At 58.2% G+C, this 57,671-nt stretch carries 42 protein-coding genes (2 of these 42 cut by a window edge); 12 read left to right on the forward strand and 30 right to left on the reverse strand.

Features of this window, described 5'->3' with window-relative positions; all coding sequences use genetic code 11:
- The 3 genes from HWX74_RS00190 to HWX74_RS00200 form a co-directional block, all read right to left on the reverse strand.
- Positions 1 to 3,019, reverse strand: the 5' portion of a protein-coding gene (locus tag HWX74_RS00190; protein WP_176011599.1) for a beta-galactosidase. Its footprint begins 1,640 nt before the window's first position; only the first 3,019 of its 4,659 coding nucleotides appear in the window; the start codon lies at positions 3,017 to 3,019; the stop codon falls past the left edge of the window.
- Positions 3,020 to 3,135: 116 nt separating this feature from the next.
- Positions 3,136 to 3,813, reverse strand: coding sequence for a type II secretion system protein (locus HWX74_RS00195; protein ID WP_217704803.1), 678 nt, complete (start codon positions 3,811 to 3,813; stop codon positions 3,136 to 3,138).
- A 106-nt stretch (positions 3,814 to 3,919) separates the two neighbouring features.
- Positions 3,920 to 4,303, reverse strand: coding sequence for a hypothetical protein (locus HWX74_RS00200; protein WP_176011601.1), 384 nt, complete (start codon positions 4,301 to 4,303; stop codon positions 3,920 to 3,922).
- Between HWX74_RS00200 and HWX74_RS00205 the strand changes: the two genes are divergently transcribed.
- The gene (locus tag HWX74_RS00205; RefSeq protein WP_176011602.1) at positions 4,292 to 5,332 is read left to right on the forward strand and encodes an IS630 family transposase; all 1,041 of its coding nucleotides are present in this window, start codon (positions 4,292 to 4,294) and stop codon (positions 5,330 to 5,332) included. The two genes, HWX74_RS00200 and HWX74_RS00205, sit on opposite strands and share 12 nt — an antisense overlap.
- Before the next feature lie 547 nt (positions 5,333 to 5,879).
- On the opposite strand, the gene lexA is transcribed toward HWX74_RS00205, so the two are convergent.
- The 11 genes from lexA to HWX74_RS00265 all read right to left on the reverse strand — a co-directional run bounded on the left by lexA (position 5,880) and on the right by HWX74_RS00265 (position 19,743).
- Positions 5,880 to 6,503 carry a transcriptional repressor LexA gene (lexA, locus tag HWX74_RS00210; protein WP_176011603.1) on the reverse strand — a complete coding sequence of 208 codons (624 nt, stop codon included), beginning with the start codon at positions 6,501 to 6,503 and terminating at the stop codon, positions 5,880 to 5,882.
- A 180-nt stretch (positions 6,504 to 6,683) separates the two neighbouring features.
- Positions 6,684 to 7,166: a hypothetical protein gene (locus tag HWX74_RS00215; protein ID WP_176011604.1), complete on the reverse strand. Its 483-nt coding sequence runs from the start codon at positions 7,164 to 7,166 to the stop codon at positions 6,684 to 6,686.
- Positions 7,167 to 7,178: 12 nt separating this feature from the next.
- Positions 7,179 to 8,369 carry a pyridoxal phosphate-dependent aminotransferase gene (locus HWX74_RS00220; RefSeq protein ID WP_176011605.1) on the reverse strand — a complete coding sequence of 397 codons (1,191 nt, stop codon included), beginning with the start codon at positions 8,367 to 8,369 and terminating at the stop codon, positions 7,179 to 7,181.
- 184 nt (positions 8,370 to 8,553) lie between these two features.
- On the reverse strand, positions 8,554 to 9,834 hold the full coding sequence (locus tag HWX74_RS00225) for a peptidase U32 family protein (protein ID WP_176011606.1): 1,281 nt from the start codon (positions 9,832 to 9,834) through the stop codon (positions 8,554 to 8,556).
- A 74-nt stretch (positions 9,835 to 9,908) separates the two neighbouring features.
- Complete coding sequence (locus tag HWX74_RS00230; RefSeq protein WP_176011607.1) at positions 9,909 to 12,128, reverse strand: sialate O-acetylesterase; 2,220 nt, start codon at positions 12,126 to 12,128, stop codon at positions 9,909 to 9,911.
- Between the two features lie 13 nt (positions 12,129 to 12,141).
- Complete coding sequence (locus tag HWX74_RS00235; RefSeq protein WP_176011608.1) at positions 12,142 to 12,990, reverse strand: hypothetical protein; 849 nt, start codon at positions 12,988 to 12,990, stop codon at positions 12,142 to 12,144.
- 133 nt (positions 12,991 to 13,123) lie between these two features.
- Entirely contained in the window at positions 13,124 to 14,128 is a 1,005-nt protein-coding gene (locus HWX74_RS00240; RefSeq protein WP_176011609.1) for an aspartate-semialdehyde dehydrogenase, read from the reverse strand.
- A 198-nt stretch (positions 14,129 to 14,326) separates the two neighbouring features.
- Positions 14,327 to 14,962, reverse strand: coding sequence for an SMI1/KNR4 family protein (locus HWX74_RS00245; protein ID WP_176011610.1), 636 nt, complete (start codon positions 14,960 to 14,962; stop codon positions 14,327 to 14,329).
- Positions 14,963 to 15,323: 361 nt separating this feature from the next.
- Positions 15,324 to 16,880 (reverse strand): DUF4091 domain-containing protein, encoded by a 1,557-nt coding sequence (locus HWX74_RS00255; protein WP_176011612.1) that lies wholly within the window; start codon positions 16,878 to 16,880, stop codon positions 15,324 to 15,326.
- A gap of 25 nt (positions 16,881 to 16,905) precedes the next feature.
- Positions 16,906 to 17,664: a type II secretion system protein gene (locus tag HWX74_RS00260; protein ID WP_176011613.1), complete on the reverse strand. Its 759-nt coding sequence runs from the start codon at positions 17,662 to 17,664 to the stop codon at positions 16,906 to 16,908.
- Positions 17,665 to 17,871: 207 nt separating this feature from the next.
- Positions 17,872 to 19,743: a glycoside hydrolase family 127 protein gene (locus HWX74_RS00265; protein WP_176011614.1), complete on the reverse strand. Its 1,872-nt coding sequence runs from the start codon at positions 19,741 to 19,743 to the stop codon at positions 17,872 to 17,874.
- 119 nt (positions 19,744 to 19,862) lie between these two features.
- Here HWX74_RS00265 and HWX74_RS00270 point away from each other — a divergent pair, with 119 nt between their 5' ends.
- Complete coding sequence (locus HWX74_RS00270; RefSeq protein ID WP_176011615.1) at positions 19,863 to 20,657, forward strand: AraC family transcriptional regulator; 795 nt, start codon at positions 19,863 to 19,865, stop codon at positions 20,655 to 20,657.
- Positions 20,658 to 20,720: 63 nt separating this feature from the next.
- On the opposite strand, the gene HWX74_RS00275 is transcribed toward HWX74_RS00270, so the two are convergent.
- The 3 genes from HWX74_RS00275 to HWX74_RS00285 form a co-directional block, all read right to left on the reverse strand.
- Positions 20,721 to 23,774 (reverse strand): hypothetical protein, encoded by a 3,054-nt coding sequence (locus HWX74_RS00275; RefSeq protein WP_176011616.1) that lies wholly within the window; start codon positions 23,772 to 23,774, stop codon positions 20,721 to 20,723.
- Positions 23,775 to 23,941: 167 nt separating this feature from the next.
- The gene (locus HWX74_RS00280) at positions 23,942 to 26,518 is read right to left on the reverse strand and encodes a PEP/pyruvate-binding domain-containing protein (RefSeq protein WP_176011617.1); all 2,577 of its coding nucleotides are present in this window, start codon (positions 26,516 to 26,518) and stop codon (positions 23,942 to 23,944) included.
- A 140-nt stretch (positions 26,519 to 26,658) separates the two neighbouring features.
- Positions 26,659 to 27,915 carry a mechanosensitive ion channel family protein gene (locus tag HWX74_RS00285; RefSeq protein ID WP_176011618.1) on the reverse strand — a complete coding sequence of 419 codons (1,257 nt, stop codon included), beginning with the start codon at positions 27,913 to 27,915 and terminating at the stop codon, positions 26,659 to 26,661.
- 263 nt (positions 27,916 to 28,178) lie between these two features.
- On the opposite strand from HWX74_RS00285, the gene HWX74_RS00290 reads away from it, so the two are divergent.
- Positions 28,179 to 29,945, forward strand: a complete 1,767-nt coding sequence (locus tag HWX74_RS00290; protein WP_176011619.1) for a metallophosphoesterase — start codon at positions 28,179 to 28,181, stop codon at positions 29,943 to 29,945.
- Between the two features lie 320 nt (positions 29,946 to 30,265).
- Here HWX74_RS00290 and HWX74_RS00295 read toward each other — a convergent pair whose 3' ends face one another.
- From HWX74_RS00295 to upp, 5 genes are all read right to left on the reverse strand, one after another.
- Positions 30,266 to 32,566: a family 20 glycosylhydrolase gene (locus HWX74_RS00295; RefSeq protein ID WP_176011620.1), complete on the reverse strand. Its 2,301-nt coding sequence runs from the start codon at positions 32,564 to 32,566 to the stop codon at positions 30,266 to 30,268.
- 169 nt (positions 32,567 to 32,735) lie between these two features.
- Positions 32,736 to 33,845, reverse strand: coding sequence for a YibE/F family protein (locus tag HWX74_RS00300; RefSeq protein WP_217704804.1), 1,110 nt, complete (start codon positions 33,843 to 33,845; stop codon positions 32,736 to 32,738).
- Positions 33,846 to 33,896: 51 nt separating this feature from the next.
- Complete coding sequence (locus HWX74_RS00305; protein WP_176011622.1) at positions 33,897 to 35,363, reverse strand: alkaline phosphatase; 1,467 nt, start codon at positions 35,361 to 35,363, stop codon at positions 33,897 to 33,899.
- Positions 35,364 to 35,410: 47 nt separating this feature from the next.
- Positions 35,411 to 35,923, reverse strand: a complete 513-nt coding sequence (locus tag HWX74_RS00310) for a hypothetical protein (RefSeq protein ID WP_176011623.1) — start codon at positions 35,921 to 35,923, stop codon at positions 35,411 to 35,413.
- A 122-nt stretch (positions 35,924 to 36,045) separates the two neighbouring features.
- Positions 36,046 to 36,669 (reverse strand): uracil phosphoribosyltransferase, encoded by a 624-nt coding sequence (gene upp / locus HWX74_RS00315; protein WP_176011624.1) that lies wholly within the window; start codon positions 36,667 to 36,669, stop codon positions 36,046 to 36,048.
- A gap of 140 nt (positions 36,670 to 36,809) precedes the next feature.
- On the opposite strand from upp, the gene HWX74_RS00320 reads away from it, so the two are divergent.
- The 5 genes from HWX74_RS00320 (at position 36,810) to HWX74_RS00340 (ending at position 43,003) form a co-directional block, all read left to right on the forward strand.
- Complete coding sequence (locus HWX74_RS00320; protein WP_176011625.1) at positions 36,810 to 38,108, forward strand: mechanosensitive ion channel family protein; 1,299 nt, start codon at positions 36,810 to 36,812, stop codon at positions 38,106 to 38,108.
- A 72-nt stretch (positions 38,109 to 38,180) separates the two neighbouring features.
- Positions 38,181 to 39,275: a tRNA (adenosine(37)-N6)-threonylcarbamoyltransferase complex transferase subunit TsaD gene (gene tsaD / locus HWX74_RS00325; RefSeq protein ID WP_176011626.1), complete on the forward strand. Its 1,095-nt coding sequence runs from the start codon at positions 38,181 to 38,183 to the stop codon at positions 39,273 to 39,275.
- Positions 39,272 to 39,922, forward strand: a complete 651-nt coding sequence (locus tag HWX74_RS00330) for an HAD family hydrolase (protein ID WP_176011627.1) — start codon at positions 39,272 to 39,274, stop codon at positions 39,920 to 39,922. The genes tsaD and HWX74_RS00330 overlap by 4 nt, the downstream gene beginning before the upstream one ends.
- A gap of 110 nt (positions 39,923 to 40,032) precedes the next feature.
- Complete coding sequence (locus tag HWX74_RS00335) at positions 40,033 to 41,964, forward strand: triacylglycerol lipase (RefSeq protein ID WP_176011628.1); 1,932 nt, start codon at positions 40,033 to 40,035, stop codon at positions 41,962 to 41,964.
- Positions 41,954 to 43,003 (forward strand): DUF4105 domain-containing protein, encoded by a 1,050-nt coding sequence (locus HWX74_RS00340; protein WP_176011629.1) that lies wholly within the window; start codon positions 41,954 to 41,956, stop codon positions 43,001 to 43,003. Before HWX74_RS00335 ends, HWX74_RS00340 begins: the two co-directional genes overlap by 11 nt.
- Positions 43,004 to 43,069: 66 nt before the next feature.
- Here HWX74_RS00340 and HWX74_RS00345 read toward each other — a convergent pair whose 3' ends face one another.
- Genes HWX74_RS00345 through HWX74_RS00360 form a run of 4 tightly spaced genes read right to left on the reverse strand, consistent with a single transcriptional unit; the run spans position 43,070 to position 48,382 of the window.
- Positions 43,070 to 43,540, reverse strand: coding sequence for a CYTH domain-containing protein (locus HWX74_RS00345; RefSeq protein ID WP_176011630.1), 471 nt, complete (start codon positions 43,538 to 43,540; stop codon positions 43,070 to 43,072).
- Between the two features lie 25 nt (positions 43,541 to 43,565).
- Positions 43,566 to 44,684, reverse strand: a complete 1,119-nt coding sequence (locus HWX74_RS00350; RefSeq protein WP_176011631.1) for a 6-phosphofructokinase — start codon at positions 44,682 to 44,684, stop codon at positions 43,566 to 43,568.
- The gene (gene ppk1 / locus HWX74_RS00355; RefSeq protein ID WP_176011632.1) at positions 44,685 to 46,817 is read right to left on the reverse strand and encodes a polyphosphate kinase 1; all 2,133 of its coding nucleotides are present in this window, start codon (positions 46,815 to 46,817) and stop codon (positions 44,685 to 44,687) included.
- Positions 46,814 to 48,382, reverse strand: coding sequence for an HD domain-containing protein (locus HWX74_RS00360; RefSeq protein ID WP_176011633.1), 1,569 nt, complete (start codon positions 48,380 to 48,382; stop codon positions 46,814 to 46,816). The genes ppk1 and HWX74_RS00360 overlap by 4 nt, the downstream gene beginning before the upstream one ends.
- A gap of 227 nt (positions 48,383 to 48,609) precedes the next feature.
- Between HWX74_RS00360 and HWX74_RS00365 the strand changes: the two genes are divergently transcribed.
- From HWX74_RS00365 to HWX74_RS00380, 4 genes are read left to right on the forward strand one after another with little or no spacing between them, the layout of a single operon-like run.
- A complete protein-coding gene (locus tag HWX74_RS00365; RefSeq protein WP_176011634.1) occupies positions 48,610 to 49,407 on the forward strand; it encodes an electron transfer flavoprotein subunit beta/FixA family protein in 798 nt (265 codons plus the stop codon).
- Positions 49,408 to 49,409: 2 nt separating this feature from the next.
- Positions 49,410 to 50,402, forward strand: coding sequence for an electron transfer flavoprotein subunit alpha/FixB family protein (locus HWX74_RS00370; RefSeq protein WP_176011635.1), 993 nt, complete (start codon positions 49,410 to 49,412; stop codon positions 50,400 to 50,402).
- Between the two features lie 11 nt (positions 50,403 to 50,413).
- Positions 50,414 to 51,835: an FAD-linked oxidase C-terminal domain-containing protein gene (locus HWX74_RS00375; protein ID WP_176014510.1), complete on the forward strand. Its 1,422-nt coding sequence runs from the start codon at positions 50,414 to 50,416 to the stop codon at positions 51,833 to 51,835.
- Complete coding sequence (locus HWX74_RS00380) at positions 51,832 to 52,449, forward strand: flavin reductase family protein (RefSeq protein ID WP_176011636.1); 618 nt, start codon at positions 51,832 to 51,834, stop codon at positions 52,447 to 52,449. The genes HWX74_RS00375 and HWX74_RS00380 overlap by 4 nt, the downstream gene beginning before the upstream one ends.
- Before the next feature lie 10 nt (positions 52,450 to 52,459).
- Here the strand turns inward: HWX74_RS00380 and HWX74_RS00385 are convergent, their stop codons facing one another.
- The 4 genes from HWX74_RS00385 to gnd all read right to left on the reverse strand — a co-directional run.
- Complete coding sequence (locus tag HWX74_RS00385) at positions 52,460 to 55,870, reverse strand: acyl-[ACP]--phospholipid O-acyltransferase (RefSeq protein ID WP_176011637.1); 3,411 nt, start codon at positions 55,868 to 55,870, stop codon at positions 52,460 to 52,462.
- A gap of 148 nt (positions 55,871 to 56,018) precedes the next feature.
- Positions 56,019 to 56,363, reverse strand: coding sequence for an RNA-binding protein (locus HWX74_RS00390; RefSeq protein WP_176011638.1), 345 nt, complete (start codon positions 56,361 to 56,363; stop codon positions 56,019 to 56,021).
- Positions 56,364 to 56,752: 389 nt separating this feature from the next.
- The gene (locus HWX74_RS00395) at positions 56,753 to 57,523 is read right to left on the reverse strand and encodes a hypothetical protein (protein ID WP_176011639.1); all 771 of its coding nucleotides are present in this window, start codon (positions 57,521 to 57,523) and stop codon (positions 56,753 to 56,755) included.
- A 109-nt stretch (positions 57,524 to 57,632) separates the two neighbouring features.
- Positions 57,633 to 57,671 carry the 3' portion of a decarboxylating NADP(+)-dependent phosphogluconate dehydrogenase gene (gnd, locus tag HWX74_RS00400; RefSeq protein WP_176011640.1) on the reverse strand. The gene runs 1,419 nt beyond the window's last position, so the window shows 39 of its 1,458 coding nt (coding positions 1,420-1,458); its start codon lies beyond the right edge, outside the window; its stop codon occupies positions 57,633 to 57,635.

Raw genomic sequence — 57,671 nt, forward strand, 5'->3', positions numbered from 1 at the left:
TTTCGATCGCTTCGGCCGCGGTGTCGGGCTTCACGTCCTCCCAGGCAGCAAAATCGGTCCGCCAGGCGGCGTTCAACTCGTCCAGAGAAGCGTAGCGATCCTGCAGCCAGCGGCGAAAAGCCGCCAGGCACCACTGCGACTGGCAGTAATCATGCGGCAGATCCCAGTGGAACAACGAACACTCGTCGCCGATAAAGTAAAGGTTCGGACTGTAATCGGCCAAATTGGCGGCGACGGTTTCGGCGGTATCGCGCAACTCCTGCAAATACGCCGGATTGCTCAGGCAAGTCGGACGGCTGGTCGATTCCGGGCGCTCTTCGCCGATCCAGCCGAGGATGGTGCCGATGCCGAGCGCCACATAATTGACATCGTTGCGCAGCGCCGCTTCCGCGGCGGTCCGCTGCAGCGCCAGATTGGCATACTCGGCGTGGTAGCCGACCGTCTCGTCGAATCCCGTCTCCGCCAGCACCCGGTAATAATCGTCGGCGAAATAATTCGAACAGGCTCCCCAACTGGTGAAGGTCAACCCGGAGCGCGGCGGCAGTTTCGTCGTCCAGAACGTTTCCGCCCGGTCCAACTGCCGGCCGTCTTTGAACAAGGCCGCCTCGACCGTGCTCAGGTTGGTTTGCGGCGGCGTTTCCAACGTGGCGGCAAACGGCATTTCCGGCTGCAGACCGGTCAGCGTCCGGCGGTAGAGCACCCGGTCGTAAATGTCCCTGACGACCATGACGAGCTCCGCCCCGTCCAGGTTTCCGCGCAGCCGTATCGTCCCGGCCACCGGTTCGCCGGCCTGAAAGGTTTTCCGCGCCAGCGACAACTGTTCCAGCGCGCAGTCGGCCGGCCGGTTCTGCACGACGGTATACCAGTCGGCGGTATGGCCGTCGACTTTCAGAAAAACGTTGTAAAAGTAATCGCCGTCCAGCGTCATCTTTTCCAGCGGCAGCGCCAGCGGCAATTCGTTGCGGCCGGTCTGCAGCGCCGCTTCCGATTCGGCGCGGTCGACCACTTCGCCGTATTTGTCCCGGACTTCCAGCGTCACCGTTCCCTCGGCGGCGGCGACCGCCGTGACCGCCAAGGTCAGTTGACTTTCCCCGGCGGTCAGGCCGGTGATTTCAGCCGGCAGAGCCGTTTGCGCCGCCAGCCGGATGGCACGCAGAATCTGCGAGAAATGATAATCGTAATAGTTGAACGGACACCCCAGTTCGAAATCGGGATTCGGAATCATCCCGTAGCTGTCAATCATCCATTCCATCGGATTCTGGTTCAGGACATAATCGACCGAAATCACCTTCCCCGCGCCGCAGTCGTAGACCTTCAGCGGCATCGCCGTCCGGTCGTCACCGGCCGGGAGCGCATTGAGCTTGTCATAAGGCACCGCCCGATTAAGTTTGACCGTCTCCGCTTCGTTGTAACGCAACGCCAGACCGGTCGATTCGATGCCGTAAGGCGGATTGACGTAAACCAGTCCGGCGCCCGCTTCCACCTTCGCCCCGATTTTTTCCCGCACCTCCTCCGGCAGCACCTCCCAGCGGATCGCCGACGAAATCATGATGGCGTCATAATCGTTCTCGATCACGCTCCGGGCATAGCTGACCGGCTCCGGCGCCACCCAACTGCGGTTGTCGCCGGCATCGAAAGCAAGCTGATGCGGATAAGCGACTTCCACCAACTCAAAGTCGAAGTTGCCGCGCTTCGTCAGTTCGGCACTGTCATGATGGCTCCAGGCGGTCGCAAACAGCAGCAGGCGGGTTTTTTCCGCCGCATCGGCATTCCAACGGATAATTTCCTTTGAAAAATCAGTAAAAAATTCGGCATACGCCGGTGCATAGGCGAAAATCTTATTTTTCTCCGCCGCCGGTTCCGGGCGGAGTTTCTCGTCAAAGCTCCTGGTCAACGCGGCGATTTTCCGACCGTTTTCACCAGTCAACTCCAGCGTGACGAGCGGTTCATCGTCCGGCAGCGGAAATTCCACGTCAACCTCCTGCAATGCCTTCAAAGCGACCTTCCGCATCCCGCCGCCGCAGCGAACCCTGACGTCGCCGTAATCGCGATCGCTCCACAGCGTCGCCTTCAAACGGCCATTTTCCCGCGTCATCGCCGCGGCGATGTGGTTGTCGGCCGCCTCGACGGACCGGCAGCCATACAGCGGCGTGACCGTGTAGGAGGTCCGGAAGATGAAGTCGAACAGCGGGTCCTCCCGCTCCGGACGGGCCTGAATCATCGCCTGTCCCATCGCCAGCGGACGGATTTTCAACTCCGCAGTCAAATATTCCAAAGTCGGCTGGTTGACCGTTTCGCCGGGCAGCCAGTTGTAGAAACTGCGCAAATCCGGATAGCTGGTCTCCAGCAGAATGCCGTCGCCGGCATCGTTCAGCGCCGCCGCCCAGCCGGCCACCGCGTTGTTGACGGTGATGTCGCCGCTCGTTTCCGGCCAGTTGACCGCTTGCTGCGTCGTCCGGCCGGAAACGAAGTCCGGCCAGAAAGCATGCTCGGCAAACGGATAAAGATAACGGATGTTTCCGGTCCCTTCCGGGAACGGTACGGTAATAAACCAGAGCGCACCGAAGAAATCCTCCTTGCCGGGATTGTCGATCGCATAATCCACCTGCAAACTGGCCGTATGATCCTTCAGCGTATAAGTTTTGACCAGATGCAGCGGCGAATCGCCGTTTTCCAGCGTCACGAAACTGCCCCCGCCGTTATCGCCGCTGGCAACGACCTGCCATTTCGCTTTGGAAGTGAGGTCGATGGCGGCACCGCCGCAACGCAGCCGCTCCTGGCCGATCCCGCTGCCGCCCGGCGCCACATCGTCGCCGCGGGCTTCAACCAGATTGCCGCGGCCATTCTGACAAAACTGCTCCACCCGGCCGCCGTAATTCGGATTGATGAGTACCGTCAAATATTCATTGGACAATTGATAAAATGTCTGTCCGCCCCGGTCCACCGTAACGACCTCGGCGGCCACCGCCCAGCCCAGCAGCAAAGAGACGAGTGCGAAAATCTTCTTTTCATAAGTCATGAATCACCATTCCGTTCCAAAGGTTTGTCAGCTTGATACAATCAATATTCCGGGAGCGGAGCCGTCCGCTTCCGGAGTACGTCATCATTTTTTATGGCAAGAGAATTGGCGGAGCTCTACGGAATCGCCTCGCCTTTCACCGGGTAATAGCACAGATCCCATACGCGCTGCCAGGCATCGTCCGTCGGCTGCCGGACGGAAAGCGACTCACAGTGTCCGTCCGCAAAGGAGGCGTTGAGATAATTGCTGTGACGGAATGCTTCATCCGGACACATCCACTCCATCTCGCCCCATTGGCCAATCCAGCCATAGCCGTTGTGGGTATCGGTCATCAGCAGGGCCTGGCCGGAATTTTTGACATTGGAGAGCTTGCACGGCACGAAGTCGGTCGCCGAACCGTCCTCATTGATACAGCCGCCGATCCACATGTTCAAGCCATAGGTATTGTAGGTCTTGTCGCCGGAATAACTCGGGCACTCCATCGCGGCGTGATCGCCTTGCTTGAAATCACTCCAGGCAACAAGCTTGACGCCCATGTATTCCGCCAGTGGGGCAAACCAGCCGGTGTCGGATCCCCAACCGTAATAGATGACGGCGAGCGGCGCCGAATCATTGTTATCGTTGGCATACATATTGGTGGCCAGAGCCAATTGTTTGAGGTTGCTGGTGCATTTGATCGACACCGCTTTGGCTTTGGCTTTGCCCAGCGCCGGCAGCAGCATGCTGGCAAGAATCGCAATAATCGCAATCACGACCAGCAATTCAATCAGTGTGAATTTCATGTTGTGTTTCATTTTTTTCCTTACTTTGGTTGTTTTGAACATTTTTCGCCGGTGTTGGCGAAGCCTTTTCATTTTCAGCCAATCAAATCGGTTCCGGCAGCAATCGGCACAATTCCAATCAAGCGACAGAATTCAACCAAGACTTAACTGTTCCGGAACGGAATCTATAATAATTATAGCAAAAAATTTTCCGAATGTCAATACCTAAAATAAAAAACCGGAAATTTTTTTGCCTTTCCATCGTTTTTGAACGAGAAAATTCTCTGAAAAAATTTTTTTCCCTCGGAAAATCCAGGCTGAAACACTCATTCCGGCAGGCTGGATGCCCTAGCGGCTTGAGATTGCCGGTGCAGTCGATCGACATCGCTTTGGTCTTTGTTTTGCCCGGCACCGGCAGCAGCATACCGGCAAGAATTATGATAACAGCAATCACTATAGATTCGGCAATTAACATACGTGCAATATTTGCTTGATGGTGTATATTATCATCATGGAAACTCAAGATGCCCGAAAACTCGATAAGGTCGCTCTTGAAGAGCGGCGCAAGCAGGCCGTGAGATTGTATCAAAGCGGCAAATGTAATAATTGTACGGAAATCGGAAAAATCGTCGGAGCGCACCGCAACACGGTGGGCAAGTGGATAAGCAAGTGGAAAAAAAGCGGCTTGTCTGCTTTGAAAGTAAAGAAATGCGGTCGTCCAGTCGGCTTTGGACGCCGTCTGCTTCCGCATGAAGAGAGTAAGATACGGAAAGATTTGGTCGACCATTGTCCGGATCAGTTAAAATTGCCATTTGCGCTCTGGACTCGTCAGGCGGTACGGTTGCACATCAAGATTTCCTTTGGAATCGAAATACCAGTCCGAACCATGGGGGAGTACTTGAAACGCTGGGGATTTACGCCGCAAAAACCAGTTAAGAAAGCTTATCAGCGCAATGAGGCGCACGTTCAAAAATGGCTGATTGAGGAGTATCCCCGAATCAAAAAGCTGGCAAAATCAGAAGACGCGGATATCTTTTGGGGGGATGAAACAGGAATTCGCAATGACGAGGCCAAGGGCCGCAGTTATGCGCCGAAAGGCAACACTCCGGTGCAAGCAGTCAATCCGGTACGCGAAAAAGTTAATATGATCAGCGCGATTACCAACCAGGGGAAAACTCATTTCATGTTTTACAGCGAAACGATGACGGCTCAACTCCTGATCCAATTCATGGAACGTCTGATTCGTCAAAATGAGCGGAAAGTGTATTTGATTCTGGATAACCTGCGGGTTCACCACAGCAAAACGTTGACTGGCTTTCTGCAGGAAAACGCGGCTTTCATCAAGTTATTTTTCTTGCCGAGCTACAGTCCCGACCTGAACCCGGATGAATATCTCAACCGCGACTTGAAATCAAATCTGAACAACAAGCCCTTGGGACGCGCCAAAGGAAAAATAACCGAACATGCCAAGCAACATATGGAAATGATAGCTGAACAACCGGAACGAATCAAGAAATTATTCCATTCCAAGACTGTTTTATATGCAAGTTAGTTAGTTGCCGGTACAATATCAACAATTCAACCAATGTGATTTTTTTTCGACTTCTCATTTTTTCCCTGGAGTTAGTCGATTCAGACATTTTCCGCCGCTGCAACGGCAAATACAAAGGCAACTGTTTACCGTTTCAAACCATGCTAAACTGTTCCGGAACGTCCTCTTATTAGAAATAATAGCAAAAAATTTTCCAAATGTCAATAGCCAAAGCAAAAAATGGAAATTTTTTTTGAAACCTTTCACCTGCAAGCCCCCCAGATAAGCCCGGCAAAAGTTTGCCTAAAACTTCCGGGAACCTTCCCCCAAAGAAGGAACCGCCTTCCAGGAGAAACTCCACCCTGTTGAGAACTCGGCAGGAAATCACCCAGGCCAGCCGCTCCTCCCTCCCCCCGGGGGAGAATGCGAAACTGCAACGGTCATTTCAACCATGACCGCCTCTCCTTGATAATAAAAAAAGCATGAGTCCGGTCCACGACCGGACTCATGCCTGATTCAACCAATTCGTTCAAGTTTCCGGGTCAATCTCAATTTCCCCGGCGCGTCTTCAATATTCACGCTGCAGGAAAATAACCTTGCCCTGAATCTTGATTTGGGACGCGGGATAGACCTGGGTGGAGAAATCCGGATTGGCCGGGCGCAATTCCACCCGTCCGCCCCGCAGCGGGAAATAACTCTTGATCGTCGTCTCGTTGTCGACCATGCCGACAACGATATCGCCCGGACGAATGTTTTCGGTCTGCTTGACGATGACAATGTCGTCTTCGTAAATCCCCAGATCGCGCATGCTCTCTCCGGCCACCCGCAATGCGAAAAGCTTGTCATGGTCCGCCCGGTCCACCAGGGCGGCGTCGACGAACACTTCGCCTTCCTTGAATTCCAGGTTGTCCGCCGGCAAACCGGCATTGATCCGGCCCAGCAGCGGAATCGGCAGCACGAAAGACATATGCTTGATCGGACGCCTGGTCTGGCTCAAGCTGATGCTGCGCGCTTTGGAACTGCGGGACAATTGATTCTTGCGCTGCAGTGCTTTCAGATGGGCAAAAACCGTTGAAGTTTTGATGTCAAAATGTTCGGCGATCTCGTAGACCGTCGGCGACATTCCTTCTTTCTCCAGAAAATCCTCAATGAAATCGAGAATATTTTTCTGTTTTTCCGTCAAAGCTTTCACGACACATTCTCCTTGTTTTGTAACGCAATTAACGTAAACTTCAGCTTCCCAACTCTCTCGTTCACGTTCTCTCCCCGTACTCTCCTTCAAAAAGAACTTCGTTGAATCAACGATGCCCCTGTTTGGAAACATTTTTCCCGGCAAACTGCCGCCGGATCCGTTTTCATTTCGAACCCGGCTTCAATTCACGCCAAAAAACAGGATCACATATTTGTCATCCAATTTTCCGACAAGCACCCGGAAAAGAGTATTCACCGTCACCACTTCCGCCGGTCCGGCCCCATCCTCCGGCTGCCCCTGCAACGTAAGCTTCCAGAGGAATAACCGCATCGGCGGCTGTTCCAGCATAGTCAGATACTCGTAGCCGGTCAACTCTCCGCTGCCGACCAGCATCCGACAGAAATCGGAAAAAACCTGCTCAGAGACTTTGGCGGTCAACTCCGGCGCCAAATCGGCGCAGGCGCGCTCATAATCACGCGTTCTGACCGCTTCCAAAAGGTTTTCCCCGCAACGACGGCCGATCGCGACGGCCTCCGCTTCCGGCATGGAGGCGATCCCGGTATATTCCGGCGTTTTCGCCGTTTCCGCCGTCTCGGTCCGGCAGCCGGCCGACAGCGCGGCCAGCATACCGCCGCATAGACCGATTCTCAACCAACCGCGCATGCCATTCACCTGCTAGTTACGGGCCGACAAATTTGCGCAGAAAGCGGCCAAACGGCTGCACGCTTTCCGGATGTTCTCTTCCGAACAGGCATAGGACAACCGGATGTGCCCCTCGGCGCCGAACGACCAGCACGGCACCACCGCCAGCAGTTCCTCCTCGAGCAGCCGCGTGCAAAATTCCTCCGACCCCAGCCCGAACGAAGAAATGTCGCAGAAAATGTAAAACGCTCCCTGCGGCCGCACGCATTTGACACCCGGAATCGCACTGATCAATGAATAGATCAGATCACGGCGCTCGGCAAACGCCCGGCGCATCCGCTCGACATCCGCCTTGGCCTGGTCGAACGCCACCAACGCGCCGTACTGGGCGAAGGTCGTCGGATTGCTCGTCGAATGACTCTGCAGCGCGACAATCCGTTTGGTCAGCCAGGCCGGCGCGGTCAGATAGCCCAACCGCCAGCCGGTCATCGCGTAGGTTTTGCTGAACCCGTTGACCGTGACGGTCAAATCGGCGATTTCCGGGCTCAGCGAAGCGATGCTGACATGCGGAAATTCCGGATCGTAAATCAATTTCTCATAAATTTCATCGGCCAGCACCATCACATTGTGACGCACCGCCACCGCCGCGATCGCCCGCAAGGTTTCCGGCCGGTAAACCGCGCCGGTCGGATTGGACGGCGTATTCAAAATCAACAGTCGGGTTTTATCGGTAATCGCCGCTTCGAACGCGGCCGGATCCAATTCATAATTGTCGTCGGCCGACGTTTCAACCGCTACCAACCTGGCACCGCTGGCCTTGACAATCTCCGGATAGCTCAGCCAGTACGGCGCCGGGATGATCACTTCGTCGCCGGGCCCGCAGAGCGCCGCCACCGCACTGAACACCGAAAATTTGGCGCCCGGCGCGATGACCACCTGGCCGGTGGTGGTTTCGACCTGGTTGTCTTCGCGGAATTTTTTGACAATCGCCTGCTTCAGCTCCAACAAGCCGCTGGCCGGCGTATAACCGACTTTCCCGGCTTTCAAAGCGGCGATACAGGCTTCCTTGATCACTTCCGGCGTATCGAAATCGGGCTCTCCCGCCGACATGCTGCAGACATCAATTCCGTCCGCTTTCATCGCCTTGGCTTTCGCACTGATCGCCAGCGTTGCCGAGGGCGTCAACGCCCCCATGAAACCGCTACAACTTTGTAAGTCTCTCATAATTGCTGTGTTGTTTCCTAAAAAAAATTAACCGGTTAACCCAAACAATACAATCGATAATGTAACCTTCTTTTGGCAAAAAAAAAGGTTCCAAACAAATTTTTTTACGCTTTATTAGACAATAATGCCACAAAATACCATAACTTTTACGTCTAAATAAGCATTTATCTAAAAATTTCCCGCTTCAGCTTTCCCCTCCTTCTTCACCGAAACGACGGCGGCTCAACCGGTAAACCCGGTCGTGCGGCCGAACTTTCGACGGCACCGGCACCGAGCAAACCGTCCCCTTCGGCGCGTCGTCCCGCCGGATATCATCCTGCCGGATTTCCGAAACGACGAACTCCATGGCGCCGGTGGTCGGCCCGGTGACCAGCAGCCGGTCGCCGCAGTGCAGCGCAGCAGCAGACAATTCCAATTCCGCCACGCCGAGGCGGTTGAAGTAACGAATCACCGCCCCAACCTGCGTTTTGAGATATGCCACCTGATTGCCGCCGCCCGGACTCCACTGCGCCAGCGGCTCCCCCAGGTAATAGCCGCCATACCAGAAGCCGCGGTTGAACACCGTCTCCAGCCGGTTCTCCAAAGCGGTCACCGCTTCCGGCCCGAACCGGCCGGCCGCCACCAGATCCACCGCCTGCCGATAACAACCGGTCACCGTCGCCACGTAATCGGCCGAACGGCCGCGGCCTTCCAGCTTCAAGACGTCCACACCGGCCTCCAGCAGCCGGTCGACGAAGCGGATCGTGCAGAGATCCTTCGGCGACATGACGTATTCCCCGGCCAGCTCCAACTCGCTGCCGGAATCCAGGTCGGTCACCCGGTAACGCCGCCGGCAGTTCTGGAAACAGCCGCCGCGGTTGGCCGATGCCTGATAGGCCGCCAGACTCATGTAACAACGCCCGGAAACCGCCACGCACAAGGCGCCGTGGGCAAACACTTCCAGCCTCAGGCGCCGGCCGCCCGGGCCGGCAATGTTCTCGCGCCGGATTGCCGCGGCGATTTCGGCAATCCGGGACAATGGCAGCTCCCGGGCCAATACCACCAGCTCGGCATAACGCGCATAAAAACGCAACGCCGCCAGATTGCTGACGTTGGCCTGGACGGAAACGTGCACGCCGAGCCCGATGGCGGCGGCGTATTCAATGACGCTCCAGTCGGCGGCGATGACGGCATCGACTCCGGCCGCCAGCGCCGCGTCGCACAACTGCCGGATCAACGGCAGTTCCGCATCGTAAACGACGATGTTCAGCGTCAGGTAAGCCCGCGCGCCGCACCGGCGGCAGAGGCGGACCACCTTCGGCAGGTCGGCCATCCGGAAGTTGGCCGTCGACCGGGAGCGCATATTCAGCTCGCCGACGCCGAAGTAGACCGCATCGGCGCCGGACCGCAATGCCGCCGCCAGCGATTCAAAGGAACCGGCCGGCGCCAGCACTTCACAGTTCGTGATTTCAGGGGAGTGGTCCATCGGATTCGCAAATCATTCCTGTTCGCAAAAGAAAGCTGCCTCCGGAACTTCCGGAGGCAGATGCTTCAATGAAATTATTCCGCCGGTTCCAATTCGGCCAACACCAGAATCGAAGCCAGCTTCAGCGTTTTGCCGCTGCCGGAAAAAGTCCAGTCAGGATGCCCCTCCGGCCGGGAACCGATCCCGATGTCGCAACCGATGCCGGCGCCCCAGTTGTTATAGGCGAAAAGCGTTTTGCCGGCCTGGTAGTCGTGCAGTTGCATCGAGCCGTATCCCGGCGCGCTGCCGGAGCTCTCATCGCCGAAATCGTACGATTCATTCGACGCGCCCGGCACTTTGGCCGCATTGGGCATGCCGTAATTGGCCGGCCAGAATTCGATATTGCCGCGGGCGATCGCGCCGGCGGGCACGCCCGGCACATTGGAAGCGACCTGCAAATCTTCGACAAAGGTCTGGAAAAACGCGCCGCTCGCCGCGGTGGGCACCCCGATCTTCGCCAGATCATCGGTGAACGGTTTCAGGCTCACCCAGAGATACCGCATGGTGCCGGCTTCATCGACCAACTGGACGAAATAACCGACTCGTTTCAGCTGACGCCCGGCCAGCGCCGCATGGCGGTCCAACTCATAGCGGATGGCGCGGTTGCCGTCCATCATCACGCTGTCCAGCGGATTGAGTTTATAAACCAGCTCGAACTGTTTCGCCTCCGGCACCAAATCATCCAGTTCGCCGCGTTCCGGCAGCGAACCGGCCCGGAAAGCGCCGCACGGCAGACCTTCCTCGTCCCGCAAATTCGGCTCCGCCAGCATGCTCCAGGCGAAACGCACCATCACCGGCGCATTGACTTCCGGGGCGGACAGCACGATATCGGTGCCGTCGATCACCGCTTCCGCCGGATAGAACAAGCCATTCTTGCCGGCAATCTCGAACCAGTCCGGCGCCTTGCCGTCGGCGGTCCGGAGCGACTTGGCGCCCCGGAAGGAAACGATCACCCTGTCGCCGTCGATCCGATGGGAATCGTAACGCGGGAAATCGTAACCGGCGTCCTTCTGGCCGTACTCGTACTGCATCGCCTGCTTGAACAGGCGGAAACCGACGGTTTGCTTGTCGGTCGGGTGGATATCGTTGACATTGCCGACATCGTTGATGACCACCATATGGGCCCGCGGCTCGGCATCGGCGAATTCCTGCTGCGTCTCCCACATATCCGGCAAATTGTAAGGCGAGCCGCCATAGTTGTACGGGGCCAACTGGACGAAATAAATCGGCAGATCGGCATTTTCAAACACCTTGCGCCAGCCGCCGATCAGCGAAGCCATCCGCCCTCGGTAATAGGCGTTGTCCGGCCGGATGTTCGCTTCGCCCTGATACCAGAGTACGCCACGCAGCGCAAAAGGCGCCAACGGACGGATCATCGCATTGTAAAGCACCGTCGGCTGCCAGGGATGCCCTTCCTGCTGAAACGGTTTCAATTCCTCCGGATAAGCCGGCGGCGGTTCCGGCATCATGCCGTCTGCCAGCGCCTTCCGGTTTTTTTCCAGCCAGGCGGCCTGTTCCGCCAGCGTCCGGGTCAGCAATTCGCGCTGCCGCGGCGAACCGGGCGTCTTGGCGGCAATCAGGTCCAGAATATCCGCATTGCCGTCAACCATCGCGAACCCTTCCGGCGACGTCCAGGGGTCAATCCCGGTACCGCCCCAGTGGGAACTGATCAAACCGACCGGCACCTGCAACTCCTTCTGCAAATCCCGGCCGAAGAAATAACCGACCGCCGAAAAAGGACCGACCGTCTCCGGCGAACACACCTCCCAGGCCGATTCCACATCGTCGAACGGCGTGCCGCTCATTTTGTAAGGCACCTTGAACAGACGGATCTGCGGGTGGTCGGCCGCGGCGACTTCCGCATTGCCGTCGACGCTGGCCACCGTGCGCCACTCCATATTGGACTGCCCGGAGCAGAGCCATACTTCGCCGACCAGGACATCCGACAATTCGAGACGGTTCCCGCCCTCCACCGTCAGAGTCAGCGGACCACCGGCCGCCATCGCCGGCAGCGTCACGCGCCATTGGCCCGCTTCATCGGCGACAGTCGAAACGGTTGCGTCCGCCTGGTCCGGCTTCGACATTTTCACCGTCACCGTCACCGTTTCGCCCGGATCGGCCCAGCCCCAGACCGGACAGGGCCGTTCCCGCTGCAGCACCATGTGATCGGAGAACAATGCCGGCAATCTTACTTCCGCCGGCGCCAGCGGCGCCGTCAAAGCAATTCCTGCCGCCAACCAACACTTCCAGTTCATTTCTCTTCCCTCCTTACTGATTTTTCGGCTTACTGAACAATTTATCCAATCCCTCGCGAACCGAATCACCGACGCCTTCCACCGATTCTCGGACATCATTCAGCGATTTGCCCACGCCTTGAAACGCTTCGTTCAAATTGGCGGTCAAATTGTTCTGAAAGGCTTCGACATCGAAATCCGGCAATTTCGCATTGGTGATGATCCGGCTGATGTTGAGCAGCAATTCATTGAAGAACTGGGCAATCATCTCCGGATAATTGCGCCCTTCGCCCAGATTGTCCATTTCGATTTTCGGCAGGGCGATCTTGATATTCTGCCCCAGCATTTTATTCGCCAGGGTCAGAGAGCCATCCTGGACGATCAGTTTCCGGATGACCACCTGTTTCGTCTTCCCTTCCGGTTCCGGCGCCGCCGGCTGATCTTTCGGCGGGGCGACTTCCGCGACGAATTTCTCGATGTTTTTCTGGATCATGCCCAGATTGCTGCCGTTGACCGTCAATTCATAGTCGATATTCAACCCGGAAATTTCCACCAGATCGACGATGATCTTATCGGACATCACCGAACCGATCTGCAGCTTCACATTGAGCGCAGTAAATCCCAACGCATCCGGCATCTGGAATCCATCCGGATTGGCGACCTGCAACTCTTTGATGGCCAGGCTGCCGCCGAATACCGACAGCTGAATGCTGTCAACCCCCACCCGGGTGCCGGTCGCTTTGCCGCCGACGGTACGAACCGCGCCGGCGATGATCGAATTCAGAAAAATAAGAACGACGACAATGAGGACCACCAACAGCACGACCACCCCGCCGACGATCTTCCACAACCAACGTTTTTTCGTTTTCTTTTCACTGCTCATAGCCACTTTCCTCCTCTATTTTTGGGATGGCGCGGGCCCTCTCGGCCCTTCTGAAATATCCGGAAAAGCAAAAACGGCGCCAAGCCGCCCACCGGGCAACCGGACGCCGAATCTCTGCAAACTTCAACGCTTCTTACAACAATTCCGCAATCTGAACCGCGTTCAGCGCAGCACCCTTCAGCACCTGGTCGCCACTGACGAAAATATCCAGCCCGCGCTTGTCGTCCCGCGAAATATCCTGGCGAATCCGTCCGACCAGCACGTCGTACTGCTCACTGGCGTCGACCGGCATCGGATAGCACCGGTTGGCCGGATCGTCGACCAGCTTGACCCCCGGCGCGCCGCGCAGAATTTCCCGCGCCTCTTCCGGGGTAATTTCACGCTCGAATTCCAGATTCAACGCTTCGGAATGAGCCCGGAAAATCGGCACCCGCACGCAGGTGCAGGAGACTTTCAGCGTCGGCAGATGAAGCATTTTCCGGCTTTCATTGAGCATTTTAAGCTCTTCCTTGGTATAACCGTTCTCATTGAAAACGTCGATATGCGGGATCAGGTTGAAGCCGATGCGATGTGCAAACGCTTTCGGCGCGATCGGTTCGCCGTTCAACAACTGCCGGGTCTGCAGCTCCAGCTCGGCCATCCCCTTGGCGCCGGCGCCGCTGGTCGCCTGATAGGTCGCCGCCACCAGCCGCTTCAAGCCTCTGGCCCGATGCAGCGGCGCGACCGCCACCAGCATGATGATCGTCGTGCAGTTCGGGTTGGCGATGATGCCGTGATGGCCGGCGATGTCTTCCGGATTGACTTCCGGCACCACCAGCGGCACATCCTCCCGCATCCGGAACGCGCTGGAATTGTCGATCATCACCGCGCCGGAATCGACGACCGACTGGGCGAATTCCTTCGAAATGTCGCCGCCGGCGCTGAACAGCGCGATGTCGACGCCGCGGAAAGAATCCTTCGTCAGCTCTTCGACCTTCACGGCCGTATCCTTGAACTTCATCTCCTTGCCGACCGAACGGCTGGAAGCCAGCAAACGCAGATTCCTGACCGGAAAATTCCGTTTTTCCAGCGTCTTGATCATCTCGACGCCTACCGCGCCGGTCGCCCCGGCCACGGCAACATTGTACTCTTTTACCATTCCGTTATACTCCGAAAACTGATTCCGATACTCTCATTCTCGATTCATGACAAAAACAATACTATAGAAGCGAATTGCGCATTTGCAAACCAGAAACGCTCCGAACCGCCTGGATTCTCCGCTGAAAATAACCGTCGCAATCAACCCGGACGATTGAAAAACCGCAAAGCAGTCCGGGCGGCGGACCGAAGGTCTTTTTCATCCCCTGCTTTGCAGCGCTTCCGCTTCCAGCCCTTCAAGCACAGTGTCGCGCGGCGCCGGCCGTAACCGCCGGCGGTATTTTTTCTCATCGCCGCACCGGATCAGAACGTAGCGCCCGGCCTCCAGAAAGCCGGCCAGCGATTCGGCAATCAATACGGAGTGACCGGTCTGGCAGTTGTAGAAATAAACCGGCAACTGTCCGGCCCGTTCCCGCCCCGGACAGAAGAAATAAGAGTTGCCCTGTCCGTCGGTCGCCAACACAAAATGATCCTCCCGGATGCCTTCCGAAACGGCGATGAAATCTTTCACATACCACTGGACCGTCTTCTGGTCCGGCGCCGTTACCGACAGGAAAACTTTCCGCTGCGCCCGGGCGCCGGAATGGTAGAAGGCCTTCAACGGTTCCGGAGCTTCACAGCCGAACTGCTGCCGGAACTGCCGCCAGCCGCACTCATCGTCCAGGCGGTCGGGCCGATAATATTTCTCCCTCGCCCAGGCCGGCAATTCGGTCAACGGCACCAACCGGCCCCTGCGGCGCCGAAACAGAAGATACCAACCGGCGACCGCCGCCGCCATCGCGGCAATGATTGCAATTCCACCGACCACCCATCCGACCGAAACGACCTGGCTCATCGTGACACCCTTAAAAATCTCATTTCATTTTTTCAACTTCCCGGCGCGGTTACCGCCGGCTCCTCCAACCCCAACGCAACGCAATCGATCTGTATTCCCAACTTTTCATCGCATGGAAAGCATGGAAAACCCTACTACAATATATCATCTTTATCAATTGGTCAAGAGCGGTTCCCGATCGAAAATTGCCGTCCGGTTTCCGGCCGGAGCGTTTGGCCGTCAAGCAAGATGGCTTGCCGCCGGCAATTCCGTGAACATTTTCCATGATTTTTCAAAAACTTTGATCGCGAATGAACGAGGCCGCCGCCGGTCAATGGGCCTGACCGGCGGCGGCTTAGGAGCAAGAGCGACAGTGGCGGAATTATTCCCCGAGGCTGTCGAATAATTTTTGACGCACCCTTTCAATGTCGGTCGGTTGTTCCGGATACTGATAAGGCGCCGGATAGACTTCCGAAATGGTCTTGAACACATATTCCCGCCCGTTTTTGGCCGCACAGGCGTCAAACAGCGCCCAGTCCTCCAGGCTGTCGCGCAGACGTTCCAGCCGGATCGAGGCCAGCGGCGGCAGGAAACCGGCGGCCAACCGTTTACCGGAAAATTCCTCGGCCGGATACATCAGCATCCCGTCGCCGGCCGGATAAGCCGTAAACACTTCCGGAATGCCGCCCGGCGTCGCCGAATGGCCGAAAGAGTTCACCGCCCAGTAAAGAAATCCGTCGGCATGCTCCTTCCAGGCCCGCCATAGGACGAAACGGTGCTGCAGGCCGCTCATCTCCAGGAAATAATTGGGAGCCGGCTGGCCGGGACCGCTGCAGACATACGGCCAGACGGTCGGTTTCAACGGCTGATTGCGCAACTTTTCGATGAATTGCTCGTCGGTCCGCACTGCCCAGTAACTCATCGAATGGATGTCGCAGTCTTCGCCGAGCAGGTCATACATCCGGTCGATCGACTCTCCTTCCCCATCCGGCCCGCAGAAATAGGTGACCAGCACCGGAATCTCCGGATCTATCGCCTTCAGCTTGCGTACCCGTTCCCGCATCCGCGGATAAGCCGCCGCCCGCGGTTCGTCGTGCACGTAGCAATAGCTGCGTTCCAGCCAGCCTTTCCGGCGCAGCAGTTTCGAAAATTCGGCCAATTCCGCCGCCTCGGGGTCATCCGGATTCAGAAACGGCACGGCAATCGCTTTCAACCGCGGATCGGCCAGCAAGGTCTCGGTACGCGGATCGGCCACCGGCCACAGGCTCGGATAACAGTAATTGATCAGGATATTGTCGATATCGTTGTAAGGACGCCAGAAAAATGGCGAAATCCCGTACTCCAGACATTTCAGATGCCATTGCAGCAATATCTTCCGGCCGGCCTCGCTGTCGAGTTCTCCGTGATAATTGTTGACTACCATCCGATCCATGATGCCGGCGACGAAAGGCACCGGCGGCGCCGCCGGCAACCGGAAATCGACGACGTCCAATACGATCGGCACACTCTCTTCCGCGCCGGCGCCCGACAAACCGAGCGACATACGGTATTCGCCCGGCGCCACGGTCGGATCGCTTTTGACACTCACCCAGAAACAGGCGGCCTTTTCCGGAGTGACGGCAAGCGCCTCGCCATCGGCCACCGGGACCAGCGCATCCGGCACACCGGCCACCTCGCAGGCCCGATAGAGCGACACCGTGATCCCCGGCAGCGCCGGAAGGACGAAAGCCAGCGTCGACGGCTCCGGGACAGCGACCGACAGTTGGAAACTTTCATATTCGTTGCGCGCCAGCCTCAAAGCGACATTTTCTCCGGTATTCGCCTGCGCCGGGTCGCGCACATCGGCCAGCGAATGAAACGTCCGTATTTCCGGCGCCGCCCAGACCGATACGGCAAGGCCGCCGGCCAACAGCACCGCGAGCAATTTCGTCGTTGTCATCGATTCAAAATCCTTGTATTGTGCATCATTTCGTCGGACAATATACGCCGGTGGCGACATAAAGTCCATTGGCGCTGAGCATCGGACTCCAATGTTTTTCCCAGGACAGCAGGTCGGCCGACTTCACCGATTCGACGTGGCCGTCCAGCGCCACCTTGTTGGCCCGGCCGTTGTGACGGGCGACGACGGCATAGGTATTGCAATAGACGCCTTTGTCCGCCGGCCAGCAGCCGGCATCGGCGTACAGCAGTTCCGGCGTTTGCCAATTGTCCATCCCCTGCGCGATGCCTTCACTCTGCGGATAACTGTCGCCGGCATACATCACATCCGAAGTTTTGCCGAACGTTTCAAAGGCGGAAGCCTTGTTCGGCCGATACCACCAATCGCCGGAATTGACATAATGGCTGATGCTGCCGAAGCTGGTGTAGTTGATTCCGTAGCTGCCTTCATTGTTCTCCTGGACATCCTTCCACGCGCCGGCCTTGCCGGCCGCGGCCGGACAAACCGCCGACTGCCAGGAAAAACCGTAATCCGGCAGCGTCCAGAAATAGCTCGCCCAGAACCGGCCGTCGAGCGGGATGGTCGGACTCATGATCCAATCATCGTTGTCATTCTGATAGAGGGAATTGCACAATCCGAGCTGTTTTAAATTCGATACGCATTTGATGTTCTGCGCCGATGCTTTCGCCCTGGCCAGCGCCGGCAGCAGCATGCTGGCAAGAATGGCAATGATCGCGATAACGACGAGCAATTCAATCAGTGTAAAATTTTTTCGCCTTTTCATGATGACTTCCTTTCCGATTGGGTTGTTTTTTCATTTTCATCATCTTCTTCGGATTTGCCGACCGGCCCACTCCTCACGTGGGCCGCTTTCAACCTCCGGCCGCCGCTTCCGGCTCTTCCCGTCCTCCGGTTCGGCCGAAAATTCAACCGGAAGGGCAAGGGATTGCCGAAATTGTAAACCGCGGCCGGAGTCAGCGGCTGAATGGAATTATCGCTGCTTTTCCCGGACCCAGACGATCATATCCGTCTCCCCGCGATTTTGCCACAGCGCATATGGAATTGCCTTGAACACGGTTTCCTCCAGCCGGTTCGGCTCGGAGAAATAAAGCTGGTCGACGTTTTCCGCCGCCGGAATTTCCCGCCAGGCCCGGCCGGTGATCATCAACGTTCCCGCCGGCAATCCGGGGGCGGCGGCCAGTGCAAACGGGAAAGCGGTATCGATCAGCAGTTCGGCGACGCCCGGACCGTTGTCGACGCCTTCCAGACAATATACCAGCGGTCCGTACTGCAGCGCAATCCGGCCGGCATTGCAGGTAACCTTGCGGTGGCACCGCAGAACTTCCACTTTCATTTCCAACTCATATTCAACGATATCGCCGGCCTGCCAGTGCCGCCTGATCCCGGCGTAGCCGAGTTCGACTACCGGCGTCAGAGATTGACCGTTCAGGCGGAACGCCGCCCGGCGGCACCAGCCGGGCACCCGCAGGGCCAGCGTATAATCGCCGGCGGTGCCGATCTCGATCCGGATTTTTCCATCATAGGGGTAATTTCCCGCCACTTCGAATTGCAGCGCCCCTTGCGGCGTTTGCAGCGACGCCCGGTGCGCCAGCGGAAGGTTGAGCATCACCCTGTCCCCGCCGACGCACCAGAGGTAACCGGACGCCTCCGGAATGAAACGGCAGAAGTTGGTTGGACAGCAGGAACAGTCGAACCATTTCTGACGGGTTTTGCTGCCGGAATTGTAACAGACCGTATTGTCGGATACTTCCAGGTAATTCGTGTAAAAGAAACGATCGCCGGAGAGGCTGATGCCGGCCAGCGCGCCGTTGAACAGCGCCCGTTCCATCACATCGGCGTAGCGGCCGTCGCCGGTCAGCTTCAACAGTTCATCGGCGAAATAAACCAGACCGATCGACGCGCAGCTCTCCGCGTACATCAGCGAACTGTTGGTCAAATCGTAGGCGACCGTGAAGGCTTCGCCGACGAAACTGGAGCCGATGCCGCCGGTGATGTACATCTTGCGGTTGACGATATCGTCGAACAGCCGCCGGCAGCTTTCCAGCAGTTCCCGGTCGCCGGTATGGCCGGCCACTTTGGCCATGCCGGTATAAAGGTAGACCGCCCGGACCGCGTGGCCTTCCGCCTCCCGCTGCTCGCGCACCGGCTGGTCGGCCTGATAATATTTCAAGTAATCGGGCCGGACTCCTTCCGACCGGAAAAATTGCGGTTCCCGGCCGCGCTCATCGATGAAATAAGCCGCCAGGTCCAGATATTTTTTTCGCCCGGTAAGCTCATACAGCCGCACCAGCGCCAATTCGATTTCCTCGTGTCCCGGATAACCGCGCTTCTGTCCCTCGCCCGGGCCGAACACCGTCGCAATATAGTCCATATAACGGCACATCGTGTCGAGAAAATCCTGACGGCCGAGCATCTCCTTGGCCGCCACCGCCGCTTCCAGCAGATGGCCGGCGCAGTACAGTTCGTGGGCTTCATGGAGGTTGGTCCAGCGTTTGTCCGGCTCCACCGTCGTGAAATAACTGTTCAGATAACCGTCCGGCTGCTGCGCCGCCGTCAGCCGTCCGACGATCTCGTCGAATTCGGCGGCCAATGCTTCATCCGGCTGCTGTCCGAGCAGATAGGCCACCCCTTCCAGCACTTTGGCGACATCCGAATCCCAGAAAATGTGCGGCTTGTTCTCCATCGGCTCCCGCCAGTCGAGTTTCAATGCATCGATCCGGCCGGTGGTCCGGCATTTCTCCAGCGAAGAAGGCACGGTCACCGTCCGGCAACTGTCCTGTCGTGGCTTCAGATAACCGTCCCGCAGTTGCACTTCCTTGATCGAACAGTTGCGGTAAATCATTTCAATCTCCTGAGCTAAAGCATTTTTTTCAAAAAATGTATTCTATTTATATTATAGCAAATTTGCATCGAAACGCCAAGAGGACATATTATAATAAAAAAAGGACAAATCCGAAGATCATGAAATTATTGCCCGATTTTTTTCCCTTTTCGCCATTGAATGCCGGCCGGTTTGTTTCCCGGCATCCCCGGCATCGGCATGCGACGCGGGTCATCGACAGCCATGAGATGATTCTGGTCGACAGCGGCACCCTGGAACTCTTTGAAGAACGACGGGGTTTTGTGCTTCATCCCGGGGAATGGCTGATTCTGGAAGCCGGAAAAACCCACGGCGGGCTGAACGATTATCCGAGTAATTTATCGTTTTTCTGGCTGCATTTCAGCGTGGAAGGCGCCTTCCCGGAGCTGCCGCGCCACGGCCGGCTTTCCCGCCCGGAAACCGCCAAAAATTATCTGCAGGCCTTCCTGGCCGAACAGGCCCAGCCCGATCCGGACCCGGTCAGTCTGCGCTATATCCTGCAACTGCTCTTCCGCGAATTGTGGAACCGGCGGGAAAACAGTTTGAATGAAACGCCATCCCTGCTGGCCCAGCGCGCCCGCCAGCTCATCACCGCCGAATACATGACACCGCTGACGACCGGCGGGCTGGCCCGCCGGCTCGGCTGCAACGCCGATTACCTCGGCAGAATCTATCACTTCTGTTTTCATGAAAGCATCGCCCAGACGATCATGTCGCTGCGGCTGCAGCGGGCCGCCGAGCTGCTGACCGACAATAAACTGGCGATCAAAGAGATCGGCACCCAGCTCGGTTTCAACGATCCAAGCTACTTCCGGCGCTGTTTCCGCCGCCGCTTTTCGATGACGCCCGGCCAGATGCGGGCCTTGCGCTGCCATGATCACTTGAACATCGAATGACCGATACGATAACGGCCGCCCGGCGCGATATCCGCCGGACGGCCGCAGCAGTTCCATTGCGGTTTACTCCCCCGTCACCTGCAGCACCAGCAACTGTTCCGGCTGCAAAGTCACTTCCAGCCGACGGCCGTCGCTGGCCCGCACCGTGCCGGAGAACAACTCCCGCAACGCGCCGTCCGCCGCCAGCGGCAAACGGTCGTCGAAAGTCAGCACCGCCTGCTGTTCCCGGTCGGTCGAAGAATTGAACACCGTCAAATACTGCTCGTTTCCTTCGCCGAACCGTTCCAGCCAGACCTCCGGATTATCCGATCGCGCCAGCGTCACCGGCGTCCAGCCGACCTGATTGATCCGTTTGAGCACCGGAATGAACTCGGCGTAAAGCGCCCGGTGCGCCTGGACCCGGTTCGGGTTCGGCCAGTACCACATGCCGGTCGGCGCCGCCGCCTGCATACTCGGATAGATGCCGTAAAAGCCGAGACGGCTGAAATAACGCCGCATATGCGCAACATCCAGATCGGCATACTGCAGCATGTTGTACGGTTTGGCCCGGCTGATGAAGCGGCGGAACAGCAACCCGTCGTCTTCGGCCGGCGTCCACCGGTCGCCGCTCATCCAGTTCTGTTCGTCGCCGAACACGTCGATATACGGCGCGCCGAACGGGATCGTCCCGGCGCAATTGGCGAATACCAGCCGGTCGCGGTTATGGAGATAATCGGCGATGCTTTTGGTAAAGGCGACATGGGCATATTGCTGCTGCAGCGCCACGTTCCGGGCGCTGTCGAAGGTCGGCGGATTCGGCGACACCCGCCAATGGTCGCGGCGGTAATTCAAATTATTGGCATAGCACTCCATCGTGTCGAGATAAGCGCCGGTGGTCTTGCCGACATGCAGCCGGACCGTTTCGAAATCGCCGTTGCGAATCAACTCCCGGCCGTCGGAACCGGCAACCAGGCTGACCCGGTCCAGCCAGACGGTCGCCGGCGTCGGCTCCTTCATGCCGCGGCAGAGCGAAACCGTCAACGTCACCGGCGTCCGCTCAAATTCCAGAGTCTTTTCGAATTCCTGCCAATCCTCCGGCAACGTTTCGAGGTTTACCGGCAGGGTTTCCGAGCTGTCGTCGGCGTAATAGGCGGTCACGTTGACCGAGAAACGGGCGCCGGAGGATTCAGTATCCCTGCCGCGGGCGGCGAATTTCAAATGAAAGCTCCGTTCGCCGGCCGGCGGCACGATGCCGGTCTGGTGCAGAATCTGTTTGGTGAATTCAAAACAGTTGGCGTTGATGACCGGATCGATGCGGATCGACCGCTCTCCGGAAAATGGATTTTCCTTTTCCATTTCGAAAACCGGCCGCAGCGAAGTGCGTTCCGGCGCCCAGCCGTCCAACACGAACTGTTTGACCCGGCGCAACGCTTCCTGTTCGATGAACCAGTCGAGCCGGCCGGTCGAGAAGAAGGCGCCATCCTCCGGCGCAATATCAATATTCGGATCGACGATCATCATATTTTCGTGCCGGCCGGGCTGGCGGAAAAAATAACCTTGCGGCATCCCCCAGTTGTCGGTGATATAATTGGCCGGATAGCCCTGATGCCGGTAACGTTCCTGATCCGGCACATCGCGCCGGTTTTCGGCGGCAACCTCCCGGGCGGTTTTGATGGCGCCGGCCGGGTCGGACGGTCCCCACGGCTCCCGGTGCCGCTCGTAGAAATACTGATTGTCATGGTGATGGATCCACGGTTCGATGTAATAAAAACTGTTGTAGCCGCGTTCCTCGTTGTAGGCGAAATCGCCGATACTCTCGATCTGGCCGTAATTCAACCCCTCATCGCCGCCGGGAGCGATGCGCGGCGACAGAAACGCCAGCCAGACCCCTTCGCGGGTCGCCCGTTTCTTCAGAAACGCCCAATCGTAAATCTGCTGATAATTTTCCGCCGCGCCGCGCATGCCGTCCACCGGCTGGAATCCGAACAGGCAGGCATGAAAAGAGTTGCGATTTCTCCACTGCCCGCCGGCATCCGGAGAAAAACCGAGATCGTAGCGCAACCAGAAAACTTTGCCGGCGGCATCGTAGCCCATATAAAACACCCGCGGCGCATCGATGTCGGTGCCGAGCGCCAACCCCTCGCCGGCGGCGGTCGTCAACGCCGTCAGCGGATACAACGCTTCGTAACCGTCGCGGCCGCCGCCATACCAGCGGTCGGCGTTACGGTACCATTGATTGGCTTCGATCGGCCCGGAACGGCGCAGCGACTGATAAAATTCCCCGCCGACGGCATCGACCGGAATGGCGATATAACAGCTCAACGCCCGGTCGTCATGCCGGGTATTTTCCAGAAAACCGCCGATTTCGATATGATCGCAGCCCGGCTGCAGGTAGATCAGTCCCTTGAGGCCGTTCTGCGGATCGTCGAATTCCTGAATGAGGCGCTGGTCGCGCTGCGCCATCGTGCCGTTCGGCGCGAAAATGCGGTACGCCGCCTCTTTCAGCGTCAGATTGCGGAAATCGGCCCGGCAATTGTCCCGGGCGTTGGAAGTGACCTGCAAAACGAGCTCCTGCAGCGGCCGGTCCGGACAGATGATTCTTTCATTGTATTGAAAATCATGATCGTATTGGCCGAAATAGGCGGACTGCTCCTTCAACTCGTAACCGTCGGCCGCTTTGCCGGTCACATTCAGCGCCAGATGCCGGTTCATCCAGCCGCCGGTTTCCGAAGCGTTCCGATAGGCGCATTCGCCGGACAGAATCAGCGGGGTCGCCTGCCGCTGCCGCAAGGCTAAGGTCAACTCACCGTTGCGGTCCTCTCCGGCGGCGATCGACAGCACGCCATCGGCGCTGACCTGTTCCGGTTTCACCCCCCAGGCCGTCCAATCCCTGCCGGCCAGCAAATCCGCCGCGCCTTCCACCGGCACGACCTCTTCGAAATAGATCAACGGCGACGGCTCGACCGCCTTTTCATTGACCGCCAGCACCCGCCCGGCCGGGTCCAGCCGCAACGCCACCCCGTTGTCGCTCCACAGCCGGATATCGCCATCCCGGCAAATGATGTTGCACTCGGTCAATTCTCCGCCGAACGCCAGCCAGCCGCCGGTCAACAGCAGAACGCCTATCAGTCGTTTCATGCCATCCTCCTATCTTATCATTATATTAATATTCCACCATCATAATCACATCATTTCATAGGATAGCAAAAAAAAGTCCATTTGTCAATAGGCGGGCGCAAAAAGATGAAAAATTTTTCAAGCCAGGCATCCGGCGGCTTCCGGTTTCCGGCGGATTGCCGGGACGGTCAAAACAGGGCGCAGACGGTCCGGCGCGTCAAAATGTCCGATTTCAATTGCAGGCCGCTTTTCCGCGTATCCCGTACAGTCAGCAAACCGGGCGGCAATTTCGCTTTGGAGACCACTTCCGCCGCCGCGGCCGGAAACGCCGCCAGCAAAGCGGGCCGGAAGGAACAACCCGGCTGATTTTCAAAGATCGCCGCATAGAACATTGCATTTTCCACCAGGTCCTGGAAGAAATGGCTGCCGAACGAAAGCTCCGGCATGATATGGCCGCCGTCATAGGAAACTTCGCCGATGGCCGCGACATTGCTGATTTCGGCGAAACTGACCGGCACGCCCAGTTCCGGCGAACTGGTTCCCCAGCGTCCCGGTCCGAGCAGCAACAGCCGGCTGCCGGTGCCGCCGAGCCGGCGGTTCACTTCGCCGATCACCCGCGCCACCTGGTATTTGACGCCGATTTCCGCCTCGTAATAGGCGGCGCAATCGACATTGATCACATAGTCGATCCGGAAATCCGCACCGCCGCCCATCGTATTGCCCTGCAGGGCAAACAATGTTTTTTCCGCCGCCACCGCCGGAATAGCGACTGCGGCCCCCTGCCCGCGGATCTGTAGCGGACGGCATTGCAACAGGTTGATGACGAAATGATTGTCCCGTGAAAAATTCGCCGTGAATTCAATGTCGACCGGATAGCGGTAGAAATCCTGTAACGTTTTCAAAATCATCGACATGTCCTGAATGAACACCGGATTGGCGACGATTTTGCCGCAATTGCAGAAAAAGACTTCCCGCCAGTTGCCGGCATCGCGGTAGAACGCTTCCGCCGCGGTGTCGTGCTCGAAAAGCAGCGTTTTCAGCCAGTCCGGCAAAGCGGCCGCCACCGCTGCCAGCGGTTTCGAAACCAGCGCATTGCTCCGCAGATCGAGCACATCAAGGTATTTCTGGGAAAATCGCGCCCGGTCGTCATCGCCGGCCACCGGCATTCGTTCCGGCGCATCCAGTGAAACGATGCGCGGATAATCCGATTCGGTCCGATCGACGGCACGGGTGCCGAGCCCGGCGACCAGCCGCAGCATGCCGGAATCCGGATCGATCGAATCGTGCCAGACGTAAGAGTTGTAGGAATAACCGACGCCGGCCGCGCACGGCAGGAAAAAATCGCCGTAACCGGAACCGGAGACCCGCTGCACCAGGATCGCCATCTGTTCGTCCTGTTTGTCCAGCCGGCGCTGCCGGCGGTAAGCCAGGGCGGAGTCGTCCATCGCGCTGGCATAAACGCGCCGGACCGCCGCCTCGAACAGTTCGAGCCGCTGGTCGGGCGACGCGGCATTGACGCAGAATACCGACTCATATTTGCCGGCAAAGGCGTTGCCGAAGCCATCCTCCAGCAGGCTGCTGGACCGGACAATGATCGGACTCTGGCCGAAATAATCAAGCATCCGGCGGAATTGCTCCCGGATACCGGCGGCAAACGAGCCGGTGACGATTTTTTCCCGCAGTTTGCCGGCAGCGGAGAAAAAGCCCTGCTCGGTGCGCTGCTCCAGGCGCAATTTCCACCAGCCGTTGGCCACCAGAAAGGAATAAAAGACGTCGGCGCCGATGTAAAACGAATCGTGCGGCTCAATCCGGCCGCGCTGTTCCGGCAAATTGTTTTCGATAATTTTGCGGGCCAGCAGCACGCCGACCGCTTTGCCGCCGATGGCGCCGGAACCGATCATCCGCTCTTTGATCTGCAGAAAATCGGCGATGGTAAACTGGCTCATGACCAGGCTGCGAATCCGGGCATCCCGGCCGATCAGCATCGTGCAGAGCTGTTCGCGCCGGCCGGCCGAATCCCGGCCCGCCGCCAGCTCCTGCCGGGCCTGCAGGAAAATCCGGTCCCAGTTGTCCAGGGAACAATCGACCGGGTTGACGCCCTGGCGATGCATGATCGTATAAAACTGCCCGGCTTCCACCGAATCGGTCAGCGGCCGCATCTCGGCGCCGGCGTTCAGAATCCGGTGCGGCAGGAACATCGATTGCCCGTAACGGTTCCAGACTTTGAGCGGATGGACAAAACGCGCACCGTCGCCGCTGAAGACATCCAGCAGCAACTGGGTGGTGTCGCGAATCCGGGCGATCGTTTCAAACGAGTGAAAGTTGCGCAGGATGGCAAAAAAGGCGACGGTATTGAGTTCGAACAAGTAGGGACAGGTCACCTGGAAAAAATTTCCCATCATCAAATCCGATGCCCAGGCGGTCTGCAGATCGGAGAGACAATCGAAAACATAAAAGGCGTCGCCCCCTTCGCGGCTGATCACTTCATGGACCTTGACGGTAAATGACTCAAACCCTTCCTCCGGCGGATCGAACGGCCAGATTTTGACGCCCGGCCGTTCGGTCAGCAGAGGCGGATGATCGGCAAAACGCATGTAATTGACGGTCCGCCCCTCGGCGAGCCGCTGGGCGACGAACGGCTCAACGAAGAATAAATACTCTTCCAAATCGGCCAGTTGCCAGACGACGTTGTCCCCCATCCGGATCGAATCGACAATCGCATCAAATCCCGGCAAACCGGACCTGACCCGTTCAAAACTGGGCATGGCTTCCTCTCCTGCATCAAAAATTACACTGTCGGCGAAAGTATAATCCGTCCTTTGCCGTTTTGCCAGCCGCCGGCGATATTTTTCGCTTTTTTCGGTCGTCCTCTTCCCGGACCGGCGGCCGGCCATACGGCGCCGCCTCAGCCCTGCTGAAGATAATTGGTGGTGGACGGGAAGGCAAATTCGAGTTTTTCGGCGTTGAAGCGTTCGAGGATTTCCAGATTGACCGCTTCCCGCTCGATCAGAAACTGTCCCCAATCGGCCGGATCGTACCAGACGACGACGGCGATGTTCAGCGACCAGTCGCGGAATTCGGTAAAGCGGATCACCGGCGGATGTTTTTCGGTATAGAAGCCCGGATGGCGTTTGAAAATCTCATCGAGCAACGCGCAGGCTTTCCGCATTTGCGCCGCGGAAGTGCTGTAAACCAATCCGATGTCGAACGCATATTTGATGAACGGCCGCTCGGTGACATTTTCCACCACCGCGTCGGCAACCGTGCTGTTCGGCAAGGTATAAAGGTTGCCGTCCAGCGACCGGATCCGGGTGCTGCGGAAACCGACCGCTTCGACGACGCCGTCCACCGCGTTGATTTTCACCCGGTCGCCAACCGTGAACGGGTGGTCGATGAGGATCATCACCGAACCGAAAAAATTGGCGATGGTGCTTTGCGCGGCAAAAGCAATCGCCAACCCGGCGACGCCGGCGCTGGCCAGGATGGCGTTGATGTTGATGTCGAGGACGTCTTTCAAGATGAAAAGCAGCAGAATGGCAAACGAAATTACATTGATGCCGCGGCGCACCATCGTGATGAGCAGGAACCCCATCATATTGTTTTTGGCGCGGGCGCGGGTCTCGCCGTAACGGCACATGGAATTGCCGAGGCTGAACAGCGCCCAGATCACGCTGAGCACGACGAAGAACCCGGATATCTTAGCCGCCAGGATGTTTTCCGGATCGACGAAAGTCAACTGTTCGAAACTGTAGCGCATCCCGGTGGCGAACACGCACAGGCCGATCGGCCAGAACAAGCCCCGGACGATGAGCCGGACCAGCAGGTCATTGTTGCCGGAGCGGTTGCAGCAGAAGCGCACCAACCGGCCGATCAGAAAATTGAACACGAATACCGCCAGCACCGACAGGACAAAACCGACCCCGAAACGGGCCAGTTCCGTTTTATGCCGGAAAAACCATTTGACATCCTCCTGTTTGGTCAAGTCCAACTGGACAAAACCGTTGGCTGCCGTCACCCGGGCCGGCCGGCCGTCGTCATTCGCCGCGACCGGCAGTTCCGCCGCGGCTGCCGCACCGGCCGCGGCGGCGTTCCGGCCATTTTCCCCGATCCCCGCCCAGCAAAGGCAGAAACAACAAATCAGCACCGACACAACTTTTTTCATATCAACTCCTTGCTTTACGGGTAAAATATACTCCGGATTGCCGGCGAAGGCAAATGGCCGGCGCGTACAGTTGCCATTCGAAGCTTCCGCCGCTTCAACCAACCGGGCTATATTTTGGCGGAAAGGAGAAGGCCGTTCCCAAAAGATGACATTTGCATATTGCAATTGCATGAAAAATATGATATCGTTCACCCGGTAATGCCGCAATCACTCAGATTTGAATAAAAGTTTCAGAAATTTATACGAAGCAGGAAGGATAAATCATGATGAAACGGATTTGGTTGCTGTTGTTCCTCACGCTGTTGCTGTCGCCGCCCGCCGCCCCGGCCGGGCAGTATCCTTTGCCCGGCCGGGATATCTTGAAACTGGAAAGCTCGGATGTACGGCCGGCAGTGTTGAATCGGCAATGGTTCTGGATTGCCGGCACGCCGGCCGAAGGCTGGCAGGACGCCGTGCCGGCCAACGCGACACCGGTACAGTTGACGAAAAGCCGCATCGATCTCGACGCCGTCACCGGCCGGCAGAATCCGGAAGGGGCCGAAGGGGTTCTCTACAACGAATTTGAAGCCGATGAAGACGGCATCATGCAGCTCGGCATCGGCTGCGACTGGTGGTTCGAAGCCTTCTGCAACGGCATTCCGTGCTATACCACCTTTCCCGGCGGCAACGATTCCCCGGCTTATGTGCCGGCGGACCATCCATTCCTTATCCCGGTCAAAGCCGGCAGAAACCGACTGGCGGTCCGGGTCCGGCGGGGCAGCCAGAGCTGGCAGTTCGCCTGCGGGATGGCTCCGTTCCGCCTGCCGGAAATGGCGGCAATCCAGTACGGGCCCTGGCTCAGCAATCCCGACGCCGGCAGAATGAGCATCCGTTTCGGCACCGCCGGCCACATCGGTTCCGGGATCGAATTCCGCCGGCACGGCGGCAGCGACGACTGGCAATGCCGGTGGGATCAGCGCCACGGCCAGATCCTGCGCCGGAAATTTCACGCGATCCACCTTCCTAATCTCGAGGAAGGCGCCCGCTACGACTACCGGGTGGTCATGATTGATCCGGACCAGCCGGAACAGAAACTTTATGGCGACACCCATCCCTTCCGCGTTCCCGATTCCCGACAGACCGATTTCAGTTTCTTCTTCACCGCCGATCTGCAGTTTCCGCCGGAGCAGCAACTGGAAACACTCGACCGGCTGCTGGCCGCCGCCGGCGGCGAAAACTGCGATTTCCTCGTCTTCGGCGGTGACATCGGTTCAAATTTCGACAGCATCGAAAACGATCTGCTCAAACTGTCGATCAGCCGCCTGGTCGAACACGGCGGCGCCGAACGGCCGTTGGTCATGCTGCGCGGCAACCATGAATTGCGCGGCAAGGAAGCGGACCGCTTTCTCGATTACTTCGGTACGCCGGAAGGGCATTCCTACGATATTTTCCGCTTCGGCGACACCGCATTCCTGATGCTTGACGCCTGGGAGGACAAACCCGCCGCCAGCCAGGAAGCCGCTTACTGCAAATACAATCTCGACGAGTTGTTTTTCCAGGAGCAGGAAGCATTTCTGGCCGAGGCGCTCGCGTCCGAGAAGTGGCTCTCCGCCAAACGCCATATCGTCCTCGCCCACGGCGCGCCTTATTCCCACAACGAGGACTACATGCCGCAGATGCTGCGGAAACTGACCAATCCGTACTTCGGCGGGCAAACGCCGCCGCACCGCCTGAATCTCTGGCTCGCCGCCCACACCCATCGCTATTCGCGCAGCATTCCGGGCACCAATATTATCGCCGCGCCGGAAGCGCCTCCCAGGCCGCAGCGGGACGGGGAAAATTACCGCTATCCGGTGATGACCGGAGCCGGGCCGTCGCCTTATCGGCTTCAGGCCTCCGCTTTTCGGATCGACGCGACGGCAGACAAGCTCACCGTCAGCGCCTTTGCGCCGGACGGCAACTGCTTCGACAAAGTCGAGATCGCCAATGACGGCACCATCACCGAGCTGCTCCCGCTGCCGCATTTCGGTCAGCAGGAAAAACTGGACTGAAGACCGGGAAATCCCGCTGATTCGCCCGATAAGAATTTCAGCCCGCCTGCCGATTCCGCCGACCCGGAAAGTATCTTTTGCACTGTCTTTCGGCGCGGGCCTCTTCGTTGCGGCCCGCAGAATTGAAGCCGGCCCTGCCGCCTTCGGCAGAATTGCGGCAAAATCGGGCAACATCTCCGCCGCCGGAGGCGGCTTGTCATGATTGCAATCTCCCGGCGCCGATAAATGAAGCGATATTGCAGGTACCGGCAGTAAGCGCCGGAATAGCGCTGCCCGCCGGCCCGCGCCCGGACACGCTCCGGGGCGGGCGGGCGGGTGGCTTACGGCTCGACAAAGCGGCAATAATCGCCATCGACCCGGCCGCCGCCGTCCAGATTCGGCTGAACAAAGATCTGCAGGGTCTTGTCGCTGTCACCCTGGTAATAGATCACCTTCATGCGGTGCAGTCCGGCCTCCAGCAGAATCCGGCCATAAGAGGTCGGCCAGGCCCAGCGGGAGGCGTCATGATTGACCACCATTTGATCGCCGATATAGAGGACCGAACCGTCGTCGGAATTGACGGTGAACGCATAATTCCCTTTGACCGGCGCGTAGAAGAAGCCCTCATAGACAATACCGAACTCATTTTCCGGCAGGCCGGCCAAATTGATATTCGGGCCGTTGCCGACAGTCTGCAGCAGGAATTCGCCGTTGCGGTCGACTTCCGCCGCTTCGTTGAATTTGCCGGCATAGACCGTCGCCTGCAGACCGTGCGGTAACTTGTCGGCTTCCACCGCCGACAGATCGGCCGGACGCGGCGTCGCTTTCTGCAGCTTCGAAGTGCTCAGGACTCCCCAGCCGGTGTTCGGCAATTTGATCCGGCGGTTGAAGGTCGTATCGGCGGTAAAGACGATATCCTCACCGGCGTATTTCTGCGCCGTCGCCGATTCGCGGGGATCGCTGCCGTCCAGCGTATAGTACAATTCATACCCTTCCGGGACCTCGCCGTAATTGACGACGAACCGCTCATCGAACAGAAATTCCTCCGGCATCTCCGGCGCCGCATAACGCGCTGCGGCTTTCTGCGCATCATAATAGCAATAATGCTGCATCATCCGCTGCTGGAAATCCGGAAAATTCAACCGTTCCGGCGGCGTCCAGGCCACTTCCGCCAGCGCCGCCAGCCGCGGCAGCAGGGCATACTGCAGGCGGGGATACTTATAAATATGCTCGCTCCAGAAATTGGCCTGCAAACCGATGATGTGCTTTACCAGTTCCGGCGGCAAACCGAAGGTCGGATCCATCGCATAGACCCGCTGCATGGTAACCAGGCCGCCGCCGGAGGTCGGCTCTTCCGGCCCCTTTCCCTGCGCATAGTCGAAATAGAGCTGGGTGAAAGGCGCCATGATGGCATCATTGCCCTGTTTGGCCGCCTTGATGCCGCCCATGTCCGCCCGCCAGCCGGTCACCGTCGCCTTGTCCGGCAAACCGCTCTCGACCAGGTCGTCCCAGACGATAATTTTCCGGCCGTGTTCTTCCCCGAACTTAACCATCCGGTCCATGAAATAATGCTTCAGCGCCTTGGTATCACTCAATCCGTTGTCCGCCATTCGCTTCTGGCATTTCGGACAATTCTGCCAGCGAACGGTCGGACACTCATCGCCGCCGATATGGATGTATTTCGACGGAAACAGCTCCAGTACCTCCGTCAATACATCGGTCAAAAAAGTGAACGTATCTTCGTTGCCGGCGCAATAGATGTCCTCCGACACGCCCCAGGTCGTCCAGACATGGTAGGGGCCGCCGGTGCAGCCGAATTCCGGATAAGCGGTCAGCGCCGCCGAAGAGTGTCCCGGCATTTCAATTTCCGGGATGATCTCGATCTGCCGTTCTTTGGCATAGGCGACGATGTCGCGGACCTGATCCTGCGTGTAAAAGTGCGGACCGTAGGGATTGCCGTCAATCCAGCCCCATTCCTCGGATTCACCGCGTACGGCGGCGATTTCCATCAATTTCGGATACTTCTTGATTTCCAGCCGCCAGCCCTGATCGTCGGTCAAATGCCAATGCAGCCAGTTGAGTTTGTAGAACGCCATGAGGTCCAGCACTTTTTTGACTTCATCGGCAGAGATGAAGTGACGGCAGACATCCAGCATGATGCCGCGGTGCGCCATGTTCGGACGGTCGACAATTTCAGTCTGCGACAACTCCAGAGTACCGGTTTCCGGATTCCAGCCTTCGTACCACAACTGCCGGACCGTCTGTGTTCCCCAGAACAGTCCGGCCGGAGTCTGGCCTGTCAATTTGATGCCGTCCGGCCCGATCGACAATCGATAGGCTTCCGGATTCTCATCAAAATCCTCCAGCGCCAATTCGATCTTCAACTGTCCCTCCGCCGCCTCACCGACCTTCAAATCGAGCTGGCCGGCCAGCAAATCAGCTATCCTGACCATCTCGTCCGTCGCCTCCGCCGCCAAGCTGACAACCGGCAGCTTCGCTTTCTGCCAAACGACATTTCCCGCTCCAGCGTGCGCTTCCGCCACCTGCGGAATCACCCGTACCGTCTCCGAAACTTCGGCTTCAACGGAAAACATCCCCAAGGCAGCAACAACACATATTGTTGATTTCCAACGCCAATTCATCCGGTTTACCTCCATGATTAAAGGTGTTTAGTAAATCGATTAACCAATTCATGGGCTAAATATATTGAAGGATCTGGAAAAATGCAAGGCTCTTCCCGATAAATGATGGGAAAAAGATTGAAAAATTTTTGGGGCGGCGTTGAAACCGCCCCCGACGGCACACCGTCAATCAATCGCCGGTGCGTTTCGGCCGGGCAATTTTCAGCAGCACGCCGCCGGCCAGGGCGGTGAAAGGCGCCACCAGAATCAGCCCGAGACTGCCGATCAATGTCTTGACCACTTCGGAAGCGACATACGGATAATTCAGAAAATCCGTCAGTCCGACGCCCTGAGCGGCAAAGGCCATGATCAACGTCAGATAGCCGCCGGAGTACGCCAGCAGCAACGTCGTCGTCATCGTTCCGACCACCATGCGGCCAATCCGGAAACCGGAACCGATCAAGGCGCGGCGGGAAATATCCGGCTTGTGCTGCACCACTTCGGTCATGCCGGCGGCGACATCCATTCCCAGGTCCATGACCGCCCCGGAAGAGGCCAGAAAGATCGCGCCGATGTAAATATCGGTCAGATTCAGGAATTCGTATCCGGAAAAATAGAGCGGCTGGGCATAAGGCATCACCGCGCCGTTGATTTTGAAGAGATGGGTGAAGCCGATCGCCATCAGGCAACTGGCCAGCACGCCGAGAAACGAGCCGAGAAACGCCGTCACGCCTTTGGCATTCAAGCCGGCGACGATGAAGATGATCGCCGCCGACAGGATGGAAACCGCCAACATGCAGATCAAAATCGGATTGTACCCTTCCAGGCACAGCGGTACGACAATCTGCCAGATGACCTGGCAGGCGAAAATGAAAGAAATCAGCGCCTTGAGGCCGGTAAGCCCGCCGAACAGCAACAGGCACAACGCGAACAAGCCGAACAACCACAGCGCATTGCCGATCCGGTAGTGCTCCTGCGCATTCACCACCGTCGTCGCCGCCTCGGAGCCGTGCCGGATGGCAACCAGCGCGATATCGCCGACCTCGAAAAACTTGTCGAGATCGGGCTGGCCGCGCAACAGATTGTGGGCCTGGAATACCTGGCCGCGCCAGGAGCCGTCGAGGATTTCCACTTCGAGCATCTGCTCCCCCACCGCCAGCGGGCCGTGGCGGCCAACCAGGCCGTCGTCGACTTTCGTCACCCGGCCGCGCACTTTCTCGCCTTCGTCCGGCGCGGCAACCGCCGGTCCCAATTTCAGAAAATTGAGCGCGACGCAGATCAGCACAAAAAAGGCGATCATCACCAGATCGCCTTTTTTGCCCCTGAGACAATCAGAAAATTTCATGACCGTTCAGTTGATTTTTTCGACCATCGGTTTCAACCGTTTGGCGATATCGGTGTTGTCGAGCATGCTGGAAAAACTCTCGGCATTTTTGCCGTAAGCCGATGTCGCCACCGGCAATGCGGTATGATCGAAAGAAGTCCAGCCGACACCGGCCTTGTTGTTCAGCACATGGGTGATACTGCCCGTCAACGGATCATAACCGCCATAAAGCAAATGAGGATCCTGGCCGCTCGGCATGCTCTGGTCGCCCATCGACCGGTTGAAGGCAGCCTGCATTTTCTGCTCCTCAATGGCGCTGACCATCATCGGATCCTGCTCGTCACCGTCGAACTTCAAACCGAAATATTCAGTGATCAGCGGTTTGGCCTTGTCGAAGGAGAAATCCGCTTCTTTTTTCTTCGCATTGAAGACATTGAGAAATTCGATAAACGAGATGTTCTGATGCTGCAGCCGTTCGAGATAGGACGAATAAGCGGTGCCGGCAAATCCCAGCGCCAAGCCGCCGGTTTCATGGTCGCCGGTCACGACGATCAACGTGTCGTCCGGATGCTGCCGGGCGAACTGGTAGGCTTCATTGACCGCATCGTCAAAGGCGCACAATTCATGGATCACCGCCGCCGCATCGTTGGCATGACAGACCCAGTCGATCTTGCCGCCTTCGACCATCAGGAAGAAGCCGTTGTCGTTGTCGAGGAAATCGATGGCCTTCCTGGTGAAATCGGCCAGCGAGATATCTTCCGGCCTGGTATCGATCGCATAGGGCAGCGCATTGGAGTCGGCCAGCCGCGGCGCCACCGCCAGAACCGGACCGGCCGATTTCGAATTCAACGTCATCAATTGCGCTTTGTCGCGAATGACGTGATATCCATTCTCTTCGGCAACCTCAAAGACATTGCCGTGGAATTCCTTGGTATTTTTGCCGTTTTCATCCAGGAAACCGCCGCCGCCGAAGAAATCGAACCCGGAATTGATCAAATCCATCGCGATATTGTAATAATCGCCGCGGCTGGCGTTATGGGCGTAGAAGGCGCCCGGCGTCGCGTGGTCCAGCGACACGCTGGTGACAATGCCGACCTTGCGGCCGTTCTTGTGCGCCAGTTCGGCCACCGACTCCAGCGGCTTGCCGGCCGGGTCCACCCCGAGATAACCGAAATTGGTCTTGCTGCCGCAGGCGATCGCCGTGCCGGAAGCGGCGGAATCGGTGATAAAATGGTTCGCCGCGTAGGTCGTCGTCACCCCCTGCGATTCAAACGCGTTGATCAGCAATCCCTTGTCATTGACCACCTTCTGGTACTGCTCGGTCACCATCCGCTGCGGGATCGACATTCCGTCTCCAATGAACAGAAAAACATACTTGACCGGCTTGACCGGCTTGACCGCCTCGCCGTTGTCCGCATACGCGCTGGAAGTCCATCCGGCCAACGCCATCGTCGCCGCGACGGCCGCCCACATTCCCCGCCGAAAATTCAACATCGTCATTATCCTTACTTTTATGCGTTTATGAAACGATATTTTCCAGGTTATTCCGCCGTTTCACCGGCCGCTGCAATTTCCGGTTGCTTTTCGCCGGCCATATTGAAAAACGGCATGAACGGAAACCAGCCGTTGGTGTTGAAATTCAACAAACCGAACTGATATTCGGCATTGTCGTTTGAATTGTTGAACAGGCCGATTTGAATGCCGCCCTGGTTGCTGAAGTTGAAAAACGCCAATTGCACGCCCGACATGCTCTTTTCGGCAAAATTCGCCCAACTGAACTGCATGCCGTCCACCGTCTTCGCCCAGCTCGGCCCGACCAGACACCATTGGAAACCGTCGATGTTGGCAGTCGTGCTGCCGGTAATGCCGATCTCGGCGCCGTCCACCAGTCCGTTGCCGGAAGAGATCGGCAATCCCAGTTTCAAGCCCTCCACCGTCGAATCCACCGTCGAATCCGGCACGCCGAACCAGTAACTGACCTGGAACGATTCCGCCGCAGTCGCCGAGACCGCTCCCAAAGCCGCCAGCAAAGCGGCACAAACCATCTTCTTCATCTGCAAAATCCTTTCGCTATTCCGAAATATTATCCATCAATGTAACCCCTGAAACGACTTTTTCAATCCCGTTTCGTCGACAAACCCGGTTGCTTCCGGCCTTTCCGGCCCGCGCCCACCGGTCACCTGGTACCGAAAATCCGGTCGCCGGCGTCTCCCAGCCCCGGCAGAATATAACCGTGTTCGTTGAGCCCGGCATCCAGCGCCGCCGTATAAATCTCGACCGTGTCGCCGAAGTGGTCCTTCAGCGTTTCCACGCCTTCCGGCGCGGCGAGAATGGTGATCAACTTCAAATTTCCGACATTCTGCTGTTTCAACGCCGTCACCGCCTTCACCAGCGTATGACCGGTCGCCAGCATCGGGTCGACCAGCAGCACCTGGCATTCGGCAATATCCGGCGGCAGTTTCCGGTAATACTCCACCGCCTCCAGCGTCGCCGGATCGCGGTAAAGTCCGATGATGCCGGTTTCGGCGTCCGGAATCAGCGCCTGCACCCCCTCCTCCATCGCCAACCCTGCCCGTAAAATGGTGACACAGCAGACCCGACCGGCCAACCGCGTCCCGCGGCATTCCGCCAGCGGCGTCTGAACGATGGTCACCTCCGTTTCCCAATCCGCCGTCGCCGCATAAACCAGCAACCCGGTAATCTCGCGCACCAGGCGGCGGAATTCGGTTTTGGAAGTCGTCGTACTGCGCAAACGCGTCAATTTGGCCTGCACCAGCGGATGTTTGACCACCTGAATCATAAAGCAATGGCATCCTTTTTCTACTGCTTATTTTTAAAATATCCCGACTTTACCGAAAAGGCAATTGAAAAACTGCTAGAAAACAGTTTGATTTTCTCCGTTTCCGATAGCATATTGTTGACCGGGAGGAGAACATTATCGTGGTAAAAAGAGTTATTTTCATCCTTTTGGGCTGTCTGTTCCTGCTTTTTCCGGAACCGGGAAACGCCGACGAAGCGGCCGGACGCCGTAACGATGTCGTCGAAATCGCCGATGTCCCGCTGGTGCCGCCGGCGGAACTCAAACAGGATCTTCACCGCGACGCCCGGCAGCTCCACAATTGGTTTCTGCATGAAAAAGAGGCGCTGCTGGTACTGGCCGTCGGCAGCGCCGTTTCCATCCTGGTCGGCGTCTTGCTGAGCCTGGCCTCGCACTGGCTGATCCGGCGGCAGATCGACCGGCACCGGCGCCTCTCGCTGCGCTGGCAGCTGTTCGAAGCACTGGCCGGTCCGCTGGTCCTGCTGCTGGTGGTCGTCAGTTGCTTTATTTTTCTGATGCCGCTGCTGGAAGCGCAGAACCAGCGTTTTTATCCGTTCGATTTGAAAATGTTTTTCGCTTCGCTGGCCCTGATTGTCAGTTGGGGCGTCTTCCACCTCATCGACGTGCTGGACCGCGTCATGCATAAGGTGGCGCAGCGCACCGACAACAACCTCGACGACCTCCGGGTCGACATCATGCGGAAAAGCCTGAAAATCGCCATGCTGATTCTGATCATCCTTTTCATCGGCCAGGGTATTTTCAACATCGACCTGACGACGCTCGCCGCCGGCGCCGGCGTCATCGGCCTCGGCATCGCCTTCGCCGCCAAGGATTCCCTCAGCAACTTTTTCGGCATCATCGTCATCATCGCCGACGAACCGTTCCGGGTCGGCGACCGGATCATGATCAACCAGATCGACGGCATCGTCGAACAGGTCGGCTTGCGCAGCAGCCGGATCAGAACCGCCAGCGAAAGCGTCTACGTCATTCCGAACAGCGTCTTCATCTCTTCGCCGATCGAAAACATCAGCCGCCGCGGCGTCATCCGCTATGTCTTTTCGATCGGTTTGACCTATGACTGCAACCGGGCGGCGATCGAAAAAGCCACCGCTCTGCTGCATCAGATCCTCGACGATTTTCACGGGCCGGACGCCGAGGAATACAAGCCGCGCATCTATTTCGGCAACTTCGGCGACTGGGCGTTGAGCATCAAAGTGATCATCTGGTTCAAAACCGCCGATTTCGTCGTCGAAGAGGCTTACCTGCATGAACTGAACCTGCTGATTCTGGAGAAATTCGCCGAAGCCGGCCTGCCGATGGCCTTCCCGACCAACACGACCTATCTGCTCGGATCGCCGCAGCAACCGCTGGCGATTCAAACCGAACCGCCGGCTTCGGCGTCCCGAATGCCGCCGGATTGATTTTCCGGGGATCGGGCGCTATATTAAGCGGATGATCTTCAATCCTACTATATTTTTGAAAGCAGTCGTCTTATGAGCCTGATCTTGGGAATCGAATCGAGTTGCGACGAGACCGCCGCCGCCGTCGTCCGCGACGGTTATGAAGTATTGTCCAGCAGTGTGGCGTCGCAAATCGCCAGTCACGCCGTCCACGGCGGCGTCGTCCCGGAACTGGCGGCCAGGGAGCACCTGACCGCCCTGCAGCCGGTGCTGACCGAAGCGTTGACCGCCGCCGGCATCACGATGGCCGAACTCGACGCCGTCGCCGTCACCAACGGCCCCGGCCTGATGCCGGCTCTGCTGGTCGGGCTGAATTTCGCCAAAGGACTGGCGGCCGGCCACCACAAGCCGCTGATCGGCATCAACCATTTTCTCGCCCACATCTACGGCGCCTTTCTGGAGGACGGCGCCGGCCAACTGGAATCCCCGTCCAGTTATCCCTTGCTGGCGCTGGTGGTTTCCGGCGGCCACACCTCGCTGCTGCTGGTCTCCGCCGACGGTCAAGCCAGACAGATCGGTTCGACCATCGACGACGCCGCCGGCGAAGCGCTCGACAAAGCCGCCAAACTGCTCCGCCTCGGCTATCCGGGCGGACCGGTGATGCAGCGGACCGCCGAAGGCGGCGACGGCAATCGTTTCCACTTCCCGCGGCCGCTGACCGGCACCGCCGGCAAAGCGGTGCCGCCCGAACATAAATATAATTTCAGCTTCAGCGGCGTCAAGACCGCTTTGCTCTATCATGTCCAGAAATACGCCGACGCCGACGGCAGCCTTCCGGCCGGGCTGCTGCAAGATACGGCGGCAAGCTATCAGGAAGCCGTCGTCGACGTGCTGGTCCGCAAAACGCTGGCGGCGGCGCGTGATTTCAAAGTCCGCACCATCGTCGTCGCCGGCGGCGTCGCCTGCAACGCCGTGCTGCGGGAGCGTTTCAACCAATCGACGCCGAATCATATACAGCTGCGGCTGGCGCAGCGCAAGCACTGCACCGACAATGCGGCGATGGTCGCCGGTATCGGCCACCACTATTTCAAGCGTCGGCTCTTCTCGGCGCCGGGTATCGATGCATTCGCCCGGCTGCCGGTCATCACCGAAGTGGTCTTCGTCGATGCCGCCGGAGCCAGACAATGAAGCGGCGAACCGGTTTGATTTTCGATCTGGACGGCACGTTGATCGACTCCCGCGGCGATTTGACCACGGCCGTCAATTTGATGCGGAAAAGTTACGGCCTGCCGCCGCTGCCGGTCGACCGGGTGGTTGCATTCGTCGGCAACGGAATCGGCAGCCTGGTGCGGCGCGCCGTCACCGACGCGCCGGATTTGGCGGAAGCGGAGGCGATCGACCGGATGAAGCAATTTTATCTGCAGCACCTGCTGGACCAGACATGCCTCTATCCGGGGGTGAAAGCCGGATTGACGGCCTTCCGCGCCGCTGACATCCCGCTGGCGGTATTCACCAACAAGCCGGAAGACGCCACCCGGACCATCCTGGCCGGTCTGGGCGTCGGTGAATTGTTTTCGGCGATCGTCGGCAGCGGCGGCAAATTTCCGTTGAAACCGGCGCCCGACGGGCTGCTGCATATCGTTCGCGCCCTGCAGATCGAACCGGCCGCCAGTTGGATGTTCGGCGATCATTACACCGATCTGGAAGCCGGCCGCCGAGCCGGCCTGAGGCGCTGCCTGGCCCGATACGGTTTCGGGGAGCCGCGGATGGAGCAGTTCGACGCGGCAGTCGATTCGTTCGCCGACTTTCAAACGCTGGTCCTCGCCGCGAATTGATTCGGAACAGTCCGGTTTTCCATCGAAAACTCCGGCCGGCGGAACCGCCGATTATTTTTTGTAAAACAGGTTCGAGCGATTATTTTAAAAATAAAAAATACAGGCAGCTTATGAGAAAGATTTTTAACCGCTGTTTTCCGGGTCTGGGAGTCGCACTGCTGCTGGCCGGCTGCAGTACCGAGATGACGGTGGAGGAAATCGGCTGGCGCCGCAACACCTCGACCGGTTACTTCAATCATATTCACGGCGACGACATTCTGTCGAAGGATGCGGTGAATTTTCTGACTTCCAGCCGGCTGGCCGATACATTCGACGACACCCCGGCCGATATCATCCGACTGCTCGACCAGATTTTCCGCGACACCCGTGAACGGCGTTATCTGGAAATTCTGACCGACCTCTGTTATTACCAGGCGGACCGCAGCGGCAAGGCGGACGAAGCGATCAAATTCTACATGTCGGCGGCCTATTACAGTTATCTTTACCTGTTCGGTCAGAACCTCTATCCGGCCGGGGTTTCCGAATATCAGCCGCAAACCTTCCGGATGACCCGTTTCTACAACGCCTCGGTCATGGCGATCTACGAATACCTCAGAGCCAAACAGATATTCGGCACCGATTCCTTCCAACTGCCGACGGTCGCCTCCGGCGGGGTCGTTTTCCTGCCGATTGACGGGCACTTGAGCGTATCGCCGCAAGAACTTTCCGACGGCCTGCTCTGCGCCGATTTCCAGGCGAAAAATGTTTTGACCTTCAGCTATCAATTCGGCCTCGGGGTGCCGTTGATCTTCACCCCGCGCGAAGAGTTTGCTCTGACCGAGGAGCGGGTTTTGTTCAACCAGACCTTCCCGGCCACCTTGTTCCTCCGCTTTTCCAACGATCAGGACCATCTCAGCGTCCAGCCGGAACTGTGGGATCCGCTGACCCGGGAATCCCTGTCCGTCGCCGACCGCAAAGTTCCGCTGGAATACGATCTGACGACGCCGCTGGCTTACTTCATGCGCCGTCCCACCTTCGCCGACAATATCTGGTACATGCTCAACCCGGACGCCTCCCAGGCGGTCGAAGGCTTGTATCTGTTGACGCCGTACGATCCGGATAAAATTCCGGTGCTGCTGGTGCACGGTTTGATGTCCAATCCGCGCACCTGGGCGCAATTGATCAACACGCTGATGGGGGACATCCGCATCCGCGACAACTATCAATTCTGGATGTTCACCTACTCGACCGGCAATCCGATCATCTACTCGGCCCAGCAGATGCGCAAAGCGCTGCGGGAATGCTACGAGGAACTCGACCCGGAAAACCACAACCGGGCGCTCCAGCAGATGGTGCTGATCGGCCACAGCATGGGCGGCCTGCTGGCCAAGACGATGATCAAGGACAGCGAGCCCGAAGCGCTGGAACCGCTGCTCGGCCGCCCGCTGGCGGAAATCACTTCAGAGCTGGCGCCGGAACAATACGCCTTCCTGCTAGAGATGTTCGGCTTCAAGCATCTGCCGTTCATCCGGCGGGTAATTTTCATGGCGGTGCCGCACCGCGGGTCGGATATGGCCACCTGGAGCATCGTCAAATGGACCACCCGGTTGATCACTCTGCCGCATGAATTCGTCCAGACGGCGCTGGCGCTCTCCGAAAAATTGCTGGCGAAATACGATCTCATCGAAATGGAACAGGACCCGGTCTATCTCCGGACCGGCATCGACGGCCTCGACCCCTCCAACGACTCTCTGCAATTGATCGACGAACTGCCCTTTACCGCCGGCATTCCCTACCACTCGATCATCGGCAATTACCGGGCCGCCGGCATTCCGGGCGGCTCGGACGGCATCGTCCCCTATTCCAGCGCCCACCTTGACCATGCAGCAAGCGAACTGATCGTCAAATCCGGCCACAGCGTGCAGGCCACCTCCCCGGCCATCGAAGAAGTGCGCCGCATCCTGCTGCTGCACCTGCGGGAAAATGGCCGGCTGCCGGCCATCCCGGAAAGTTTCGCTTCCGACCTGCTGCTGAAATCGACGGCGGACGATCATGAAAAGTAACCGGCGGCTGCGTCACATTGTCCTGCGCCTCGGCGCTTTCACGATTCGTCACCTGAGATTGCTGGTGTCGCTCCTGCTGCTGCTCGTCTATTCCCTGGCGGTACTCTGGTGCTGCGGCGCGTTATATTACAGCAACTTACCGACGCCGGGCTGGCGGCTGGCCGGTGCCATAGCGTTTTTCATCATCGCCGTCGCGGCCTGGCGGCTGCCGAAACGGTTCCGGTATTACGCCGCACCGGCCCTGCTCCTGGCAGTCATCGTCTACTGGTGTCTGATTCCGGCGTCCAATGACCGCGACTGGCAGCCGTCGGTCAGCCGCAATCCGGCCGCCGAATTTTCGCCAACCCATCCCGGATTGGTGACGATCCGCAATATCCGCGATTTCCGCTATCGGACGGAAGAGGATTTCACGGTGCGTTACCTGGACGCCGATTACGATCTGTCGACCGTGCAATCGCTCGATTTCATCGTCGTCCACTGGGACGGCCATCAGGCGATCGCCCATACGATGCTGTCGTTCGGCTTTGCCGACGGCCGGCGGCTCGCCTTTTCGGCGGAAACCAGGCTGGAAAAGCAGGAAACCTACAGCACCTTCAAAGGCATTTACAAACAGTTCGAAATTCTCTATATCATCGGCACCGAAGAAGATCTGTTCGGCCTGCGCACCAATTACCGGCATGAACAGCTCTATCTATATCCGACCAGCAGTCCGCCGGAAACGGCCAGAATCATCCTGACCGATTTGCTGGAGCGCGTCAATGCGCTGCGCGATCATCCGCAATTTTACAACTCGTTGACCACCAACTGCACGACTTCACTGCTGCCCAGTCTGCTGAAAGTGTTTCCAAACGCCAAATTCGACCTGCGCATTCTGCTGAACGGCTTCTCCGACCGCTATGCGATGGAATACGGCTGGCTGGTCAATCCGGATCGGGAACCGTTTGATCTCTACAAAGCCCGCCATCTGGTCAACCGCCAAGTCGATTTCCTGCCGGAAATTCCGGACGATTACTCCGAGCGGATCCGGGCGGCCAAATAACACTTCGGCGCCGGCCGCAAGGCCGCGGCTCAATCGAAGTCCGGGAAACCAGACGGCACCGGGCTGTCACTGCCAAGTGACATAAGGCCGGGCCGACAGCGCCGCATTGCTGTAACGCCGATCGCCGGAAACCTCCGCGCCGGCCCATTCCGGCATCGGAAAGGCCGTCTCTTCCGACGGCAGCTCGATCTCCGCCACCACCAGTCCCCGGTTGTTCCCGTCGAAAACATCGACCGTCCACAACCTGCCGCCGACCATCACCGGATAACGCACTTTGCTCACCAGCCTGTCCCGGCAGAACAGCATCAACATTTCCCGGGCGTCCGTTTCCGGAATCTCGTATTCGAATTCCTGGCGGCGAATGCCGCAATGACCGCCTTTCAAGGTCAGAAAACCCCGCGTTCCGGCTACCCGGACCCGGACGGTGTGCTCCGGAGTCACCGATACGTACCCCTGCAGCATCGGCACCCCCGCGCAGGCCGTGTCGCGCCAGGATTCGCCGTCAACCAGATATTTCCGTTCAATTTCCAAGGCCATCGCCGTCCGCTCCCCTTTTTTTTCGTCAATCGCCGAAACCGACGCCAAGCTCGCGGGCGCTGTTCATCCAGGCGTGGTCCGCCGGAACCACTTTGCGCCGGCCGGCCACCGCTTCGATCGGCACCAGCTCGGTTTCCTGGCCGCGCACCGCCACCATCATGCCGAATTGTCCACGCAGAACGGCCTCGGCGCAGGCGCTGCCCAACCGGGTGGCCAACAGCCGGTCACAGCAGGAAGGCTTGCCGCCCCGCTGGAGGTGTCCCAGAATCGTCACCCGGGTTTCCAGCCCGGTCAACGCTTCCAGTTGCCGGGCCAGCTCAAAGATTTTATTGCGGCTGTCGGTTTCGAACTTCACCAGTTCCGCCTTGATCTCCGCTTTGGCTTTTTTGTCTTTTTCTTCCTCTTTGCGCTTCAGCAAGCGGGTGTACTCCGCGAACTTCTCCCTGGCATAGGCCCCCTCCGCCACCGGGACGATACTGAACAGTTTGCCTTCCCGCGAACGGGACAACAGCGTTTCCGCCACTTTATTGATATCATAAGGAATTTCCGGAATCAAAATCACGTCGGCGCCGCCGGCCAGACCGCTGCCCAGCGTCAGCCAGCCGGCCCGATGGCCCATAATTTCCACCAGCATGATCCGTTTGTGGCTGCTGGCGGTCGAATGCAGACTGTCGATTGCGCTGGTCGCGACATCCAGAGCGGTATCGAAGCCGATCGTCGTATCGGTCAAGGCGACATCGTTGTCGATCGTCTTCGGCAATGTGACGATGTTCATGCCGGCCTTTTTCAGCAGCAGGGCACTCTTGTGCGTTCCGCCGCCGCCGATGCAGATCAGGCCCTCCAACTGGTGCTTGCGGTAATTCTCCAGAATGGCGTCGGACATGTCGATGAAAGTACGGCCGACCGGCATCTTGTTCGGTTTGTTGCGGCTGGTTCGCAGGATCGTCCCGCCGACGGTCAGAATGCCGGAACAGGTCGCCTCTTCCAGCATCATCGTCCGGTCGAACGCAATCCCCTCGAAACCGTCCCGGAAGCCGATCAGGCGGTAATTGTGATGGTTCAGGATCTTACCGATCGCCCGGATAGCGGCGTTCAAGCCCGGACTGTCGCCGCCGGCGGTCAGGATGCCGACACATTTTGCCATTTACTCTTCTCCTGTTTTATCATCCGACGTAAACACCTTCAGCTCCGTCAGCGGAGAGTGGCTTTCATTTTGCGCCAGAGCCTTGAAATACTGATACGTATTGTACTGACTGCGGCTGGCGGTATGCTTCGGCGGCAGAAGTCTCGTATAATTGCCGTTGCCCAGCAGGCGCCTCGCCTTTTCGTGATCGTTCAATTGGATTTTCAGCACATCCATTAATATACGCTGCAAACGCGCATCTTCAATCGGAAAGAGCAATTCAATCCGCCGGTCGAGGTTGCGGACCATCCAGTCGGCGCTGGACAAATAATATTCCGCATTGCCGTTATTCCGGAAATAAAAGATCCGGCTGTGCTCCAGATAGCGGTCGACAATGCTGATCACTCGAATGTTTTCGGTGCCGACGCCGGGTTTCAGGCAGCAAATCCCGCGAACGATCAAGTCGATTTTCACCCCGGCATAAGCGGCCGCATACAGATGGCGGATGATCTCGGCATCGACCAGTCCGTTCATCTTGGCGATGATCCGGCCGGGGTTCTCCGCCGTCGACAATCGGGCTTCGCGATCGATCAAGGCGATGAATTTCCGGCGCAGATCGAACGGCGCCGCCGCGATCTTCTGCCATTCGCCGAACGGCGCCGAATAGCCGGTCATCACATTGAACAGATTGGCGACATCGGAACAGAGCAGCGGATCGCAACTGAAAATGCCCAGATCAGTGTACAACGCCGCTGTCTTGTCGTTGTAATTGCCGGTGGCCAGATGGACGTAGCGCCGGATCAGGCCCTCCTCGCGCCGGACGATCAGCAACGCCTTGCAATGAATCTTCAGGCCGGAAATGCCGTAGACGACGTGGGCGCCGGACTCCTCCAGGCGGCGCGCCCAGATGATGTTGTTCCCTTCATCGAAACGCGCTTTCAACTCGACGATCACCGTCACCTGCTTGCCATTTTCCGCCGCCCGCTGCAATGCCCGCACCACCGGCGAATTGCCGCTGACCCGGTAAAGCGTCTGCTTGATCGCCAGCACCTGCGGATCGTTGGCCGCCTCCTCCAGCAGCCGGATGACCGGTTCGAATTTGTGAAACGGCACCGCCAGCATCACCGGCCAGGCTTCTCCGATCAATTTGAACATCGATCCCGGCTGATTCAGCGCCGCCGGCACCAGGCCCGGCCACGGCGCCTCCAGCAATTCCGGGCGCCGGACTTTACCGGCCAGTTCAAAGAATTGCTTCAAATGCAGCGGACCCGACACCGCATAACGGAACTGCGGTGCCAACTGGAACTGTTCGTTGAGCCAGTCGGCCAGCTCGCCGCGCAAATTGCCGGGCTTTTCCAGCCGGATCGGCTCGCGGCGCCGGCGCTGCAGCAGGCTGCGTTCGATGGTATGGAGCAGGTCTTCCACCCCCTCCTCTTCCATCGCAAAATCCATGTCGCGGGTGATCCGGAACGGAAAAAACTCCCGGATGCGGCAACCGGCGAACAGCGACTGCAGGTTGTCCATGATCAAATCTTCGAGCAGCACGAAAGTCTGCTTCTGCGGCTCCTGCTCCGGAATTTCAATGAAACGCGGCAACCCTTCCGGCACTTCGACAAAGGCGAACACCGTTCCGCTCAATTCGGGGGACTCCAAACTGACGGCAATCTCTATCGCGCCGGAATTCAGCATCGGAAACGGATGACTGGGATCGACCGCGATCGGCGTCAGTACCGGCAACACCTGCTGGTTGAAAAAAATCTTCAAATTATCCCGGGCCGCCGCCGGCAACTCCGAGGGCTTGGTCAGCCTGACGCCATACTGTTCCAATTCCGGCAGCAGCATCTTCTGCAGATACTGGGATTGCCGGCGCAGCAACCGCTTGATTTTGCGGTGCAGCAACGCAAGCTGTTCGGAAGGCCGCAGACCAGCCGGGTCCGGCTGATCTTCGCCGACCTGCACCAACTGCCGCAAGCCGGCCACCCGGACCATGAAAAATTCATCCAGATTGCTGCTGAAAATCGCGATGAATTTCAACCGCTCCAACAACGGGTTGGCCGGACAGCCCGCCTCGTCCAACACCCGGGAGTTGAAATTCAGCCAACTCAGTTCCCGGCAGAGAAAAATTTCCCTGCCCAATGCCGCCGGTTCCGTCATTTACCCAGTTCCTCCTCCATCCTTACCGTCAGGCCGAATACCTCCTGAAACAGATCGCCTTTCTTGGCCAGATAAAAATCTTCCCATCCCAACTCGATGCTCACCCCGGCCACCCGGACGCGCAATTCATCGCCGCTCAAGGAGAGTTTCATCAGGCGGAACTTCTCCCGGTTGATCCGATCCAGCGCATCGGCCAGCCGCAGGATCGCCGCCAGCTTCACGGTGACGACTTTCTCTTCCGCCGTCAGCGCCATGAACTCCGGATGGGAGGCTTTCGGCGCCGATTTGTGGTGGTAGCGGGCCACCAGCGCAATGACATTGCGCTCCCGTTCGCTGATGCCGGGCAACTGAATGTTGCTCAGCAAATAATAGGAGTGCCGGTGATGCTGATGCGAATCGATGAAACGCCCGACATCGTGCAGCAGCGCGGCAATCTGCAAGGCGATGCGCATGCGTTCGGTCATGCCGTAGCGATGACGCAATTTATCGAAAAAGCGCAAGGCGATTTCCATCGTACCCCGGCCGTGCTCCGCATCGAAACAATACTTCCGGCCGACATTTTCGGCCGACGACAGCAAATCGGCCAGAAACGGCAGTTTCTCGGCTTCCCGCTCCCGGATCAAGCCGGCCAGCAGCGCCTGCCGGGTAGTGATCTCGGAAAACAGCAGATCCTTGCAGTTCAATTCCTTCAAAAAATAGTCGATAATGCAGCCGCTCGGCGCGATGCTCATCGCCAGATAATCCGGCAATTGATGACGCTCCACCAGCTCTTCCGGCAGCCATTTGACCGCCCGCTGCAGCAGTTGGCGCATTTGCCCCGGCTTGATCCGGACCAGGTCGTTGACTTTTTCGCCGACCGGCTCCAGATCTACCAGCGTCCGCACCCCGGCGCCCATGCCGATCAAAGTCAGCAGCGCCTCCGGCGGCAGACCGGCATTCTCCTCCAGGCGCCGCCGGATATCCAGCGATTCCAGCAGTTCGCTGATCTTCTCCGGGCTGAGCGCCGCCCGGCCGTATTCATCGAACCAGCGGACACTGCCCAGCGTGATGCTTTCGCTGAATTTCAGTTGCCGCTGTTCGAAGTACATCAGAATCAACGAGCCGGTGCCGATCGCAAACGCCAGCGAATGCAATGACTCAAACAGGCCGGCCTGCTGCAGCTCCTCTTTCATCGCCAGATAAATCAAGCGGGTCTCTTCCTGGTTTTCCAGCACCTCGACGTGCAGTCCGCTGCTCAACAGCACCCGGTCGATGACCAAGTCGCGATTGAACGCTTCCCGGATCGCGCTGGTCGCCACCGTCCGGCAATAACGGATGTCGTACTCCCGCAGCCGCTCGGCGAAATCCTGCAGAATCGCACAGAGCAGGTTAATATTTTTCGACGAAATGATGCCGCGGCGAAAAGAGTCGTACCCGAGATTGACCGGCCGGGTCAAGCTTTCCAACACTTCCACCGCGCCATCGCGGCGAATCTGAAAAATTTCCAACCGCACCGAATGGGCGCCGATATCGATGATACCGGCCTGCAACGGCAGGCCGGCAATTTTTTTAGTATGATTTCCCATGACATTTTCCTTCAAAACACGACGAATACACAGCAAATTACTCCCGATTCAACGATTTGCAAGCCGTCGAAGCGCTCTTTCACCGAATCCAAATCGTCCGCGCCGATCCGCCGCGAAGGAAATTACTTCGTCAATTTTATGAATTGTCCGGTTGCTTTTATCGGAAGCGATTCTATTATTAGGAATAATTTTTTTACAATGAAACAAACCGAACCGGAAACAGGCCAATGCGGATTATCGTACCAATCAAACAGGTGCCGGAAACCAAAGCAGTCAAACTGGACGAGACGACCGGCACCGTCATCCGGCAGGGTGTCGAAACGATCGTCAACCCGCTCGATCTCTATGCGGTCGAAGCGGCCTTAACGCTGAAAAGCCGCTGCGGCGGCAGCATCACCGCCGTCACGATGGGCCCGCCCCAGGCCGCCAAAGCACTGAAAGAGGTGTTGTCGATGGGCGTCGACGACGCCGTCTTGATCAGCGACCGCGCGTTTGCCGGCTCCGACACCTGGGCGACCGGCACAATCCTGGCCCGGGCAATCCGGACGCTGGGGCATTTCGACTTGATCCTGTGCGGCGAACGCGCCACCGACGGCGACACCGGCCAGGTCGGTCCGGAGCTGGCCGCCGCTCTCGGGCTGCCGGCGGCCACTTACGTCAGCGCCATCGGGCGCCTCGCCGACAATCAGGCCGTCGTCACCCGACTGCTGGAACGCGGCCGGGAAGAGCTGCTGCTCGATCTGCCGGCGCTGCTGACGGTCGTCAAGGAAATCGGCGAACCGCGCTTGCCGACCCTGAACGGCAAATTACGGGCCAAAGCCGCCGCCATTCCGGTCCTGAACCAGCAGCAATTGCAGCTGCCCGAGGAATATATCGGCCTGAAAGGTTCCCCCACCCGGGTGGTCAAGATCTTCCGGCCGCCGTTGACGCGCCGCTGCACGCTGCTGCGGGCCGGCGATTCGAAACAATTGAACCGGCATGTCGCCGCGTTGCGGCAGTTTCTGCAAACCCGGGAGTTGATCTGAAAATGTCAAACAACGATATTTGGATTCTGGCCGAACAGCAGGACGATGCGCTGCAGAGCATCTCTTTCGAATTGCTGAACCGGGCAACGGCGCTGGTCCGGGATGGTTCGGTCAACGCCATCGTCCTGGGACATCATTTCGACGACGCCGAACTGAACCGCCTGATCGCCTGCGGCGCAGACCGGGTGGTCGCCGTCGAGGACCAATTGCTGCAATCCTTCCTGCTCGATCCCTATGTCGCCGCATTGAACGGCGTCCTCGACGAATTCGAGCCGGCCATCCTGCTGGCCGGCGCCACGACGCTGGGCCGGACTTTGCTGCCCTATATCGCCATGCGCCGGCACACCGGCTTGACCGCCGACTGCACCCGGCTTGAATTGGAGCCGGATTCCGGTCTCCTGCTGCAAACCCGGCCGGCGATCGGCGGCAATATCATGGCGACGATCCAATGTCCGGTCCACCGGCCGCAAATGGCCACCATCCGGCCCCATTCCACCCGGCCGGCCGAACCGCAGCCGGGCCGCACCGGCGTCATCGAGCGCCGCAGGCTGCCTGCCGCCGCCCAGGCCTGCCGGATGCGGCAGTTGAGTTACACGCCGAACCGCGAGGAGCTCACGCTGCAGGACGCCGACAAAGTCATCGTCGTCGGCCGCGGCATCAAAAAAGCGGAAAATCTGGCGCTGATCTTTCAACTGGCGGAAATCCTCGGCGCGGCGGTCGGCGCCACCCGGGACGTCGTCGACCGCGGCTGGCTCTCCTATCCGCACCAGGTCGGCCTGAGCGGCAAGACCATCATGCCCAAACTTTACCTCGGCGTCGGCGTTTCCGGCGCCATTCAGCACCTGGCCGGCATGCAGACCGCCGAAACCATCGTTGCGGTGAACAGCGACCCGGAGGCGCAAATTTTCAAAGTGGCCGATTTCGGCATCGTCGGCAATTTATTCGAAGCGCTGCCGCTGCTGGCCGAAGAATTGAAAGCGGGGAAAAAATCATGAGCGACAACACCATGGCATATCGCCCGGTTACACCGGCCGTCGCCAACGCGCTCGCCGATATCGTCGGCGCGCCTTTTGTATTCTACGACGATCCGGAACGGCTGGAAGCCTTTTCCCACGACGAAGTGCCGGGCCTCGGTCATCGCCGCCGGCCGGAGGCGGCAGTGCGGCCGGGTTCCGCGGCGGAAATCGCCGCCATCGTCAAACTGGCCAACCGGGAACGGATTCCGGTCACGCCGCGCGGCGCCGGCAGCGGCCTTTCCGGCGGCGCGGTGCCGGTTCACGGCGGCATCGTCATCGCCACCGACCGTCTCAACCGGATTCTGGAGATCGACCGCGACAACCTGACCGTCACGGTCGAACCCGGCGTGGTCGCCAACGATATCAACGAAGCGCTTTCCGACAGCGGCTTGTTTTACGCCGGCTATCCGATGAGCCTGGAGACCTGTTTCATCGGCGGCAACCTGGCCGAAAACGCCGGCGGCGGCAAAGCGATCAAATACGGCGTCACCAGCCGTTACGTGCTCGGCCTAGAAGTCGTCACCCCGACCGGCGATCTCGTCATGCTCGGCGGCAAATTGCAGAAAGACGTCACCGGGTACAATCTGCTGCAACTGATGATCGGCTCGGAAGGTACGCTCGGCATCTTCACCAAGGCGATTCTCAAATTGATTCCGCGTCCCCGCTACCAGGTCGACCTGCTCTGCCTGTTTCCGGGCAGCACGACCGCCATCCAGACCGTGCCGGCGCTGCTGACCGCCAGCGGCATCACGCCGACTTCGATCGAATACATGGACCGCAAAGCCATCCAGGCCTCCTGCGATTATCTCAACGAATCCATTCCGTATGAAAATTGCGGCGCCATGCTGCTGATCTCCATCGACGGCATCGACGAAGCACAGCTCGAACACGATTACGAAATTATCGGCAAATTCTGCCAGGAGCACGGCGCCGGTGAAATTTACGTCGCCGACAATCCTTCGACGTCGGAACGGATCTGGAAAATCCGCCGGAACATCGCCGAAGCGTACAACGTCCGTTTCAAACGGCAGAGCTGCGAAGATATCGTCGTGCCGCCGGCCGCCATCGCCGCCATCGTGCAGGCCATCGACGCCATCGGCGAAAAATACCAGGTTTCCATTCCCTGCTACGGCCATGCCGGCGACGGCAACCTGCACTGCACCGTCTGCGGCCGCGAGGAGTGGAGCGAAGCGGAATTCGAAGCCAGGCTCCGGGAGATTCTAGCGGAAATTTATGCCGAAACCGTCCGTTTCGGCGGCAAAATCTCCGGTGAACACGGCATCGGCAGCAAGCGAATCGGTTACATGGCCTCCACCGTCCGGCCGGAATATCTGACGCTGATGCGCACCATCAAACAGGCATTGGACCCGAACCACATCATGAACCCCGGCAAAATCTTCGAGCTGACATGAAGACGCCGTCTTCTCCGGCAAACCGTTTCCGGAAAGTAGTCTGGCCGGGCAGCACCCAACTGGCGCCGGTTCCGCCGGTGCTGGTGGCCTGCGCCGGCCCGGACGGCGGCCGGCCGAATCTGCTGACAATCGCCTGGACCGGCATCCTCTGCAGCCGGCCGCCGATGCTCTCCATCGCGGTCCGGCCGGAACGCTACAGTTACCCGCTGCTGGAAGCCAGCGGCGAGTTTTCCGTCAATCTGCCGACTCCGCAACTGGCCAAAGCGGTCGACTGGTGCGGCGTGGTCTCCGGCCGTGATCATGACAAATTCCGGGAAAGCGGCCTGACGCCGCTGCCGGCCAGCCGGATCCAGGCGCCGATCGTCGCCGAATGCGTCGTCGCGCTGGAGTGCCGGATCGTCCAGAAGCTGACGCCCGGCATCCATCACCTGTTCCTGGCCGAAATCGTCGCGGTACAGGTTTCGGAGCACCTGATCGCCTCCGACGGCAAATTGCAGATCGACCGCGACGGGTTGTTGGCTTATGCGCACGGCCATTATTATGAACTGGGCAGATGCCTCGGCCATTTCGGTTTTTCGGTCCGGCGCAAAGCCGGACCGCTCATCCGGCAGTAACGATCAGGCATCATCCGGCTTCGCCGGCCAGTCGCCTGACCGCCGGATAATCCACCTTGCCGGATCCCAGACGCGGCACCTCCTTGACCACCAGAATCTTTCGGGGCGCCCACAATTCGCTCAAGCCATTTTCCCGGAAATAGCCGACCAGCGTCGACGCCGCTGCCGCTACCGCTTCGGTGACCAGCACCAACTGTTCACCTTTCACCGGATCATCCACCGCAACAACCGCGTGGGCGGCCCCCGGATAACAGTGCATCACCAGATTTTCCACCGCACCGAGGGAGACCATCTCTCCGCCGATCTTGGCGAAACGTTTGGCCCGGCCGCAAATTTTCAGAAACCCATCCGCATCGATCGAAACGATATCGCCGGTGTCGTACCAGCCGTCCGGCGGCGGCTGCAGAACGCCGGGCTGTTCCGCCAGCATGTAGCCGAGCATGACATTCTCGCCGCGGATGAACAACCGGCCGCCTTCCGTGACGCCCGGCACCGGCTCCAGCCGGCACTCCAATCCCGGCATCGGCCTGCCGACCGTACCGTAGCGGTAATACATCGGCGTATTCGCACTGATCACCGGACTGGCTTCCGTCGCGCCGTATCCCTCGCAGATCCGGACGCCGAATTTATCCATCCAGAGCCGGTAGGTCGCTTCCCGCAATTTTTCCGCGCCGCACATCGCGAAGCGAACGTTGAAAAAATCGTACGGATGCGCCACCCGGCCGTAACCGGACAGAAAAGTGTCCGTTCCGAAAAGGATCGTCGCATTGGTATCGTAGCTCAACGCCGCGACAATGCGGTAATGCAGCGGCGACGGATAGAAGAACGTCCGGATGCCGCTTAAAATCGGCATGACCGTCCCCATCCCCAGACCGAAGGAGTGAAACATCGGCAGGCAGTTGAACAACCGGTCATTCCGGGTGATCGCCACGACGTTCAACACCTGTTGCCGGTTGGCCTGCAAATTGTGATGGCTCAAGACGACCGCTTTCGGCGTCCCTTCCGACCCTGAAGTAAACAGCACCGCCGCCGGCGTATCCGGGTCGTTTCTGGCTTTCCGGCGGAACCACGACCGGCAAAGCCCGGCCAGTTTCGTACCGGTCCGGCCGACGGTCAACTCTTCCAGATAGAGCAGCCGGATGCCTTTCGCCGTCAAATCCGCCGTCAGCCGGGCATAATTGGCCTGCTCGATAAATTTGTGCGCCGTGACGATCGTCCGGATGCCGACCGCCCGGCAACCGGCTTCGATCATCGCCGGGCCGCTGGTGAAATTGATCAAGGCCGGCACTTTATCGGCCGACTGCATGCCGAAAAATCCGATCACCGCCGCCAGCGAATTCGGCAGCATCAGTCCGATATAGCGCTCTTCCGGCAATTCCCGGGCGATCAGTTGCCCGAGCAGATAACTCCGATTGATCAACTGGCGCATCGAAAGCACCTTGCGTTGAATATCCTCGGCGATCGGCAAATGGCGCCCGTTCTCACGTTCGGAGCGCAGCAGCGCATTGAACAGATGTTCCTTTTTGGCGGCGCACTGGTAAAGCATGCCGGTCATGATCTGGTAAATCCCGTCCGAGACGGCATGCCGCCTGGCCCGGCCGGTCAATTCCGGCGACACCGCAAAACGGCGCGGCGGCAGAATCGTCAACGTGATCTGCGGCGCCAGGCGGGTGCGTACTTTGTGGCGCAGATAGGAAAACAGCGAATGCTGGGCGCCGTCGATGCGAATCGGCAAAATCATCGCACCGGACTTGTCGGCAATCAGCCCCGGCCCGTCGTAAACTTTCATCAGGCCGCCGGTGACGGTGATGCGCCCTTCCGGAAAAATCATCACCTTCCGGTCCCGACGCAATTCTTGGATCAGCGACCGCGCCGCCAGCGGACTGGTCGGATCGACCGGATAGGCGTCGACCATCGCCGCCAGCGGCCGGACCCACCATTTCCTGGCCATCTCCGTATTGATCGCAAACGTCAGCTTTTCCGGCATGAACGCCGCAATCAACACGCCATCCAGCAAGGATTGATGGTTGGCGATCAGCAGCACCCGGCTGCCGGCCCGTTCGAAATGTTCAAAGCCTTCCACTTTCACCCGGAACCAGGCCCCCAGCAAAGCCCGCATCAGCGAACGCAGCAGCGCATCCGGCAGCAACTGGCAGACGTAAAATGCCGTCACCAGGGCGAAAATCGCCACCAGCAGAAAAATCGTCGCCAATGACACGCCGAACAACATCGTACAGCCGGCCACCACCAGACAGCCGCCGGCCATAAAGGCGGAATTGACGATATTGTTGCCGGCGATGACCCGCGCCAATTCCTTTTTTTCCGCCCGGTTCTGCATCAGCGAATCCAACGGGATTAAAAACAAGCCGGCCGATACCGCCAGCATAAAGAAATAAAAGGCAATCCGCCAGAACCAGAATTGCTCCGGAAACCAGGAAAGCGCGTAAAGGCCGTTGTCCTCCGGCCCCGGCGCCACCTGCAGCCGGGTCGCCGCCGCGAAAAGCAAAAAAGAAAAAAGCGCCATGCCCAACGCACCAAGCGGCACGAAAGTCGTTTGGATCACCCCCTTCAGCAGCCGGTTGCACAATACCGCGCCGCAGGTCACGCCGACGGAGAACAAAGTCAGGAACAAGGCGACCACCCCTTCGCCGCCGTGCAGATAATCCCGGCAGAAAATACTCAACTGAGCCGTATAGATCGTCCCGATCAACCAGAAAGCCGAGCTGCCCAGGATGCAGCGGAACACCACCTTCTGCCGGTAGCAGCTGCGCAGGATCTGTCCGGTTTCATAAAATAAATTGTAATTCAATTTCAACGCCGGCACCGGCGCCGGCGCCGGAGGAATCCACAAACTGGTATAATAGCCCAAACCGGCCAAACCGACCAGGATGCCGCCAACGATCAATTCCCCATGCTCCTGCCGGACGACGACACTGCACAGCGTTCCCAGCAGCACCGCCAGCATCGTCCCGGAAGCGATGAAACTGTTGCCGGCCAGCAATTCATCATCCTGCAACTGCTGCGGCAACAGCGAATATTTCAGCGGACTGAAAAAAGTCGACTGCATCCCCATCAGAAACAGCACGCCCAGCAGCCAGTTGAACCAGTGGAAATACAATCCCGCCGCCGCCGCCGCCATCAGCAGCACTTCGAAAAGTTTGACGTAATGGGTCAACCTGGCCCGGTCAATTTTATCGGCCAACTGCCCGGCGAAAGCGGAAAAGAGAAAATAAGGCAGGATGAACAACGCCGCGGCCAAACTGGTGAATACCGTATCCTCCCCGCTGCCGTTACGGGACGACACGCCGAAGGTCACCAGTAAAATCATCGCGAATTTCAGGAAATTATCATTGAACGCTCCCTGAAACTGGGTCAGGAACAACGGCAGGAACCGGCGACGACCAAACAACTCCACACTCATGGGTTTCTCCAATCACAGATTCAAAAATCGGCGCCAGCCAATTTTTATTTTACCCCTTCTCCGCCGAAAGTCAAGCATTTCCGCCGCTTGGCGGATAAAAAAATGGACGGAATGTTGCAATTCCGTCCATTTTCGCCTCCGGCGCCCGTTACCAGGAACGTCCGCCGCCGTTGCCGCCGCGGTTGAAACCGCCGCTGCGACGCTCACCGCCGCCGCGGTTGAAACCGCCGTCACGACGCGGCGGACGTTCTTCCCGCGGCTTGGCTTCGTTGACCACCGCCTTGCGGCCGCCAAGCTCTTTGCCGTTCAATTCGTCGATCGCTCTTCTGGCTTCGTCGTCATTGTTCATTTCCACGAAACCGAATCCCTTGGAACGACCGGATTCCCGATCGTTGACGATCCGGGCCGAACTCACTTCGCCGAACGTGCTGAATTCCTGCTCAAGCTCTTCTCTGGTGATCGAGTACGGCAGATTACCGACATAGATATTCATCGCTCTTCCTTTGCTCTTTCCCGACTTGCACTTTGTTTCTAAGTCATGGAACGGTTAAATGTTATGCGCATCTCCCCTTGGCTGGTTGCTATTTTCTCTCAATCGCCGCCGCAGGTTGCCGAACAGTCAGGGGAAATGCCGAAATCAACAGTCGGATATCTTCGAGAGCGATTATTCTGAAGCCGCCGGCAGAAACCGGCGCCGTCTTGTCAAAAACTTTTTTCTATCCTGTTGCCCTATTCAAATTAAACCTATCTGATCCGAAACTGTCGCATTTTACCGATCGACTTTTACTATTCTAGCAAAAATAAATGAAAAAGTCAACCCTTTAGAAGCGAAAAATGATAAATTGTTGAAAAAAAATAGCTTTTTTTGATATCCGGCAGCGTTCAGCGGCCGGATTTGAGGGTTGGCGGCAAAAATTCATTGTCATTGATAATGGCATTCAATTTGTAATAAACGACCTTGGAACGGGTGGTGACGCCATCCTGTTCGCCGAGAATTTCCTGCGGGATGATGACATCATCCTCGAGCGCGTACCGCTCGATCAGCGAGTCGCTGACCCCTTCGATGACCAGCCGTTTGGTCATGAAACTCTTCTTGCTGATATAAAAGTCGATCGGCGGCATTCCTTCCACGCCGGAGACGCAGTGCAAATGGTAATACTCGTGGTCATCGATTTCACATTCGGTCAAATCCACCGATTGAAATGTCGACTGGTAGGTGCTGTCCGGCCGGTTCAAATCGAATACCACCCTGAGCTGCTCCAGATCGCTGCCGGAGATTGCCTCCACCTTGTTTTCCTGGTAATTGACCTGCCAGGCCTTGCCGGCATTGTAAATGATCGTCACCAGCGGCCGGCCTTCCATATAGGTGGTCAGCCGGAAGCGGTCCGGCTTCTTGAATTTGGTTTCAACGGTGCACTGGGCGGAAAAAAACCATTTGGAAATCGTCAGCACTTCCCGCTGGACGAAACTTTGCGCTTCCTTGAAACGGTCCTGCGGATCCATCGCCTGCTGTTTCTTGATTTCCAGCTCTTCCAGCGTAATGTCCGCCGGACGCTCTTCCACCGCGGAAAACATCGAACAACCGCTCATCAAACCGACCAGGCTCAACGCCGCCGTCATCCGCCGAATCCCGGAAACCATGCCTTTTTTCATAACCAATCTTACCAGCAACCCCGTAATCCCTGCTTTTTATCGTTGTTCCATACGATACTCACTCTTTTCGGCAATGCAAGGAACAAAAACAAATATTTCTCCCATCCGCTCAGGCGTCATAACTGCCGGACACCGTCCCGCCGCCCGC

The sequence above is a fragment of the Victivallis sp. Marseille-Q1083 genome (assembly GCF_903645315.1).
GTDB lineage: Bacteria > Verrucomicrobiota > Lentisphaeria > Victivallales > Victivallaceae > UMGS1518.

Coding starts and splice junctions, on each gene's coding strand:
- HWX74_RS00195 (WP_217704803.1), bottom strand. CDS start 3,813: ATGAAACACAACATGAAATTCACACTGATTGAATTGCTGGTCGTGATT.
- HWX74_RS00205 (WP_176011602.1), top strand. CDS start 4,292: ATGGAAACTCAAGATGCCCGAAAACTCGATAAGGTCGCTCTTGAAGAG.
- HWX74_RS00215 (WP_176011604.1), bottom strand. CDS start 7,166: ATGCGCGGTTGGTTGAGAATCGGTCTATGCGGCGGTATGCTGGCCGCG.
- HWX74_RS00220 (WP_176011605.1), bottom strand. CDS start 8,369: ATGAGAGACTTACAAAGTTGTAGCGGTTTCATGGGGGCGTTGACGCCC.
- HWX74_RS00225 (WP_176011606.1), bottom strand. CDS start 9,834: ATGGACCACTCCCCTGAAATCACGAACTGTGAAGTGCTGGCGCCGGCC.
- HWX74_RS00230 (WP_176011607.1), bottom strand. CDS start 12,128: ATGAACTGGAAGTGTTGGTTGGCGGCAGGAATTGCTTTGACGGCGCCG.
- HWX74_RS00235 (WP_176011608.1), bottom strand. CDS start 12,990: ATGAGCAGTGAAAAGAAAACGAAAAAACGTTGGTTGTGGAAGATCGTC.
- HWX74_RS00240 (WP_176011609.1), bottom strand. CDS start 14,128: ATGGTAAAAGAGTACAATGTTGCCGTGGCCGGGGCGACCGGCGCGGTA.
- HWX74_RS00245 (WP_176011610.1), bottom strand. CDS start 14,962: ATGAGCCAGGTCGTTTCGGTCGGATGGGTGGTCGGTGGAATTGCAATC.
- HWX74_RS00255 (WP_176011612.1), bottom strand. CDS start 16,880: ATGACAACGACGAAATTGCTCGCGGTGCTGTTGGCCGGCGGCCTTGCC.
- HWX74_RS00260 (WP_176011613.1), bottom strand. CDS start 17,664: ATGAAAAGGCGAAAAAATTTTACACTGATTGAATTGCTCGTCGTTATC.
- HWX74_RS00265 (WP_176011614.1), bottom strand. CDS start 19,743: ATGATTTACCGCAACTGTTCGATCAAGGAAGTGCAACTGCGGGACGGT.
- HWX74_RS00270 (WP_176011615.1), top strand. CDS start 19,863: ATGAAATTATTGCCCGATTTTTTTCCCTTTTCGCCATTGAATGCCGGC.
- HWX74_RS00275 (WP_176011616.1), bottom strand. CDS start 23,774: ATGAAACGACTGATAGGCGTTCTGCTGTTGACCGGCGGCTGGCTGGCG.
- HWX74_RS00280 (WP_176011617.1), bottom strand. CDS start 26,518: ATGCCCAGTTTTGAACGGGTCAGGTCCGGTTTGCCGGGATTTGATGCG.
- HWX74_RS00285 (WP_176011618.1), bottom strand. CDS start 27,915: ATGAAAAAAGTTGTGTCGGTGCTGATTTGTTGTTTCTGCCTTTGCTGG.
- HWX74_RS00290 (WP_176011619.1), top strand. CDS start 28,179: ATGATGAAACGGATTTGGTTGCTGTTGTTCCTCACGCTGTTGCTGTCG.
- HWX74_RS00295 (WP_176011620.1), bottom strand. CDS start 32,566: ATGAATTGGCGTTGGAAATCAACAATATGTGTTGTTGCTGCCTTGGGG.
- HWX74_RS00300 (WP_217704804.1), bottom strand. CDS start 33,845: ATGATCGCCTTTTTTGTGCTGATCTGCGTCGCGCTCAATTTTCTGAAA.
- HWX74_RS00305 (WP_176011622.1), bottom strand. CDS start 35,363: ATGTTGAATTTTCGGCGGGGAATGTGGGCGGCCGTCGCGGCGACGATG.
- HWX74_RS00310 (WP_176011623.1), bottom strand. CDS start 35,923: ATGAAGAAGATGGTTTGTGCCGCTTTGCTGGCGGCTTTGGGAGCGGTC.
- upp (WP_176011624.1), bottom strand. CDS start 36,669: ATGATTCAGGTGGTCAAACATCCGCTGGTGCAGGCCAAATTGACGCGT.
- tsaD (WP_176011626.1), top strand. CDS start 38,181: ATGAGCCTGATCTTGGGAATCGAATCGAGTTGCGACGAGACCGCCGCC.
- HWX74_RS00330 (WP_176011627.1), top strand. CDS start 39,272: ATGAAGCGGCGAACCGGTTTGATTTTCGATCTGGACGGCACGTTGATC.
- HWX74_RS00335 (WP_176011628.1), top strand. CDS start 40,033: ATGAGAAAGATTTTTAACCGCTGTTTTCCGGGTCTGGGAGTCGCACTG.
- HWX74_RS00340 (WP_176011629.1), top strand. CDS start 41,954: ATGAAAAGTAACCGGCGGCTGCGTCACATTGTCCTGCGCCTCGGCGCT.
- HWX74_RS00345 (WP_176011630.1), bottom strand. CDS start 43,540: ATGGCCTTGGAAATTGAACGGAAATATCTGGTTGACGGCGAATCCTGG.
- HWX74_RS00350 (WP_176011631.1), bottom strand. CDS start 44,684: ATGGCAAAATGTGTCGGCATCCTGACCGCCGGCGGCGACAGTCCGGGC.
- ppk1 (WP_176011632.1), bottom strand. CDS start 46,817: ATGACGGAACCGGCGGCATTGGGCAGGGAAATTTTTCTCTGCCGGGAA.
- HWX74_RS00360 (WP_176011633.1), bottom strand. CDS start 48,382: ATGGGAAATCATACTAAAAAAATTGCCGGCCTGCCGTTGCAGGCCGGT.
- HWX74_RS00365 (WP_176011634.1), top strand. CDS start 48,610: ATGCGGATTATCGTACCAATCAAACAGGTGCCGGAAACCAAAGCAGTC.
- HWX74_RS00370 (WP_176011635.1), top strand. CDS start 49,410: ATGTCAAACAACGATATTTGGATTCTGGCCGAACAGCAGGACGATGCG.
- HWX74_RS00375 (WP_176014510.1), top strand. CDS start 50,414: ATGGCATATCGCCCGGTTACACCGGCCGTCGCCAACGCGCTCGCCGAT.
- HWX74_RS00380 (WP_176011636.1), top strand. CDS start 51,832: ATGAAGACGCCGTCTTCTCCGGCAAACCGTTTCCGGAAAGTAGTCTGG.
- HWX74_RS00385 (WP_176011637.1), bottom strand. CDS start 55,870: ATGAGTGTGGAGTTGTTTGGTCGTCGCCGGTTCCTGCCGTTGTTCCTG.
- HWX74_RS00390 (WP_176011638.1), bottom strand. CDS start 56,363: ATGAATATCTATGTCGGTAATCTGCCGTACTCGATCACCAGAGAAGAG.
- HWX74_RS00395 (WP_176011639.1), bottom strand. CDS start 57,523: ATGAAAAAAGGCATGGTTTCCGGGATTCGGCGGATGACGGCGGCGTTG.